Origin of the sequence: Halorubrum depositum, from assembly GCF_007671725.1 — an archaeon.
Taxonomy (GTDB): Archaea; Halobacteriota; Halobacteria; order Halobacteriales; family Haloferacaceae; genus Halorubrum; species Halorubrum depositum.
This window is the reverse complement of record NZ_VCNM01000001.1, coordinates 383,706-437,867: the sequence shown is the minus strand read 5'-3', so window position 1 is coordinate 437,867 and position 54,162 is coordinate 383,706. Positions and strand designations below refer to the sequence as shown.

At 71.0% G+C, this 54,162-nt stretch carries 60 protein-coding genes and 1 tRNA gene (2 of these 61 running past the window's edge); 23 read left to right on the top strand and 38 right to left on the bottom strand.

All coding sequences use genetic code 11. From position 1 onward, the window contains the following. On the bottom strand, positions 1-580 hold the 5' portion of the coding sequence (locus tag FGM06_RS02315; RefSeq protein ID WP_144797159.1) for an ABC transporter ATP-binding protein. 152 nt of this gene lie to the left of the window's left edge; only the first 580 of its 732 coding nucleotides appear in the window; the start codon lies at positions 578-580; its stop codon lies beyond the left edge, outside the window. After that, positions 573-2,012, bottom strand: coding sequence for a hypothetical protein (locus FGM06_RS02310; RefSeq protein ID WP_241662514.1), 1,440 nt, complete (start codon positions 2,010-2,012; stop codon positions 573-575). The genes FGM06_RS02315 and FGM06_RS02310 overlap by 8 nt, the downstream gene beginning before the upstream one ends. A gap of 233 nt (positions 2,013-2,245) precedes the next feature. Between FGM06_RS02310 and psmA the strand changes: the two genes are divergently transcribed. Beyond that, entirely contained in the window at positions 2,246-3,088 is an 843-nt protein-coding gene (gene psmA, locus FGM06_RS02305) for an archaeal proteasome endopeptidase complex subunit alpha (protein WP_144797155.1), read from the top strand. Between the two features lie 54 nt (positions 3,089-3,142). After that, positions 3,143-4,024 (top strand): MOSC domain-containing protein, encoded by an 882-nt coding sequence (locus FGM06_RS02300; protein ID WP_144797153.1) that lies wholly within the window; start codon positions 3,143-3,145, stop codon positions 4,022-4,024. Between the two features lie 88 nt (positions 4,025-4,112). Here the strand turns inward: FGM06_RS02300 and FGM06_RS02295 are convergent, their stop codons facing one another. Both FGM06_RS02295 and FGM06_RS02290 read right to left on the bottom strand, forming a co-directional pair. Next, a complete protein-coding gene (locus FGM06_RS02295) occupies positions 4,113-5,018 on the bottom strand; it encodes a hypothetical protein (protein WP_144797151.1) in 906 nt (301 codons plus the stop codon). A gap of 51 nt (positions 5,019-5,069) precedes the next feature. Next, positions 5,070-5,939: a CheF family chemotaxis protein gene (locus FGM06_RS02290; RefSeq protein ID WP_144797148.1), complete on the bottom strand. Its 870-nt coding sequence runs from the start codon at positions 5,937-5,939 to the stop codon at positions 5,070-5,072. 215 nt (positions 5,940-6,154) lie between these two features. On the opposite strand from FGM06_RS02290, the gene fer reads away from it, so the two are divergent. Then, positions 6,155-6,544, top strand: coding sequence for a ferredoxin Fer (gene fer, locus FGM06_RS02285; RefSeq protein ID WP_004596710.1), 390 nt, complete (start codon positions 6,155-6,157; stop codon positions 6,542-6,544). Positions 6,545-6,673: 129 nt separating this feature from the next. Here fer and FGM06_RS02280 read toward each other — a convergent pair whose 3' ends face one another. Next, entirely contained in the window at positions 6,674-7,324 is a 651-nt protein-coding gene (locus FGM06_RS02280) for an HVO_0476 family zinc finger protein (RefSeq protein WP_144797146.1), read from the bottom strand. A 165-nt stretch (positions 7,325-7,489) separates the two neighbouring features. Here FGM06_RS02280 and prs point away from each other — a divergent pair, with 165 nt between their 5' ends. Then, complete coding sequence (prs, locus tag FGM06_RS02275; RefSeq protein ID WP_144797144.1) at positions 7,490-8,344, top strand: ribose-phosphate diphosphokinase; 855 nt, start codon at positions 7,490-7,492, stop codon at positions 8,342-8,344. A gap of 18 nt (positions 8,345-8,362) precedes the next feature. Here prs and FGM06_RS02270 read toward each other — a convergent pair whose 3' ends face one another. After that, the gene (locus tag FGM06_RS02270; RefSeq protein ID WP_144797142.1) at positions 8,363-8,920 is read right to left on the bottom strand and encodes a sugar O-acetyltransferase; all 558 of its coding nucleotides are present in this window, start codon (positions 8,918-8,920) and stop codon (positions 8,363-8,365) included. A gap of 77 nt (positions 8,921-8,997) precedes the next feature. Beyond that, positions 8,998-9,891 (bottom strand): thiamine-phosphate kinase, encoded by an 894-nt coding sequence (thiL, locus tag FGM06_RS02265; RefSeq protein ID WP_144797140.1) that lies wholly within the window; start codon positions 9,889-9,891, stop codon positions 8,998-9,000. A 278-nt stretch (positions 9,892-10,169) separates the two neighbouring features. On the opposite strand from thiL, the gene FGM06_RS16225 reads away from it, so the two are divergent. Together FGM06_RS16225 and aceA are read left to right on the top strand one after the other, a co-directional pair. Then, complete coding sequence (locus FGM06_RS16225) at positions 10,170-10,451, top strand: hypothetical protein (protein ID WP_144797138.1); 282 nt, start codon at positions 10,170-10,172, stop codon at positions 10,449-10,451. Between the two features lie 109 nt (positions 10,452-10,560). Then, complete coding sequence (aceA, locus tag FGM06_RS02255; protein ID WP_144797136.1) at positions 10,561-11,646, top strand: isocitrate lyase; 1,086 nt, start codon at positions 10,561-10,563, stop codon at positions 11,644-11,646. A gap of 147 nt (positions 11,647-11,793) precedes the next feature. On the opposite strand, the gene FGM06_RS15920 is transcribed toward aceA, so the two are convergent. The 11 genes from FGM06_RS15920 to FGM06_RS02205 form a co-directional block, all read right to left on the bottom strand. After that, positions 11,794-11,958, bottom strand: coding sequence for a DUF7838 family putative zinc beta-ribbon protein (locus FGM06_RS15920; RefSeq protein ID WP_008006832.1), 165 nt, complete (start codon positions 11,956-11,958; stop codon positions 11,794-11,796). A 74-nt stretch (positions 11,959-12,032) separates the two neighbouring features. Continuing rightward, positions 12,033-12,728: a helix-turn-helix domain-containing protein gene (locus FGM06_RS02250; protein WP_144797134.1), complete on the bottom strand. Its 696-nt coding sequence runs from the start codon at positions 12,726-12,728 to the stop codon at positions 12,033-12,035. Between the two features lie 167 nt (positions 12,729-12,895). After that, positions 12,896-14,701, bottom strand: a complete 1,806-nt coding sequence (gene arcS, locus FGM06_RS02245) for an archaeosine synthase subunit alpha (protein WP_144797132.1) — start codon at positions 14,699-14,701, stop codon at positions 12,896-12,898. A gap of 428 nt (positions 14,702-15,129) precedes the next feature. Further along, positions 15,130-16,635, bottom strand: a complete 1,506-nt coding sequence (gene tgtA / locus FGM06_RS02240; protein WP_144797130.1) for a tRNA guanosine(15) transglycosylase TgtA — start codon at positions 16,633-16,635, stop codon at positions 15,130-15,132. 82 nt (positions 16,636-16,717) lie between these two features. Then, positions 16,718-17,494, bottom strand: coding sequence for a Nif3-like dinuclear metal center hexameric protein (locus FGM06_RS02235; RefSeq protein WP_144797127.1), 777 nt, complete (start codon positions 17,492-17,494; stop codon positions 16,718-16,720). 61 nt (positions 17,495-17,555) lie between these two features. Continuing rightward, positions 17,556-18,896, bottom strand: a complete 1,341-nt coding sequence (gene hemA / locus FGM06_RS02230) for a glutamyl-tRNA reductase (protein WP_144797125.1) — start codon at positions 18,894-18,896, stop codon at positions 17,556-17,558. Then, positions 18,893-19,591, bottom strand: coding sequence for a precorrin-2 dehydrogenase/sirohydrochlorin ferrochelatase family protein (locus FGM06_RS02225; protein WP_144797123.1), 699 nt, complete (start codon positions 19,589-19,591; stop codon positions 18,893-18,895). Before FGM06_RS02225 ends, hemA begins: the two co-directional genes overlap by 4 nt. A 31-nt stretch (positions 19,592-19,622) precedes the next feature. Continuing rightward, positions 19,623-20,708: a siroheme decarboxylase subunit beta gene (ahbB, locus tag FGM06_RS02220; RefSeq protein ID WP_144797121.1), complete on the bottom strand. Its 1,086-nt coding sequence runs from the start codon at positions 20,706-20,708 to the stop codon at positions 19,623-19,625. 89 nt (positions 20,709-20,797) lie between these two features. Next, positions 20,798-21,265, bottom strand: a complete 468-nt coding sequence (locus tag FGM06_RS02215; RefSeq protein ID WP_144797119.1) for a DUF7112 family protein — start codon at positions 21,263-21,265, stop codon at positions 20,798-20,800. A gap of 13 nt (positions 21,266-21,278) precedes the next feature. Next, positions 21,279-21,680, bottom strand: coding sequence for a 30S ribosomal protein S6e (locus tag FGM06_RS02210; RefSeq protein WP_144797117.1), 402 nt, complete (start codon positions 21,678-21,680; stop codon positions 21,279-21,281). Positions 21,681-21,784: 104 nt separating this feature from the next. Continuing rightward, positions 21,785-22,540 carry a lipoate--protein ligase family protein gene (locus FGM06_RS02205; protein ID WP_144797115.1) on the bottom strand — a complete coding sequence of 252 codons (756 nt, stop codon included), beginning with the start codon at positions 22,538-22,540 and terminating at the stop codon, positions 21,785-21,787. A gap of 138 nt (positions 22,541-22,678) precedes the next feature. On the opposite strand from FGM06_RS02205, the gene FGM06_RS02200 reads away from it, so the two are divergent. From FGM06_RS02200 to FGM06_RS02190, 3 genes are all read left to right on the top strand, one after another. Further along, a complete protein-coding gene (locus FGM06_RS02200; RefSeq protein WP_144797113.1) occupies positions 22,679-24,358 on the top strand; it encodes a sensor histidine kinase in 1,680 nt (559 codons plus the stop codon). A gap of 81 nt (positions 24,359-24,439) precedes the next feature. Beyond that, positions 24,440-25,327, top strand: a complete 888-nt coding sequence (locus tag FGM06_RS02195) for a hypothetical protein (RefSeq protein WP_144797111.1) — start codon at positions 24,440-24,442, stop codon at positions 25,325-25,327. 257 nt (positions 25,328-25,584) lie between these two features. Further along, positions 25,585-26,046 (top strand): PaaI family thioesterase, encoded by a 462-nt coding sequence (locus FGM06_RS02190; RefSeq protein WP_144797109.1) that lies wholly within the window; start codon positions 25,585-25,587, stop codon positions 26,044-26,046. Here the strand turns inward: FGM06_RS02190 and FGM06_RS02185 are convergent. The 4 genes from FGM06_RS02185 to FGM06_RS02170 all read right to left on the bottom strand — a co-directional run bounded on the left by FGM06_RS02185 (position 26,016) and on the right by FGM06_RS02170 (position 31,580). Beyond that, the gene (locus tag FGM06_RS02185) at positions 26,016-28,013 is read right to left on the bottom strand and encodes a molybdopterin biosynthesis protein (RefSeq protein WP_144797107.1); all 1,998 of its coding nucleotides are present in this window, start codon (positions 28,011-28,013) and stop codon (positions 26,016-26,018) included. The two genes, FGM06_RS02190 and FGM06_RS02185, sit on opposite strands and share 31 nt — an antisense overlap. Then, positions 28,010-29,275 carry a molybdopterin molybdotransferase MoeA gene (locus FGM06_RS02180; RefSeq protein WP_144797105.1) on the bottom strand — a complete coding sequence of 422 codons (1,266 nt, stop codon included), beginning with the start codon at positions 29,273-29,275 and terminating at the stop codon, positions 28,010-28,012. The genes FGM06_RS02185 and FGM06_RS02180 overlap by 4 nt, the downstream gene beginning before the upstream one ends. 106 nt (positions 29,276-29,381) lie before the next feature. Then, positions 29,382-30,248: a CehA/McbA family metallohydrolase gene (locus tag FGM06_RS02175; RefSeq protein WP_144797101.1), complete on the bottom strand. Its 867-nt coding sequence runs from the start codon at positions 30,246-30,248 to the stop codon at positions 29,382-29,384. 387 nt (positions 30,249-30,635) lie between these two features. Continuing rightward, positions 30,636-31,580, bottom strand: a complete 945-nt coding sequence (locus FGM06_RS02170; RefSeq protein WP_144797097.1) for a DUF7139 domain-containing protein — start codon at positions 31,578-31,580, stop codon at positions 30,636-30,638. Between the two features lie 115 nt (positions 31,581-31,695). Between FGM06_RS02170 and FGM06_RS02165 the strand changes: the two genes are divergently transcribed. The 5 genes from FGM06_RS02165 to FGM06_RS02145 are packed head-to-tail and all read left to right on the top strand — an operon-like array spanning position 31,696 to position 34,487. Continuing rightward, entirely contained in the window at positions 31,696-31,875 is a 180-nt protein-coding gene (locus FGM06_RS02165; RefSeq protein ID WP_144797093.1) for a zf-TFIIB domain-containing protein, read from the top strand. 2 nt (positions 31,876-31,877) lie between these two features. Then, the gene (locus FGM06_RS02160) at positions 31,878-32,585 is read left to right on the top strand and encodes a hypothetical protein (RefSeq protein WP_144797090.1); all 708 of its coding nucleotides are present in this window, start codon (positions 31,878-31,880) and stop codon (positions 32,583-32,585) included. Positions 32,586-32,591: 6 nt separating this feature from the next. After that, positions 32,592-32,894: a hypothetical protein gene (locus FGM06_RS02155; RefSeq protein ID WP_144797087.1), complete on the top strand. Its 303-nt coding sequence runs from the start codon at positions 32,592-32,594 to the stop codon at positions 32,892-32,894. Between the two features lie 24 nt (positions 32,895-32,918). Continuing rightward, positions 32,919-33,437, top strand: coding sequence for a nucleoside deaminase (locus tag FGM06_RS02150; RefSeq protein WP_144797085.1), 519 nt, complete (start codon positions 32,919-32,921; stop codon positions 33,435-33,437). Between the two features lie 30 nt (positions 33,438-33,467). After that, on the top strand, positions 33,468-34,487 hold the full coding sequence (locus FGM06_RS02145; protein ID WP_144797082.1) for a carbohydrate kinase family protein: 1,020 nt from the start codon (positions 33,468-33,470) through the stop codon (positions 34,485-34,487). A gap of 18 nt (positions 34,488-34,505) precedes the next feature. Here FGM06_RS02145 and FGM06_RS02140 read toward each other — a convergent pair whose 3' ends face one another. After that, a complete protein-coding gene (locus tag FGM06_RS02140; protein ID WP_144797079.1) occupies positions 34,506-35,333 on the bottom strand; it encodes a BtpA/SgcQ family protein in 828 nt (275 codons plus the stop codon). Between the two features lie 82 nt (positions 35,334-35,415). Between FGM06_RS02140 and FGM06_RS02135 the strand changes: the two genes are divergently transcribed. Continuing rightward, the gene (locus FGM06_RS02135) at positions 35,416-35,865 is read left to right on the top strand and encodes a DUF7124 domain-containing protein (protein WP_144797077.1); all 450 of its coding nucleotides are present in this window, start codon (positions 35,416-35,418) and stop codon (positions 35,863-35,865) included. A 46-nt stretch (positions 35,866-35,911) separates the two neighbouring features. On the opposite strand, the gene FGM06_RS02130 is transcribed toward FGM06_RS02135, so the two are convergent. Beyond that, a complete protein-coding gene (locus tag FGM06_RS02130; protein WP_144797074.1) occupies positions 35,912-38,203 on the bottom strand; it encodes a nitric-oxide reductase large subunit in 2,292 nt (763 codons plus the stop codon). A gap of 158 nt (positions 38,204-38,361) precedes the next feature. On the opposite strand from FGM06_RS02130, the gene FGM06_RS02125 reads away from it, so the two are divergent. After that, positions 38,362-38,814, top strand: coding sequence for a MoaD/ThiS family protein (locus tag FGM06_RS02125; RefSeq protein WP_186310946.1), 453 nt, complete (start codon positions 38,362-38,364; stop codon positions 38,812-38,814). A gap of 143 nt (positions 38,815-38,957) precedes the next feature. On the opposite strand, the gene FGM06_RS02120 is transcribed toward FGM06_RS02125, so the two are convergent. The 5 genes from FGM06_RS02120 to FGM06_RS02100 form a co-directional block, all read right to left on the bottom strand. Next, entirely contained in the window at positions 38,958-39,272 is a 315-nt protein-coding gene (locus FGM06_RS02120; RefSeq protein ID WP_144797067.1) for a HalOD1 output domain-containing protein, read from the bottom strand. A gap of 463 nt (positions 39,273-39,735) precedes the next feature. Further along, positions 39,736-39,820 (bottom strand) — tRNA-Leu (locus FGM06_RS02115). A gap of 83 nt (positions 39,821-39,903) precedes the next feature. Further along, positions 39,904-40,254 (bottom strand): ferredoxin, encoded by a 351-nt coding sequence (locus FGM06_RS02110; RefSeq protein ID WP_144797064.1) that lies wholly within the window; start codon positions 40,252-40,254, stop codon positions 39,904-39,906. A gap of 97 nt (positions 40,255-40,351) precedes the next feature. Then, positions 40,352-40,591 carry a DUF7508 domain-containing protein gene (locus FGM06_RS02105; protein WP_144797061.1) on the bottom strand — a complete coding sequence of 80 codons (240 nt, stop codon included), beginning with the start codon at positions 40,589-40,591 and terminating at the stop codon, positions 40,352-40,354. Continuing rightward, on the bottom strand, positions 40,588-41,046 hold the full coding sequence (locus FGM06_RS02100) for a DUF5796 family protein (protein ID WP_144797058.1): 459 nt from the start codon (positions 41,044-41,046) through the stop codon (positions 40,588-40,590). The genes FGM06_RS02105 and FGM06_RS02100 overlap by 4 nt, the downstream gene beginning before the upstream one ends. A gap of 158 nt (positions 41,047-41,204) precedes the next feature. Here FGM06_RS02100 and FGM06_RS02095 point away from each other — a divergent pair, with 158 nt between their 5' ends. The 5 genes from FGM06_RS02095 (at position 41,205) to FGM06_RS02075 (ending at position 45,040) form a co-directional block, all read left to right on the top strand. Beyond that, a complete protein-coding gene (locus tag FGM06_RS02095; RefSeq protein WP_144797055.1) occupies positions 41,205-42,560 on the top strand; it encodes a hypothetical protein in 1,356 nt (451 codons plus the stop codon). Next, entirely contained in the window at positions 42,560-43,021 is a 462-nt protein-coding gene (locus FGM06_RS02090; protein ID WP_144797052.1) for a hypothetical protein, read from the top strand. Before FGM06_RS02095 ends, FGM06_RS02090 begins: the two co-directional genes overlap by 1 nt. A gap of 53 nt (positions 43,022-43,074) precedes the next feature. Beyond that, the gene (locus FGM06_RS02085; RefSeq protein ID WP_186310945.1) at positions 43,075-43,719 is read left to right on the top strand and encodes a hypothetical protein; all 645 of its coding nucleotides are present in this window, start codon (positions 43,075-43,077) and stop codon (positions 43,717-43,719) included. Between the two features lie 107 nt (positions 43,720-43,826). After that, on the top strand, positions 43,827-44,732 hold the full coding sequence (locus tag FGM06_RS02080; RefSeq protein ID WP_144797046.1) for a shikimate kinase: 906 nt from the start codon (positions 43,827-43,829) through the stop codon (positions 44,730-44,732). A 14-nt stretch (positions 44,733-44,746) separates the two neighbouring features. Next, positions 44,747-45,040 carry a chorismate mutase gene (locus FGM06_RS02075; protein ID WP_008848259.1) on the top strand — a complete coding sequence of 98 codons (294 nt, stop codon included), beginning with the start codon at positions 44,747-44,749 and terminating at the stop codon, positions 45,038-45,040. On the opposite strand, the gene FGM06_RS02070 is transcribed toward FGM06_RS02075, so the two are convergent. From FGM06_RS02070 to FGM06_RS02040, 7 genes are all read right to left on the bottom strand, one after another. Next, positions 45,037-45,390: a type II toxin-antitoxin system PemK/MazF family toxin gene (locus tag FGM06_RS02070; protein WP_144797043.1), complete on the bottom strand. Its 354-nt coding sequence runs from the start codon at positions 45,388-45,390 to the stop codon at positions 45,037-45,039. The genes FGM06_RS02075 and FGM06_RS02070 overlap by 4 nt on opposite strands. 3 nt (positions 45,391-45,393) lie before the next feature. Next, positions 45,394-45,660 carry an AbrB/MazE/SpoVT family DNA-binding domain-containing protein gene (locus FGM06_RS02065; RefSeq protein WP_144797039.1) on the bottom strand — a complete coding sequence of 89 codons (267 nt, stop codon included), beginning with the start codon at positions 45,658-45,660 and terminating at the stop codon, positions 45,394-45,396. A 222-nt stretch (positions 45,661-45,882) separates the two neighbouring features. Beyond that, a complete protein-coding gene (locus FGM06_RS16405; protein WP_144797036.1) occupies positions 45,883-46,572 on the bottom strand; it encodes a plastocyanin/azurin family copper-binding protein in 690 nt (229 codons plus the stop codon). A 164-nt stretch (positions 46,573-46,736) separates the two neighbouring features. Then, positions 46,737-47,330 carry a cupin domain-containing protein gene (locus FGM06_RS02055; RefSeq protein ID WP_206668646.1) on the bottom strand — a complete coding sequence of 198 codons (594 nt, stop codon included), beginning with the start codon at positions 47,328-47,330 and terminating at the stop codon, positions 46,737-46,739. Between the two features lie 177 nt (positions 47,331-47,507). Further along, the gene (locus FGM06_RS02050; protein WP_144797033.1) at positions 47,508-48,503 is read right to left on the bottom strand and encodes a DUF7351 domain-containing protein; all 996 of its coding nucleotides are present in this window, start codon (positions 48,501-48,503) and stop codon (positions 47,508-47,510) included. Between the two features lie 156 nt (positions 48,504-48,659). Next, the gene (locus FGM06_RS02045; protein ID WP_144797030.1) at positions 48,660-48,956 is read right to left on the bottom strand and encodes a DUF3006 domain-containing protein; all 297 of its coding nucleotides are present in this window, start codon (positions 48,954-48,956) and stop codon (positions 48,660-48,662) included. Then, the gene (locus FGM06_RS02040) at positions 48,953-50,425 is read right to left on the bottom strand and encodes a lamin tail domain-containing protein (RefSeq protein ID WP_144797028.1); all 1,473 of its coding nucleotides are present in this window, start codon (positions 50,423-50,425) and stop codon (positions 48,953-48,955) included. The genes FGM06_RS02045 and FGM06_RS02040 overlap by 4 nt, the downstream gene beginning before the upstream one ends. Positions 50,426-50,583: 158 nt before the next feature. Between FGM06_RS02040 and FGM06_RS02035 the strand changes: the two genes are divergently transcribed. Beyond that, complete coding sequence (locus FGM06_RS02035) at positions 50,584-51,531, top strand: acetamidase/formamidase family protein (protein WP_144797025.1); 948 nt, start codon at positions 50,584-50,586, stop codon at positions 51,529-51,531. 4 nt (positions 51,532-51,535) lie between these two features. Here FGM06_RS02035 and FGM06_RS02030 read toward each other — a convergent pair whose 3' ends face one another. Continuing rightward, positions 51,536-53,527, bottom strand: a complete 1,992-nt coding sequence (locus FGM06_RS02030; protein WP_144797022.1) for an ATP-binding protein — start codon at positions 53,525-53,527, stop codon at positions 51,536-51,538. Positions 53,528-53,654: 127 nt separating this feature from the next. On the opposite strand from FGM06_RS02030, the gene FGM06_RS02025 reads away from it, so the two are divergent. After that, positions 53,655-54,005 carry a DUF5518 domain-containing protein gene (locus FGM06_RS02025; protein WP_144798499.1) on the top strand — a complete coding sequence of 117 codons (351 nt, stop codon included), beginning with the start codon at positions 53,655-53,657 and terminating at the stop codon, positions 54,003-54,005. Positions 54,006-54,083: 78 nt separating this feature from the next. Here the strand turns inward: FGM06_RS02025 and FGM06_RS02020 are convergent, their stop codons facing one another. Further along, positions 54,084-54,162: the 3' end of a tryptophan--tRNA ligase gene (locus tag FGM06_RS02020; protein WP_144797019.1), read on the bottom strand. Its footprint extends 1,595 nt past the window's final position; 79 of the gene's 1,674 nt are visible here — the last part of the coding sequence; the start codon falls outside the window, past its right edge; it ends in the stop codon at positions 54,084-54,086.

The following is a 54,162-nucleotide window of genomic DNA, read 5'->3' as shown; positions in this document are numbered from 1 at the left end:
CGGCGACCCCCTCCGCCTTCACGCGCTCGAACTCGGCGAGGATCGACTCGCCGGTCTCCGTGTCGAGGTTCCCGGTCGGCTCGTCGGCGAGGAGCACCGACGGCTCGTTGATCAGCGACCGGGCGATGGCGACCCGCTGTTTCTGCCCGCCGGACAGCTCCGCGGGCTCGTGGTCGAGCCGGTCGCCGAGCCCGAACCGGGAGAGCAGGGCGGCGGCGCGGTCGCTCGCGTCGCCGGGGTCGAAGGCAGTCGGCAGCGCGACGTTCTCGACCGCCGTCAGCGTCGGCAGCAGGTGGAAGTCCTGGAAGACGAAGCCGATCGACTCCTTGCGCGCGGCCGTGCGCTCGGCCACCGAGAGGCTCGTCACGTCCGTCCCGTCGAGGTGCCGCTCGCCCTCGGTGGGGTCGTCGAGCAGGCCGAGCACGTTCAGCAGCGTCGACTTCCCGGAACCGCTCGGGCCGACGACCGCGACGAACTCGCCCGGCTCGACCGCGAAGTCGACGTCGTCGAGCGCGACCACCGGCTCGGCTCCCCCGCCTGGGTAGCGCTTGGTCGCGCCCCGCAGCGCGACGCTATACATCGCGGCGGCGGACGAGGACGCCCGCGACGGCGACCCCGGCGACGCCGACGAGGCCGATCGCCCCGAGCGCCCCGACGGGGCCGATCGCGTCCGCGGGACTGAGCGATCCGACCGATCCCAGTGTCCCGACGGTACCCGACCCGCCGTCGCTCCCGTCCGGGTCGGGGAGCGCCACCGTCTCGGTCTCGACGTACCGCACGCCGCGCTCGGTGTACGCGATCCGGATCGGCACCTCGTCGGCGACCGACGCGTTCGCGGTCGCGCGCAGGTCGAAGGCGACGAAGTCGCCGGCGCCGACCGCGCCGACGAAGTACTCGCGGCCGGCGGGCGTGGGCTCGACGCCCGGCGCCTCCCCGACCGAGACGACGACGCCCTCCAGCTCACCGCCGCCCGCGTTGCCGAGGTTGGCGTCGACGGTGACCGCGCCGTCCCCGGCCGCCTCGACGACCGCGTCGGTGACCGTCGGTGCCCCGTCGTGCGCCGGGTATCGGAGCGTCGACGTCGCGGTCCGCTCCGCGCCGGCGCCCGCCTGCGCGTCGAGTCCCGAACGAAACGCCGCCGTGAACGTCACCGCCGAGCGTCGGTCGAGCGGTCCGAGATCGACGAGGACCTCGCGCTCCTCGCCGGGCGCGATGTCCTCGACGACGTACGGGCCGGCCTCGAACCCCTCGCCGTCGGCGTCATCGGCTCCGCCGTTCGCGTCGCCGCCGCCGTCCGCGTCGCTCCCGTCTGTTCCGTCCCCGCTCCCCTCAGCGCCCGCGACCGGCTCACCGACCGCGGTCAGGCTCACGCGGTCGGCGGTCGTCGTCCCCGTGTTGACCACGGTCACCGCTACGGGGGAATCGGCCGACCGCACGGCCTCTTCGGCGTCTTCTCCCGTATCGAGCCCGCCGCCACCGCCGCCGAAGATCCCCTCGATCCCGCTCACGCCGATGCCGCCGGCGCCCTCGCTCTCGTCGTCGCTCTGCAGGTCCTCCGGGGCGAGCCCGCGGGTCCGGAGGTCGAGCGTCACCTCGGCCGGCTGGACGTCGAGGACCACGTCGCGCGTCACGGTGACCGTTCCGCCCTCGCCCGCCTCCTCGTCGCCGGTCGCCTCCTCCTCGGCGACGACCTCGACCGTGAGCCGTCGCTCGCCGGGCTCGTCGAACCGCGTCCACAGCGTCACGTCGAGGGAGTCGCCGGGCGAGAGCGAGCCGACCGCGGTCGCCTCGTCCAGCGGCTCCGCGTCGTCGCCCGCGCCGGCGACGACCCTGACGCTCCGCACGTCGGCGGCGGCGGGGCTCCCGCCGGAGTTCGAGAGGGTGACGTTCAGGCTCGTGCGCTCGCCGACGACGGGCTCGCTCGTGCTCGGCTCGACCCCGTCGACGGCGATCCGCGCGTCGGGCACCGCCGCGGCCCCGCCGACGGCCGCGAGCAGCGCGAGGAGGGCCATCAGGGCGGCTGTCGTTCGTGTGGGAGTCAATGTCGACCCTGTTAGGGGAGCGATCGGCATATATCCGTCGTAGGCGGGGGTCGGGAGCGGCGACTCGCCGCCCTCGCCGGCCGCGAGCGTGTAAAGGGAGCCGGGTCACGGCCGACACGTACCGGTTACGGACCCTTTTTCAACCGTCCGGCGTAAGGACGGGTAATGAGCCAAAGCGACACCGCGAGAGCGGGTGATCGGCGATGATGGGCGGCAACGACCAGCAGGCGTACGACCGCGGCACGTCGCTGTTCTCGCCCGACGGGCGCATCTACCAGGTCGAGTACGCCCGCGAGGCGGTCTCGCGCGGCGCGCCGAGCGTCGGGATCCGCACCGCGGAGGGCGTCGTGTTCGTCGCGATGTCCCGCGCCTCCTCGACGCTGATGGAGGCGGAGAGCATCGAGAAGCTCCACAAGCTCGACGACCACCTCGGCACCGCGAGCGCGGGCCACGTCGCGGACGCGCGACAGCTGATCGACCTCGCGCGCCGGCAGTCGCAGGGGAACCGCCTGCGCTACGGCGAGCCCGTCGGCGTCGAGACGCTGACGAAGTTCGTCACCGACCACATCCAGGAGAACACCCAGCGCGGCGGCACGCGCCCGTACGGCGCCGCGCTCCTCATCGGCGGCATCGACGACGGCGAGCCGCGCCTGTTCGCCGCCGACCCCTCCGGCACGCCGAACGAGTGGAAGGCGACCGTCATCGGCGGCGGCCGACAGGACATCCAGGGACACCTCGAGGAGGAGTGGAGCGACGACCTCTCGCTGACCGCCGGCGTCGAGCTCGGCCTCGCCGCGCTCGCGGCCCACGAGGACGAGTTCGAGCCCGACGACGTCGCCGTCGCGACGATCACCGAGGCCGACGGCTACCGGACCGTCCCCGCCGACGAGGTCGCCGAGGCGTTCGAGGCGGCCGGGCTCGGTGGCGACGAGGAGGACGACGGGACCGACGCTGACGGCGCGGACGACGGAACCGACGCTGACGGCGCGGACGACGGAACCGACGCTGACGGCGCGGACGACGCCGACGCGAGCGACGAGGAGTAGCGCCGCCGTCGCAATCGGCCGATCGCTTTTCTCTCCCCCCGTCGAACGCGGGGCATGGCACGCATCGCGGAACTCGTCGCCTACCCGCTGAAGTCGAACGACGGCGTCGCCCTCGACCGCGCCGAACTCGGGGCCGCGGGCGCCCTCCGCGGCGACCGCACGTACGCGCTCGTCGAGGCCGGCGTCGACCCCCACGAGGCCTCCGTCGGCGGGAGCGGGGGCTACGTCAACGGGAAGCGCGAGCCCGCGGTCCACGGGCTCCGCGCGAGCTACGAGCTGGCGGGTCCGACCGACGCGACGCCGACCGCGGTGACCCTCTCGCGGCCGGCGCGGCCCGAGACGGGGACCGCCGCGGGCGAGCGGATCTTCGCGCTCCCCGACGACGGCGACGCGCTGGAAGCGTGGGTCGGCGACTACCTCGGCTACGCCGTCGACCTAGTGTGCGAGCCCGACGGCGGACTCCCCGACGACCGGACGGCCCGCGGCCCGACGGTGGTCTCGCGCGCGACCCTCGAGACCGTCGCGGGCTGGTTCGACGCGGTCGCGGACGCGACGGAGATGCGCCGGCGGCTCCGCCCCAGCGTCGTCATCGACGACTGTCCCGCGTTCTGGGAGGACCGGCTGTTCGCCGACCGCGGGGAGGCCGTGCGGTTCGCCGCGGGCGACGCCGAGCTGCTGGGGGTCAACCCCTGCCAGCGTTGCGTCGTCCCGTCCCGGAACCCGGACACGGGCGAGGCGATCGAGGGGTTCCGCGAGCGGTTCGTGCGAAAGCGGCGAGAGACCCTTCCAGACTGGACCGAGAGCGACCGCTTCGACCACGACTTCCGGCTCATGGTGAACACCGTCGTCCCGGAGGAGTGGTGGGGGTCGTCCCTCGCGGTCGGCGACGAGGTGACGATCGCGGGCGTCGAGCCGCTCGACCGAGAGCTGTACTGAGCGGTCGACGGAGAGCCGTGCTGGGCGCTCGGCGCGTCCGAACTGGCGAGCTCAGCTAAAAGGTAACGCGCGGTGCGACCGCCGGCGACTACCGACCGCCGTCGGTCATCGCGACCGGCTCCTCGTCGGCCTCGGTCGCGGCGTCGGCGGTCCCGCTCCCGTCGGCGGTCGGATCCGCGACGCCCGCGGTGTCGGGTGTCGTCTCGCCGACGCCGAAGTGGTTCCAGAGGGTGACGCCGACGACCGCGTACGCGACGAGGTCGTAGTGGACGGCGCCCTCGAACGCCGTGAACGCGGCGAGCGTGCTGTAGCCGAAGAGGGCGACGACGCCCGCCACGAAGACGCTCTCGTTCGTCACCTCCCCCGCGGCCGCCGCGGAGAGCGACCGCTTGATCATCGGGCCGCAGGCGACGAGGAACGCGATCCCCGACAGCGAGCCGAGGTTGACGAAGAAGTGCGTCGCCACGTTCGAGTCGAGGATCGACTGGAGGTACTGCACCGTCACCGGGTCGTAGAACAGCCACTCGACCCGCGTGGGGTAGAGGACGGCGATGTAGGGTGTCGCCACCATCAGCCCGAAGAGGACGGCGACGGCGACGCGCGCGGAGTCGAACTGCGCGGCGCGCCGCACCTCGAACGCCGCGTCGCCCGGTGCGACCACGAGCCCGCAGGCCTCGAGCTCCGCTCTGAGCTCCTCGCGGGAGACGTCGGGGTCGTGGTGGACCCCGACCGTCCCGTTCCGCTTCGTCGCCGAGGCGGCGCTGACGCCGTCGCGGTCGAGGAGAACGGCCTCCAGCAGCCCCTCGCGTCGCTTCGTGTCGATCCCGTCGACCGAGAAGGTGTCGTGGACGTGCGGCTCCGGCACCCGCGCGGTCCGCGGTCCCGCGTCGTCGGGCGGCCCTCCGTTGCGGCGGTCGTCCGCCGGCGCGTCGAGCCCCCGCTCGCGGGCCGCGGCGTCGAGCCGCGTCGAACGCCCGTGGCGGTCGTCTGGCATGTGAACACCCTTCGTCCGCACGAGCTTGAAACTTCCCCCGAGATCGCCCGGTCAGGCGTTGACCGACTCCAGGTACGAGGTGACGATCATCTGCCCCTTGCGCGTGAGCGCCGCGCCCGACTCGCCGTCGACGACGAGTCCCTCCTCGCGGAGCGTGTCGAGGATCATCGACGTCTGCGTGACGTCGCCCGTGACGACGTCGGCGATGTCCGCCTCGCCGCCGGCCGAGTAGATCGACACGAGGATCTCCAGCTGCTCCTCGGTCGGGTCGAACGACTCGAGCTCCTCCATCGCGTCGTCGTACTCCAGCTTGAGGTACCGGCCGAGCACGTTCAGCGTGCGCTCGTTCGGAACGGTCGCGATCGACGTGACCGTCTGGGAGTCGACCACGTGACGGAACACGAGCGCGGGCCGCTGCGTCCCCGCGAGTGTCCGGTCGGTCCGCTCGTAGTCGATCACGGCGGAGAGGTCGACCTCGAACGGATCGGGACAGTCGACGAAGCGGATCGCACCGGACGAGAGCGCGACCGACGCCGCGTGGTCCGAGGCGTCCGTGACGCGCCCGCCCACCTTCGCGGGGTGCCGGACGGTGACCATCACGTCGCGCAACAGGGCCTTGAACAGCAGGCGGGTGAACCGGTCCATGTCCTCCGGCTCGCCCTCGACGAGGACCGTGCGCCGCTCGCTCCCGCGCTCGTACGCGAGGGTGACGCTGTCGCTGAAAAACGACCGGAGGTCGCCGGGGACCGTGCCGACGACCACGTCGAAGACGCCGGCGAGCGGGACGGTCGTCTTCCCGTCGTCCGTCGCGAGCACCAGCCGGCGTCCGCTCAGGAGCACGCGCCCCGTCACCGGTTCGTCGCTCCCGACGTCCGGGGCGTGGACGCGACCGACGAAGTCGGCGACGACGGACTCTCCCATCGGACAGTCGTAGGCGCCGTTCGCTATTTACTGTTACCCACGACGTATCAGTCGTGATAACGAGTTGTCAGGACCCGCGCGCGGCGCGAGCGAAACGTGTTCGGCCGTCGATCGCCTCGCGTTCGGTCCCGATCGGCTTCGATCGGTCGATCGATCGGACGCCGAGACGTGGGGAACAGCAAAGCCTAATGAGGAGGGCGTTAAATCGTCGGGTGATGCCCACAGTAGAATACCTCAACTACGAAGTGCTCGACGACCACGGCTGGTCGATGGACGACGACAACCTGTTCGAGGAGGCCGCCGACGCCGACCTCGACGCCGAGGACTACGGCACCCTCGAAGTGAACCAAGGCGAATACATCCTCGAATCGGCCGAGGCGCAGGGCTACGACTGGCCCTTCTCGTGCCGCGCCGGCGCCTGTGCGAACTGCGCCTCCATCGTGAAGGAGGGCGACATCGAGATGGACATGCAGCAGATCCTCTCCGACGAGGAGGTCGAAGAGAAGAACGTCCGTCTCACCTGCATCGGGAGCCCGGCGACCGACGAGGTCAAGATCGTTTACAACGCGAAACACCTCGACTACCTGCAGAACCGCGTCATCTAACGCCGCACCGACCACGCCGCGGTCGCACTCACAGACGGTGTTCGATGTGGGTCACCCCCATCGGTGCCACCGTTTTTTCGAAGCGCTTCGCCGGAGAGCGGTCGCCCTCTCCGCCCCTCGCGACGCCCCCTACCAGGCCGACCACGCCGTCAGGCTCTCGTCGCGGCCGTACACCCGCTTGCAGTCCTTCGCGTAGGCGAAGTCGCCGTCGTGGTCCAGCTTCTCGTGGCGGTACTCGGGGGCGTCCTCGCGGATCTGGACGCCCTCGACGACGAACTCCTCGTCGCCGAACTCCACCGTCTCGCCGACGGTGAACTCGTAGTCGCCGGGGACGTTCACGCGGATCGAGCGCGTCTCGTCGGCGTTCCCGTCCTTCGGGTGGAGCGTCACCGGGACGGAGACGTTGTCGACCGCGCGGGTCCACAGCGTCTCCACGTCCTCGACGTCGGCCTCCTCGACGCGCTGCTCCGGGCCGACCTCGATCCCGGTCACCCGAACCTGCATCAGCGCGTCGGGGGTGTCGACGACGAACTCCTCGCCGGTCCCGACGTAGGTGTCCGCGGGGACGTCCATCCGGGTGGTGAACGACTCGCCGTCCTGCGAGACGACGATCTTCAGCCCGACGGTCTCCTCCTCCGGGATCTCGGTCTTGTACGTGTGATCGCAGTCGGTGCAGCGGACGGTCGCCTGCCCGCCGGGGCGTAACACTTCGTGGACGGTCTCCTCGCCCGGCGAACACGACGGGCAGGCGAGACCGACTCGGTCTCCTGTTTCGGTCATTACGGCGTCGTATCCGCCGCTCGCGTAAATATCCGCCCCTGTGGCCGCGGTGCGTCACACGCTCGCGTGGGGCTCGCGACGGCGGTTCGGTGACAGCCGCTCTCGGCGGCCGCTCCCCGCCGGAGTAAGGAAACTGGTTTACCGGTGTCCGGGGAACGGACGCCCATGATCGTTCCCGGATCCAGCTCACAGCTGCTCGCGGCCGCGCTCGCCGAGGAGACGGGCCGGCCGCTGGCGACGCCGACGTACGACCGGTTCCCGGACGGGGAGACGCTCGCGGCGGTGCCCGACTTCGACGGCGAGGAGGCGGTCGTCGTCGCGACGACCGACTCCGACCGGGCGTGGGTCGAACTGCTCCAGCTGCAGGACGCCGTCCGCGAGGCCGGCGCCGAGCGCGTGACGACCGTCCTCCCGTACATGGGGTACGCCCGGCAGGACCAGTCGTTCGGCGACGGCGAGCCCGTCTCCGCCCGGGCGATGGCGCGGGCGGTCTCCACCGGGACCGACCGCGTCGTCCTCGTCAACCCTCACGAGTCGGGCGTCGCCGACTTCTACGACGTCGCCGTCGAGACGGTCGACGCGGCGGGCGTCCTCGCCGATCCCCTGCCGACCGGCCTCTCAGAGCCGCTGTTCCTCGCGCCGGACGAGGGCGCGGTCGGCATCGCCGAGACGGTCCGGGACGCGTACGGCGCCGGCGAGACGGACTACTTCGAGAAGCACCGCGACCGTGAGACGGGCGCCGTCGCGGTGTCGCCGTCGGACGCCGCGGTCGGGGGGCGGGACGTGGTCGTCGTCGACGACATCGTCGCCACCGGGTCGACGATGAGCGAGTCGGTGGCCGTGCTGAACGACCGCGGCGCGGCGACGGTGCTCGCGGCCTGCGTCCACCCCATGCTCGCCGCCAACGCCGTGACGAAGCTGCGCGGCGCCGGCGTCGATCGCATCGTCGGCAGCGACACCATCGAGCGCGGCTGCAGCGTCGTCAGCGTCGCCCCCGTCCTCGCCGACGCGCTGGCGTAGGGCTTCCCTCCTCCGCTCTCACTCGATCTCCCGGATCACTCGCGCCGGGTTCCCGCCGACCACGGTCCGCGCCGGGACGTCTTCCGCGACGACCGCGCCCGAGGCGATCACCGCGCCGTCGCCCACGGTCACGCCGGGGTTGAGCACGGCGCGCCCGCCGATCCAGACGTCGTCGCCGACGGTCACCGGCTCCGCGCGCTCGCGGCCGGTCGCGCGCTCCTCGGGGTCGAGCGGGTGCGTCGGGGTGTAGACGTGAACGCCCGGGCCGAGCAGACAGCGGTCACCGAAGGCGATCGGATTCGAGTCGAGGAAGACGCAGCCGTAGTTCGCGAAGAAGTCGTCGCCGACGGCGACGTTGTAGCCGTAGTCGCACCGGAACGGAGGCTGGACGGTCGGGCCCTCTCCGACCGCGTCGAACAGTTCGCGGAGGAGCCGCTCGCGCCGATCCCGCTCGGCCTCGCTCGTCGCGTTGTAGCGGCGGGCGAGGTCGCGGGCGCGCTCGCGGTCGGCGACGAGCGTCGGATCGCTCGAGTCGTAGGCCTCTCCGGACAGCATCCGCTCCGTCTCGGTCGGCATGGTCGGGGCGACGGGGCCGAGCTCATAAGGTCCGGCGGTTCGCGCGCCCGGCCCGTCTCCTCGCCCGTCCGTCCGACCTACCCGTGCGTGTAGCCGCGGTCAGGGAGGGGGTCGCCGTCGGCGGTCACCCCGTCGGCGGCGTCGACGACGGTGCCCACGCGTGTGAGCCCGGACGGGCAGTTCTCGCGGGCCGCGTCGAGGTCGCCTTCGGGCACCGCGCAGACGAGCTCGAAGTCCTCGCCGAAGTGCGCGGCGAGCTCGAACCGGTCGGTCGAGTCCTCCGCCACGTCCTCGACAGCGGGGTGGACGGAGAGACGGTCGCGGTCGAGCGCGAAGCCGACCTCGCTCGCCTCCGCGAGCTGGTGGAGCGACCGGGCGAGGCCGTCCGAGGAGTCCATCATCGCGGTCGCGCGCCCGGCGAGCGCGACCCCGTCGGCGACGCGGGGCGTGAACCGGAAGAGTTCATTGGCGCGTTCGACCGCGGCGTCGTCGCCGCGCTCGAAGAGCCGGAGCGCGGCCGCCGACCGCCCCCACTCGCCGGTGACGCAGAGCGCGTCGCCCGGGGCCGCCCCCGAGCGCGTTACCGGGCCGGCGTCTGAAACGTCGCCGATCGCGGTCGAGGCGGTCGTGAACTCCTCGTGGTCGTCGAGGTCGCCGCCGACGTACTCGGCGCCGACCGCCTCGCAGACGTCGACCGCGCCGGCGACGAACCGGTCCAGTTGGTCGGGGTCGAAGGCGCTGTCGGCGTAGACGGCGACCGCGGCGGTCGCGCTCGCGCCCATCGCCCCCACGTCCGAGAGCGACGCGCCGACCGCGCGCCACCCGGCGGTGTACCGCGTGGTCCCCGGCGGGAAGTCGGTGCGCTCGTGGAGCATGTCGGTCGTGATGACGGTGTCGCCGACGACGGCGGCGTCGTCGCCCGCGTGCGGCAGGTCGGCAGCCAGCCGGCGAAGCGCGTCGCGCTCGTTCACGGGCGAGACAACGCGCCGGACCCGGTTAGTATGGATCGGTCCGGCGCTCGCGATCTGCACGCTCGACGCCCTCGATCCGCGGCCGTGTTCCGTGGTACCACGCATCATTTAAAGGCGTAAAACACATTAACGAATATTATCATTATCGATCATTATGTTTATTACCATCCCTCCGAACGAACCGAGTGCAATGTCAGTACCCGTATCCGGACACGCGGCAGCACGATACGCCGACCGACCGATCATCAGACGACCACCGCAACCACCCACACGATCCGATGACGACACCTGACGACACCACGACGCCCGAGAGGACCCGACCGACAGACCAGCAGACGACCGCTGACGCTTCTCCCCGCCCGATCCCCGGCCGCACGCCGATCACCGAGGAAGCGGGTGCGCCGATCGTCCCCACGATCCGGACGTCGACGACGGGGTCGACCGCGACCGACACCCCGCGTCGCCCGAGCCCGCCGCCGACCGACGGGGAGCGGGACGCGCCGCTAGTCCCCGACCTGCGTCCGACCCGCCGCCCGCGGACCGACGGGGGGTCGCGATGAGCGCCGTCCCGCTGGCGGGGACCGGGCGCGGACCGCGACCGGACCCGACGACGTTCACGCGACGCGCGACCTATCAGTTCACCGACGGCGACACCGCGGAGTGACACCCATGCATCCCAACGAACTCGACGACGACGTCTTCCAGAGAGATATCGACAACCCGGCCGGCCGCCGGCTCCGCGAGCTGTTCGCGGAGCAGGAGTACACGTTCGCGCCCGGGATCTACCACGCGCTCGACGCCCGCCTCGCGGAGATGGCCGGGGTCGACGCCGCCTACATGAGCGGCTACTCGACCGTGCTCGGCCAGTTCGGCTTCCCCGACCTGGAGATGGTCACGATGACCGAGATGGTCGACAACGCCAAGCGGATGGTCGAGGCGACGAACCTCCCGGTCGTCGCCGACTGCGACACCGGCTACGGCGGCGTCCACAACGTCCGCCGGGCGGTCCGCGAGTACGAGAAGGCCGGGGTCGCCGCCGTCCACATCGAGGACCAGACCTCGCCGAAGCGCTGCGGCCACATCGCCGGCAAGCAGATCGCCTCCCGCGAACAGGCGCGGTCGCGCTTCGAGGCGGCCGTCGACGCGAGGCAGAGCGAGGACACGGTGATCATCGCGCGGACCGACGCGTACGGCTCCGCCAACGGCGACTGGGAGGAGCACCTCGAACGCGGCCGGATCTACGCCGACGCCGGCGTCGACCTCGTCTGGCCGGAGATGCCCGACCCGTCCCGCGAGGACGCGATCGAGTACGCCGAGACGATCCACGAGACCCACCCAGACCTCGACCTCGCCTTCAACTACTCCTCGTCGTTCGCGTGGAGCGAGCAGGAGGACCCGCTCACCTTCGAGGAGCTCGGCGACCTCGGCTACCAGTACATCTTCATCACCCTCTACGGGCTCCACTCGGGCGCCCACGCGGTGTACGAGGACATGCAGAACATCGCCGAGAACGACGAGCAAGCGCAGTTCGACCTCGAGGACCGCTACCTCGGCCACGAGACGGAGAGCCACCACGAGCTCTCCTTCGTCCCGCGGTACCAGGACGTCGAGGCGCGCTTCGACCCCGAGGCGTCGGCCCGACAGGAGGAGTCCGCCGGCTTCACCGAGGAGGAGAACGACCCGATCACGGCCGCGGAGGACGGAGAGGCCGAGGGAGAACCGGAGGAGCCGCCCGCCGCCGAAAGCGACGACTGATCGCGGACCCGGTCGCGGACCGTAATCGGTCGCGGAACGAGACCGGAATCGGCCGGTCGTCTCGCTTTTTTTATCGCCGGTGGTCGGTTGCGGTGCGAGAGAACGAGAGGGTGCGTGAGACCGCGGGTCCAGACTCCCGCTCGCGGATCAGGCCGGGAGCGTGTCGATCCCGTTGATCTCGACGTAGCCGTAGCCGCACTCGGGACAGCGCCACTTCGTCTTCTCGCCGAGGTGGAGGGTCATCGCCGCGGTCCGGTAGAACGACTGGGTCTCCCCGCACGAGGGACAGTCTACGTCCTTTTCGAGCGCCATGTGCGCGGATCCGTCCGGCGCGGTTTTGAAGCTACTGATTCGGCGGTCGTCGCCGTCTCGCACGACGCCGCTCGTCAGTTCCGTCTGAGGGACAGCGCGACGAGCTTCTGTTCGGCGGCCCGGAGGTGCTGGTGGAACGTCGCCGGACAGATGTCGAACCGCTCGGCGAGCTCCTCGGCGGTGACCGCTCGCGGCCAGTCGTAGTACCCGGAGTCGTGCGCCGCTTCGAGGACGTCCCGCTGGCGATCGGTCATGTCCGCTTCGAGGGCCGCGCGGAGACACCCCTGTCCGAAGATCGGCGTCCCGTGGGGCTGCGTTCGTTTGACCGTCAGCTCGGCGTCCGGATAGGCGTCGAGGAAGCCGTCGATGACCGTCGTGACGTCCTCGGACGGCGGGACCTCCGCCCCCACGGTCCCGGTCCCGCCTCGGCTCTCGACGGTGCAGGGGAGCGCGCCCGACTCGCCGAGAAAGACCGCGGGACACCCGTCGTCCACGACGAACTCGAACAGCACCTCGTCCTCGAACCGCTCGACGAGACGCGCCTCCACGGACGGATGGTCGTCGGCGTGCGCGAGGACGGTCTCGGGCTCGGCGCCGCCGACCGAGAAGAACTCGGCGTAGCTCCCCGCTCCCCGCGGGATGAACTCCCTCAGCAGCGCCTCTGCGCCGTCAGTCTCTGACACCGCGACGAAGGGGTGGTCGGAGCTCGAAAGGGAGAATTCGACGTACGTCACCCGCTCGTCGGACAGAGGGGAGTTCTGGGACGCCATTACGCGACGGTTCACTCTTGACCGGTTTCAACCCTTTCCCCGCGGGCACTGCGGCGAACTGCGGCGGGAACTCGGAGGCGTGCCTCTGACGGTTACACCACGGGGCCGCGCCACCTTAGTCGCGCACCCTAACCGATTCGGTGTGGGTTCCCGGAACGCCGACGCGTTCACTTCTCGTCGACGTGCCGGACCTCGCTGGCGACGCCGCGCGTCGAGTCGACCATCTCCGGGCCGGACATCTCGGCGCGGCCGACCGCGAACGCCTTCGGCCCCTCGATGACGACCTCGTCGCCGACGCGGATGCCGTCGTCAGCGTCGACGACGCCGGGCGCCAGGACGGAGCCGTGCGGGACGAACGGGTCGATCTCGACGCGCTTGGTGGGGGCGTCGCTCTCGGCCCAGCGGCGCGCACCGGCGAGGGTGAACGAGAGAGTGCCGTACTGGGGAACCATCGTGGCGAGCTGCTCGCCCGGCTCGCCCTCGCGGCCGGCGTCGGGGTCGTCGCCCCACACCTGGAGCTTGGGGTAGCGTCCGGTCGTTCGGATGTCGGCCTCGCCCGGCCCGCCGAACAGGTCGTCGCCGGCGCCGTCGCCGAGCAGGTAGTCGGCGAGCGCCCGAACCGTGTTGTGCTCGCGCTCGCGCTTGCTGTAGGCTGGCTCGCCCTGTAACGCGGCGTTGAGCTCCCCGAGCGACTCGTCGCTCGTCGGGTGGCCGACGCAGGTGTACTCGAAGGGGAGGTCGACCGCGGGGTCGTCCTCGACGCGCTCGCAGATCTCGCGGTAGCCGTCCTCGGGGACGTGCGCGATCACCCGCGAGTAGTCGTTCCGCTTCAGGTACCGCCGCAGCACCTCGGCGACGAATCCGACCTCGTCCTCGCTCCAGTCGCCGGTGACGACCGCGTCGTAGTGCTGCGCCGGGTACGTCGTCTCCAGCTCCTGGGGGACCACGCCGATCGGCGACGTCATCGAGACGGTGTGGCCGCGCCACTGGATCGCGTCGTGGAACTGCCCGTGGCTCTGGGAGTCGCTGTACGGCTTCGTCGCCGAGCAGGGCACCAGCACGAGCGGCTGGTCGGTGAACCGATTTCGGTACCGCCTCGTCACGCGGTCGGCGAACCGCCGGATCTCGACGCGGTCCAGCGTCTCCGCGCTCGCCGCCGTCACTTCGGCGTCGCGCATGAGCGGCGTCCGCTCCTCCAGATACCCCCACTGGTCGTCGAACTCGCGAAACGCGGCCGTGAGCCACTGCTCGTGACGGGCCTGGCCCTCGACGTAGTCCCGGAGGCGACCCGCTCGGATCCGCTCGCGGACCCGTCGGAGCTCGGCGCGGATCGCGTTCACGTTGTGATCGGCGCAGTCGGCGCGGGTGAACTCGTCGCGCGGCGTCGCGCAGGCGGGACAGGCGCACGGCAGCTCGTCGAGGTCCTCGAGGAAGTGCTCGGCGTCGGCGGTGAGATACTTCCCCTGCGTCCCCTTCGTCCGGGCGAGCGTCGCGTCCACGAGGTCGACGCCGGCGTACGCGAGGACGGCGACGTTCAGCGGCGTGGCGACCCCGGAGAGGAACAGCGCGGTGTCGGCCGGTAGCGACTCCTTCGCCGCCAGGATCGCGTCGCGGAACGCCTCGCCGTGGCCGACGAACCCGGACGCGTCCGAGAGCAGGTACGCGTCGGCGCCGACGTCGCGGGCGCCCGCGCTGTCGACGACGGCCGCGGAGGGGTAGTCGACGTCGGGATGGTCGACCGCGAACGACTCGCGGACCTCCGCGCGGGTCCCCGCGGGGAACGAGCGGTGCGGCAGGACCGTGAGCGCGTCGTCGTCGTCGCCGTCGGGGACCTCGCGGTCGCCGGCCCAGAGGCTGCCCGCGTCCTCGAGGAACGGGTCCGCGAGCGCCGGCGTCGTCACCGGCTCGGCGAGCCGCAGCTCCCCGAGTCGGGCGGCGCCGTCGCGCTCGTGGACCTCGAAGTGGTCGGTCATACGTCCCCTCGCGCGGGGACGGTCAATTCTCTTGTGTTCCGCGCCGGGAGCGATCGCCCTGCGAGCCGCCGGTCGAGACGGCGCGATCGGGAGCGGTCCGTCCGGTGTGGCTCTCAGCACCGATACCGACGTGACAAACGTTTTAACCCGGTCGAGCCTCGCCGGAGGCGATGGCAGGACGGTTCGACACGCGCGACGGCGGCGGGGGATGACATGATTGAAATGGCATCTGCCAGCAACTTATAGTAGGTGGGCTATCCGACCAAGAGCGTAGGTGAACTAAGGAACACTCGCTGCTGAGTACATCATCTGTACTGAGCGATCACTCTCTCTCCCGTAGATCGCCCTTGGTTCGTACCACGTACGCGCCCTGTATTCAGCACAGCCACTGAAATTTATCACTGATTGAGGGATCCAACAACCCCTCCTTACCCCGACCGCCCGAGCGTCCGCAGGTCCTCGGTCTCGACGCGGTCGGGAACGGCGGCGAGCGCCGTCTCGGGCCATCCGTCGTGGCCGAGCGTGATCGCGGTCTCCGGGTTCGCCTCCGCGAGCGCGGCGACGCCCTCGGCCGCGGCGACTCGGGCCGCCTCGTCGAGTCGCTCCGGGACCTCCGCGGTGAGCGGGTACGTCTCCGAGAGCGCCCGCGGGAAGGGGCCGAAGGGGGGTTTCACGCGCCACACGGCGTCGTAGTCGTGCGTGGAGGGAGCGTTCGACTCCGTGAGCAGCAGGCGGTCGGGCGCCTCCAGCCGGGCGAGCCGGTCGCGGTGCCGACGGATCTCGGGGCGCCGGGCCGACTCGTGGGAGGTGTAGAAGAACGCGTCCTTCGACACCGGGTCGGTACGCTCCAGCTCGTCGGCGTGGTCCAGCAGCGCCCGGTAGCCGTCGAGCATCGCGGGGTGGCCGCGGGCGCGGCGGTCGACGAGCTCGAGGAGGTTCCCGGACCGGATCGCGGCCTTCACGCGCCGGAGCTCCTCGAAGGTGACGTGGAGGTTGTGCTCGGCCAGAAGTCGCTCGGCGTCGCCGTCTCCCTCCCCGTCGCCTCCCTGCATCCCCCGAAGCTCCGCGGGCGTGTGCTCGGCACAGACCGGACACGAGCAGGGGAAGTACTCCATTTCTTCGAGGTGTTCCGTCCCCGACACCGTCAGGTAGCGCCCGTCGCGCGCCATCAGCGCGTAGGCGGCCGAGTCGAACAGGTCGCAGCCGGCGGCGACCGCCAGCGCGAGCATCATCGGGTGGCCCGCGCCGAACAGGTGGACCGGCGCGTCCGGGTCGAGCCCGCGCTTCGCGGCGCGCACTGCCTCGACGACCTCGGCGTAGCGGTAGGAGTTCAGGAGCGGGACCATCGCACCGACCGGGAACACGTCGAGATCGGTGGTCGTCGCGTGCCGTCCAGCGGCCTCTCGGAGGTCCGGGAATGTCGACCCCTGCACGGGGGCGTTGACGAGCATCTCGCCCGTCTCCGCCGCCTCCGCGTCGGCGAGGGCCTCCTCGGTGGTCGCCAGCTCCCGTTCGGCGCGCTCGCGGTCGACGTCGGGCGGGGTGGGGACGTCGACGGGGGTCGCCACGTCGCTCCCAATCTGCCGCTGGAACTCGATGATCTCCTCGGTGGTGACGTCGATGTCGCCGTACTCGGCGAGCTGGAAGGAGCCGGAGTCGGTCATGATCGCGCCGTCGAAGCCGAGGTAGTCGTGCAGGCCCTCCTCGACGACCCGGTCCCGGATCCGGTCCGTGCTCCGGATGATGTAGGAGTTGGTGATCAGCATCTCGGCGCCGAACTCCTCGCGGAGCCGCGACGGCTCGACGGTGAGCACGTTGGGGTTGACGACCGGCAGCAGCGCCGGCGTCTCGACCGTGACCCCGGCGCGGGGGACCTCCAGCCGGCCGATCCGCCCGGCGGCGTCGTGGTCCCGGACCTCGAAGTGATCGCGCATACCCGGAGTGGGCGGACGCGAGCGGTAAGGGTTGCGTTCGGGGGCGACGGATCGGACACCTCGCGGAGTCCGGCCGTCGTTCTCAGAGCCCGGTCGGGTGGCTCACGTACTCCGTCTCCAGCCCCCACTCCGCCGACAGCGACGCCAGCGAGCGCACCCCGAACGTCTCGGTCGCGTAGTGCCCGGCGAGGAACACCGTGATCCCGGCCTCCCGGGCGTCGTGGTAGACCTGTCCCTTCCCCTCGCCCGTGATCAGCGCGTCGGCGCCCGCGTCGACAGCCTCGTCGAGCCAGTCGACGCCCGATCCGGTGACGACGGCGACGCGCTCGATCACGTCGGGTCCGAACTCCAGCACCCGCGTCGGGCGGTCCTCGCCGTCGGGCTGCCCCTCGAACCCGTCGAGCGTCTCGCGGATCGAAGCCGCGGACCGAGGCGCACCGATCTCGCCGACCGTCCCGATCGTGACCGGCCCGATCTCGCCGAACGGCTCGCGGCCCTCGATCCCGACCACGCCGGCGACGCCGGCCGCGTTGCCGAGGTCTGGATGGCCGTCCAGCGGGAGATGCGAGACGTACAGCGCGAGGTCGTTCTCGACCAGCGCCTCGATCCGGTCGTAGGCCTGCCCGGTGACGCGGTCGATCCCGCCCCACGAGATCCCGTGGTGGACGACGAGGGCGTCGGCGCCCGCCTCGGCGGCAGACTCGATCGTCGCGAGTGCGGCGTCGACCGCGAACGCGACGCGCTCGACCTCGGCGTCGCCCGGTCCCACCTGGAGCCCGTTCGCGCTGGCGTCGACGTCGGCGTACGCCGCCGTGTCGAGCTCATCGTCGAGCCGCTCCGCGTACTCGGAGAGTTTCATGGCGACGGATACGGTCGGAGGAAAATAAAGGACGGCGGACCGGATCGGCGGGGGACGGCGGTCAGTCGTCCAGCTCCTCGGCGACCGACTCCGGCGGGCCGTCGAGCTCGGGCGCGCTTCCCTCGCCCGGCGACTCTCCGCCCGGGACCTCGGGCGGCGCGTCGAACTCGGGGTCGAACAGCCGGAGGGCGGTCCGGATCGTCTCCCAGTCGTCCTCGCCGGCGGCGTCGCGCAGCGAGCTGGTGGGGGCCGCGAGCAGCTGGCCGACGAGGGCGTCCGCCATGTCGCCGACGGTCTCGCGCTGCTCGTCGGTCAGCCCGCCCTGCGACTCCAGCTTCGAGAGCGCGCGGTCGACCTCGCGCGCCTTCACGCGGTCGGCGCCCGCGTACATCGCGGAGATGGCGTCGTCCGCGCGCTTGCGCTTGTACGCCCGCAGGATCCGGTCGAGCTCCTCGTCGATGATCGCCTCGACCTCGCGCGCCTCGGCCTCGCGGCTCTCTCGGGTTCGCCGCGTCACGTCCTCCAACGCGTCGATGTCGTACAGCGTGAGGCCGTCCCGATCGGATACCGACGGGTCGACGTCGCGGGGCTGCGCGATGTCAATGCAGACGAGCCGCCCCGCGTCCGCGACGTGTTCCGGCTCGATCACCGGCTCCGGGCTCCCGGTCGCCGAGATCACGAGGTCGGCGTCGGGGACGACCGCCGGGAGGTCCGCGAGCGACACGGCCTCGGCGGGCGTGTCGACCTCGCCGGCGACGAACTCCGCGTTCGGCACCGTCCGGTTCGCGACGACGATCTCGGAGACGGCCGTGTCGTCGAGCGTCCGGGCCGCGAGCGTCCCCATCTCGCCGGCGCCGACGACGACCGCCGAGCCGTCGGTGAGGTCAATCTCGGTCGCGGCCAGCCTGACCGCGGCCGACCCCAGCGAGACGACGCCCTCGTTGATCGACGTTTCGTTCCGCGCGCGCTCCCCGACGTGGAGCGCCTTCGTCACCGCGTCCTTCAGGACGGGGCCGATGCCGCCCGCGGACTTCGACTCCTCGTACGCCTCCCGCAGCTGGCCGATGATCTGGTCTTCCCCGAGCACGAGCGACTCCAGCCCGGAGGCGACGCGCATCAGGTGTTCCAAGCTCTCCTCGTGGTCGAGTCGGCGGACCGCGCCGCCGCGGACCTCGGGGGCGAACGACGCCAGCGCGTCGGTCCCGTCGACGGTCCGGTCGGTGACGACGAACGCCTCCGAGCGGTTGCACGTCTGGAGGGCGAACGCCTCCTCGACGCCGTCGCGCGCGAGCAGGTCCGAGACGGTCGCGCGGACGCCGTCGCCGCCGGCCGACTCGATCTCGTCGACCGTCGCGCGGGAGTGAGCGACGCTCACGCCGGCGATGGCTCCCGTCTCCTTCATCCCTTGAGTACCTCCTCGATCACGGAGTACGCCTCTTGTCGACCGTTGGATCTCCCCTTTTGTAAACCCTTCCAAACCCCCTCGGATCGCACGACGCGACGGATCGCCTCCCGGCGCGTCTCGGGCGCTATCCCCCGCTCTCTGAGCTCCGCGCGCAGCTCGCCGGAGAGCTCCGCCATCGCGCCCGCGCCGTCGATCTCGGCCTCGACGCGCTCGCGGAGCGCCTTCGCCAACGCCGGGCTCGAACCCCCCGTCGAGAGGGCGACCCGCACCGGGTCGTCCTCGACGGTCGCCGGGACGACGACGCTCCGGGCGTCGCGGTCGCCCGAGCGGTCCGCTGCCGACACGTCCGTCCGGTTGACGAGCAGCCCGGCGTCGAGCGCGGCGGCCTCGGCCGCGGCGTTGACCGCGGCGTCGTCGGTGGCGGCGACCACGAGGGCCGGTTCGAGCCGGTCGATCCACTCTCCGACCGCGTCGGCGTCCGGGGCGGCCCGGACAAGTTCGACGCTCCGATCGCCCGTTCCGTCGCCGTCCGTCCCCGTCTCCGCGAGGTCGACGAGCCGCTCGTCGAACGCCGGGCTCACGACGACGACGCGGGCCTCGCCGGCGAACCGCGCCGCCTTCCGCGCGCCGACGCTCCCCCCGCCGAACACGAGCACCGACTCCCCGGCGAAGTCGTGATACAGCGGGATCACGATCGCCGCCTCCGGACCGCGATTCGGCGGATCACGCCGTGTTGCTGTCGGCGCGGTCGGCGATCCGGATCCCCGTCTTCTTTAAGATCCGCGTCGAGAACAGCGTGTCCCAGTCGGCGGCGCCGACCTCCCAGTGCTCGTCCATCAGCTCTTTCACCTCCGCGATGCGGCGCTCGCTCTCCGCCTCTGTCCGTCCGTGCGTCATCGCGAAGAAGTTGTACTCCCAGACGCCCGCGTGCCGGGGGCGCTGGTAGCAGTGCGTGACGAAGTCGAGCGAGGCGACGGCCGGCCCGACCTCGTCGAGGGCGTCCTCCGGCACGTCCCAGACCGTCATCCCGTTCTCCGTGTAGCCGAGCGCGTAGTGGTTCGGGATGACGCCGACGCGGCGCACCTTCCCCTCCGCCTCGAACCGCTTCACCGTCTCGATCACCCAGTCGACGTCCGCGTCGATCGCGGCCGCCACGTCGGCGTACGGCGTCTCCGTGATCGGGAGCCCGCCCTGGATCTCGACGACGAGGTCGCGCTCGTCGGGCGTGAGCGTCCCCCTGTCGCTCGGCGCGACCGCGGGACCGAGTTCGGACAGGTCGACGTCGCCGTCGGAGACCGGGCCGTCGACGAGGAACTTCGCGCCGACGTGGAACTCCCGGAGCTTCGGCAGGTTGTACGTCTCTTGGCCCGTCGCCGCCTCTATCTCCGCGAGCACCTCCTCGACCCGGTCGTTCCCGTCCTTGTCCGGGTCCGGATGGTCGGCGACGCTCACGACGAACCACATGTTGAGGTGCGGGTGCTCGCGCTCGTAGTTGTGCGCCACCGCGGTGAACTCGTTGACGGTCTCCGCGATCTCGTCGTAGCGGTCCTCGGGCGCGTGCATGGCGACGAGCGACGCCGCCCCGCCGATCTCCTCGGCGTTGACGAGCGCGCCGAACCGCGAGAGGATACCCTCCGCGTCGAGCTCGCGCACGCGCTCGCACAGCTCGGTCCCGGTCACGTCGACGCCGTGCTCCCGCAGCGCCGCCGCGGCCGGCTCGAAGGGCCGCTCCGTCACCGGGAACCCGCCCTGGAAGGCGTTGATGATCCCGCGGTCGAGCGCCGTCAGATCCGCGTCGACCTCTCTCATGCCTCCGGATCGGGTCCGAGCGAGAATAAGCGATCCGACCCGCGGGCGGGGTCTCGAAGCGCCCTCGATCCCACGCCCCCGGCACCGACTCAACCGTCGAGGTCGCGCGCGATGTCCGAGAGCGACGACGGCGGGCCGCGCGTCGCTTCGTACACGACGCGATCGCCGGGGATCCGGAGCCCGTACAGCTCCCCCGGCACGACGACGTCGAGGACGACGCTGTCGCCCGGCTCCCGGTCGTTCGCGTCGAGCCACGCCACCAGTCGGTTCTCCCCCTCGCCGACCTCGCGCGCGAGCCGCCGGTTGTCGAACGCGCCGCGGATCAGCCGTCCGGCGCTGTCGGCGGTCACCGGTGCGTGGTACTCCTCGCGGTCGACCGCGACTCGGATCACGTCGCCGGCGGCCATCTCCAGTGATTCGCAGGTCCCGGACTCGACGCGGCCACCGAGCTCGTCGTCGTCGGGGATCCGCACGCAAGGGCGGCGAGTGCCGCCGCTCCGGGAGAGCGAGACGCGAATCGAAGCGACGCCCTCGTCGTCGGAGGGAACGCGGGGCATCGAAAGCGGGCGCTTACTCCTCGTCGGCGTCTTCGTCGTCGTCCTCGCCGAGCGCGGCGGCGACGTCGTCGCCCTCGATCACCGAGACGTTGATCTGCGCGACGTCGTCGTCGATCTCGCGGCCGCGGACGGTGATCCGCTTGCGCTCGCCCTCGCGGGACGGCTTGAAGCCCACGCCGCCCTCTAAGAGGAGCTCCTTCAGGCGGGTGCCCGAGACGTCCTCGCGCATCGGTCGGCCGGTCTCGTCGGAGCCGCCGGTGATCTCGATCTCGTGCTCGGAGAGGCCGACGGCGTCGCCGCCGATCTCGTCGCCGATCTCGCGACCGAGGAACCGGTTGGCGTCCTGTCCGTCGACCTCTCGCTGGAACGTCTCGCCGCTCTCGGGGTCGGCGATGACGACTTTGAATTCGGCCATGGGCGAACCGAGACCCCCGCGAATAAAAAGCACGTCGAAACCGCGATCCGGACCGATCGGCCTTCGAACCCGGTTCGTCGGGTGGATTCGACTCGGGAACGGACTCACCGCTCGGCGCCGATCCGCTCGACCCGCCGCGACCCGTCGCCCCACGGGCCGTCGACGAACGCGTCCTCCAGCGCCCGAGCGACGCGTTCCGGGTCGTCGGGACCGCCGGCCGCCGCGACGCTCCCGACCGTCTCGGGATCGAACGGCACGCCGAGGGCGTCGTACACCGCGTCGCTGACGGCGGCGATCTCGCTCGCGTCCGACGGCGCGACGACGACGCACCCGGCGACCAGCGCCGCGTCCGCGCGGACGCGCTGGGCGATCCCCGACACCTTCCCGCCGCCGGCGACGCGCACGGAGTGGTCGCCCGGGCAGAACGACGCCGGCGGCTCGCCGGCGACGACGTCGGCGCCGAGTCCGCGGAGCGCCCCGATCACCGTCTCGACGGCGCAGTCGTACCGCTCCGTTATCGATCCCCGCGACCTCCTCGTCGCGTCCCCTCCGTCCAGCGACTCCCCTGTTTCGCCTCCACCGTCCAGCGGGACCGCGTGCGCGAACGCGAGCGTGTCACCGGCGTACGCGACGGCCCGGCCGCCCACGTCGCGCTCGACCGTGTGGAATCCGCGGTTCGCGGCGATCCGCTCGGCCCGATCGAACCCCTCCGCGCGGACGTCTCGGCGACCGAAGGCGAGCTGCCGCGCCGGGGTCCACACGCGGAGTCCGGGTTCCCCTGCACCCGCTTCCGAGAGCAGCGACGCCGTCAGCTCCCGATCCGTGTCCGGGTCGCCGGCGGTCCCCCTGAGCACGCGCATACCGGTCCGCAGGTCGGCCGCGGACAAGGCGGTTTCGCCCGGGAGACGGCTTCTGTCCGCAGCCATAGCCCGCCGAGGGCGGCCGCCCGGGCGTATGACACAAACGTTTTGCCGGCGCTCGGACTGGGTCACGTATCGATGAGCGATCTCGGCGCGCTGCCGGTGCGAGCGTACCTCGCAGCCTGTCTCCTCGCCGGGATCATCGGACTGTGGCTCGGTCGAGTCGCGTGGCGGGACCGCGACCAGCCGGGCGGGACCGAGGTCGCCCTCTACCTGCTCTGCGGCGGCGGAATCTCGCTGCTGTACGCGGTCAGGGTCGCCAGCGCGAGCGAGCTGGTCATGGTCGTCACGCTCAACCTCGCGACGCCGCTCGTCGCCGCGGTCCCCGGCATCTGGACGGCGTTCACGCTCGCGTTCGCCGGCCACGACCGGTGGCGGACGGAACACCGGATCGTCGCGCTGGCGACGCCCCCGTTCCTCTGGGTGCTGCTCGCGTGGTCGAGCGCCACGCACGGGCTCTCCCGGCGCTCGCTCGCCGCGGTCGTCGAGGGACCGTTCTCCCTGCTCTCCTTCGGGCTGGGCCTCGCCGACATCGGGTTCGTCCTCTACGCGTACGGGCTCTGCGTCGTCGGCGTCCTCGTCGTCGCGGACCTCTACCAGCGGACCGGGAACCGGTACCGGCTCCAGACGTTCGTGATCCTCCTCGGAACGCTGTTCCCGTTCCTCGCCGGGATCGCCACCGTGGTCGATTTGGGGAGCTACGCGAACCTCGCGTGGTTCCCGTCGGCGCTCGTCGTTCACGGGGTCTTCCTGTACGGAACGGTGTTCTGGCTCGGGACGCTCGACGCCGCGGTCGTGGCCCGCGACACCGCCGTCGAGGTGATGCAGGACCCGGTGATCGTGGCCGGCTCCGACGGTCGGATCCGCGACCTCAACCCGGCCGCCGAGGAGCTGCTCCCGCCGGACGCGGTCGGCTCGTCGCTCTCGGCGGTGTTCCCGCGGCTGGAGGTCGGCGTCGAACACCCGATCGCCATCGGCGGGCGGCAGTTCGACATCCAGGAGGACCCGATAACGGACCCCCGCGGGACGGACCGCGGTCACGTGTTCCTGCTCCGCGACGTGACCGAGCGAGAGCGCCGACAGACGGAGCTGGAGCGCCGCGAGGCGGAGCTGGAGCGGCAGAACGAACGCCTGGAGGACTTCGCCGGCGTCGTCTCCCACGACCTCCGGAACCCGCTCGCCGCGGCGACCGCGGCGGTCGAGCTCGCCCGCCACGACGACGGGGAGAACGACGACGCGCTCGACCGGGCGGCGAACGCCCACGAGCGCATGGACGACCTGATCGAGGGGCTGCTCTCGCTTGCGACCGCGGGGCGCTCGGTCGACTCCGTGGACCGGGTGTCCCTCGACGCGACCGTCCGCCGGGTCTGGTCGCGGCTCGAGACCGCGGACGCGACGCTCTCCGTCGAGGGGCCAGACGCGACGGTGTTCGCCGACGGCGACCGCCTCGAACAGCTGCTCTCGAACCTGTTCCGCAACGCGACTGAACACGCCGGCGACGACGTCGCGGTGCGGGTCGAGATCGAGCGGCGACCCGACGGCGTCGCGCTCGCCGTCGCCGACGACGGTCCCGGCGTCCCGACCGAGCAGCGCTCGGAGGTGACCGAGCGCGGCGTCTCGCTGGAGGGCGGGACGGGGCTCGGGCTCGCGATCGTCGTCGACATCGCGGAGGCGCACGGCTGGGAGCTCTCCGTCGAGGAGTCCGAGTCGGGCGGCGCCCGCTTCGTGGTCGTCGGCATCGAGCCCGCGGACGGGTGAGGCCAATCGTCGACTGACCCTCGGTCCGGACTACCGGCGTCGACGACCACTTGTCGGTCGAGCCCCGCCCTGCGAACGACGATGCCAGTCACGCTGCCGCCGGACTCGCTCGACGGCTACCGGCGGTTCTCGCGGTTCAACTCGCCGTACCCCGCGCACGACGACGGCAGCGCCGTCGACCTGTATCCCGAGGCCGACCGAGGGATCTCCCCCGTCTCCGGCGTCGTTCGCGAGACGCGGACCGTCGGCTGTCCGGACCGGTCGTACGCCGCGAGCGAGGACCACCTGATAGTCGTCGACCTCGACGACGAGTGGTGCCGGCGGGCCGGCGCCGATCCGGGAACCACCGCTCGAATGCTTCACGTGATCCCGGAGGTGTCCCCCGGCGACCGCGTCGCCGTCGGCGACGACCTCGGGCCGACGACGCGCTCCGGGTTCTTCGGGCGGTGGGTCGACGACCACGTCCACCTCGGGTTCCGGCCGCCGGGCGCGAGCGCGCTCAGGGCGAGCGGGTCGCTCCCGGTCGATGTCGCCGTCGCTGTCGACCCGATCCCGTGGGACGGGGAGGGCGTCGTGGTCGAACGCGGGCCGACGCACGCCCTCCTTGACGCGCCCGCTCACCCCGACCCGGGCGAGTCGTTCGCGGCCCTCGCGAGCGACGAGGGGATTCCGCTGGACGGCGGTCTGACCCACTACGCCGGCGGCGGCGCGTTCGGTCGCCTCGGCGAGAGCGCAGAGGCGACGCTGTGGGGCACCCGCGTCGGCGTCGCGGCGGGCCGCGGGCTCGCGTGGGACCCGGTCGACGTGCTCGCGAACGGCGAGCGGGTCGTGGGGCTGTCGCTGTTCGCGGCGCGGGACGCGGGGTACGGCGCGAAGGTCGTCTGCCCGGACGGGGAGTTCGCGGTCGGCGAGGCAGTGTCGCTCGACGTGGTCCCGAGCGACGACCCGATCCGGCTCGGGGTCGGGTGAGGCGTCCGTCTTCGGGACCGGGTAGGGGCGTAGCGAACAGCCGGCACGTTCGGCGGTTCCCGCGGCGGTGCGCCGGACTCCCGTCTCGGCCGCCGCGGGCGAGGCGTCAGGTCACGGGGCGGCTGGTTCGGTATCGGTGATAAGCGGTCGGGTCGGTCTCGAAGCGGCGGGAACCTGCCCGCTGTCGTCGCCGCCAACCTCGGACCAGTTGTTTCCCGTTTCGGGGGCTACAAACGGACGCCCCGTGAGGTGCGGGTATGAATCGGACAGACGTCGCGGAGCTGGACCCCTTGCCGGCGGAGGCCGTCGCGCTCGTCGAGCGGCGGATCGAGGAGGAGCACGGCTACCTCTCGTGGCTGAACACGTCGGTCGACGTCGTCGAGCGCGGGCGCGTCGTGCTCTCGATCCCGTTCGACGACAAGCTGACGAACAGCGACGGCGACACCATCCACGGCGGCGTGGCGGCGACGCTGGTCGACACCGCCGGCGGGATCGTCCAGCGCACCGCCTTCGAGGACCCGCTCTCCGGGGGAGTGGCGACGGTGAACCTCAACGCGAACTACCTCCGGCCGGCGACCGGGGACCTCCGCGCCGAGGCGACGGTCGTCAGGTCGGGCGGCTCGATCGGCGTCAGCGACATGCGCGTCACCAGCGCCACCAACGGCGAGGCCGCCGAGGTCGTCGTCGGTCAGGGCTCGTTCCGGCTGTTCCGCGAGTAACCCGCGAGACCGTCGAGGAGGTCGGCGGGACCGTCGAGCGCGGCCGCGAGCTCCGCCACCGCGTCGCGGTCGGTCCGGTCGGGCGCCGCGCGGACGACGACCGACTGCTCGCCGAGCGACACGAAGCCGCAGTCGAGCCGCTTCGCCGTCTCGCGCAGCCCGACCCCGACGTCGGCGTCGCCGGCGATCACCTTCCGCGCCGGGCTCTCGAACGCGCGCACGGTGAGCTCGTAGCCCGCGACGGACTCGGTCAACGCGCTCCGCGAGGTCTCCCGCTCGTCGGCGAGCGCGTCGAGCGCGTCGTCGAGGCTCCGCCGGAGCCCCGAATCTGTCGGTCGGTTGACGAACCTCAGGTCGCGGTCGACGACCGAGCCGAGCCCCGTCACGTCGGCCGGGTTGCCGGCGGGGACGACGAGCCCCCACTCCCGGGTCCAGCCGCCGAGGTCGACCGTCTCGACCTCGCGGTCGGTCGGGCCGGCGACGACCGCGACGTCCGGGACGCCGTCGCGCAGTCGCCGGAGCCCCTCCCGAGAGCCGACCGGGAGGTACCGCGGGTTCTCCAGTCGGTCGAGCAGGCGGTTGAGCGCCGGGTCGTCCTCGCCGACGCCGAGCAGGCTCGGAGGGCGCACGTCCGGCGAGAACAGCTGCACCGAGACGGTCTCGCCCCGGTCGAGGTACTCCGTGTCCGGGTCGACGGCGACGACGCCGTCGGCCTCGACGAGGCTCGTCGTCGCCCCTGAGCCCTTGTCGACCGGGTAGACGAGCGGGAGGTCGTCGTCGGTCAGGTCGAGCAGTCCGACGGGCATCAGCCGCATGCGCCCCTCGCCGTAGCGCTCGCCGACGGCCATCCGCCCCTCGACGGTCGCCGTCGCGGGCTCGGGCTGGCCGGCCGCCTCGCGGATCGCGGGCGCGACGAACGTCCGGAAGATCGTGAGCGCGGAGACGGGGTAGCCCGGGAGACCGATGTACGCCGACTCGTCGGTTCGGGGGGCGGCGCCGTCGCCGTCGCCCTCCGCCGCCGCCTCGCTCCCGCCGCGGTCGAGCCGGCCGACGAGCATCGGCTTGCCGGGCTTGACCGCGACGCCGTGGAGCAGCAGTTCGCCGCGCTCCTCGATCACACGGTAGATGACGTCGACGGCGCTCGCCGACGTCGATCCCGACGAGAGCACGAGGTCGCACTCGTCGGCGGCGCGCCGGAGCAGCCGCTCCATCTCGTCGTAGTCGTCGCCGGCGTGCGGGTAGAGGACCGGCTCGCCGCCGGCCTCCTCGACGCCCGCGGCGATCGTCGTCGAGTTCACGTCGTAGATCTCCCCGCGCGAGGGGTCGAGGTCCTCGCCCGGGCGCACCAGCTCGTCACCGGTCGAGACGATCCCGACGCGCGGCTTTCCCTCGACCGGGACCTCGTCGACGCCGAGCGCGGAGAGCAGCCCGATCTCGCGCGGCGTGAGCCGCGTTCCGGGGCCGAGCGCTCGGGCGCCCGCGGCGATGTCCGCGCCGGCGCTCATCACGTGGTCGCCGGGTGCGACGGCGGTCCGGACCGCGATGCGGTCGGACCCCTCTTCCGCGTTCCCTTCCCCCGTCGCGCTCAGCTCGTCCGTGCGCTCGACCATCACCACCGCGTCGGCGCCCTCGGGCATCACGGCGCCCGTGGATATCTCCGCGCAGCTGCCGGGCGCGACGGTCACCTCGGGCGCGGCGCCGGCGTGGACCGCCCCGACGAGGTCCAGCTCGGCGGGATCGACCTCGTCGGCGCCGAAGGTGTCCTCGGCGCGGACCGCGTACCCGTCCATCGACGCCCGGTCGAAGCCGGGCACGTCGATCGCGGCGTCGATCCGCTCCGCGAGGACGCGCCCGCGGGCTTCCCCCAGCGGGACCGTCTCCGGCTCCGGCGCGAGGTCGAGCGAGGCGATAGCCTCGCGGGCCGCCTCGGGCGTCGCGAGGTCGCGGAACTCCTTGCGGTCGCTCACGGCGTCACCTCCCAGATCTCGACGTCGACGACCTCGCCCGCGTCGAACCCCTCCCGCGGCTCCGGCACCGCGACCCAGCCGTCCGCGAGCGCGACGCTCGACAGGATGCCGGAGCCGCTCGCGCGGGTCGGCGTGGCGACGGGGAGACCGGCGTCGTCGGCGTCCGCCGCGTCCCCCTCCTCGTCGCCCTCGCTCTCGTCGAGCGCCACTCGCGCGAACGTCCGCGTCCCGGGCTCGCTCGGCACCTTCCGGTCGAGGACCGCGCGCCGCGTCGGGAAGGGGTCGGCGGTCGTCCCCCCGACGCGCTTCTGGAGCGGCCGGAGGAACTGCGCGGCGTTGACGATGCAGGCGACCGGGTAACCGGGTAAGGAGACGACCGGCGTGCCGTCGGCGACGCCGAGACAGACCGGATGGCCCGGCTTCAGGGCGACACCGTGGACGAGCACCTCGCCGAGCCCGTCGACGACCTCGGGGATCAGGTCGCGCTCGCCGACCGACGACCCGCCGGTGGTGACGACCACGTCTGCGTCGAGGTCGGCCTCCACTGCGGCCGCGAGCGCGTCCTCGTCGTCGGTGACGACGTCGCGGTAGCGCGCCTCGCCGCCCCACCGCTCGACCAGCCGCGAGACGGTCAGCCCGTTCGTCTCGATCACCTCGCCGGGGTCCGGATCGGACTGGACCAGCTCCTCGCCGGTCGGGATCACGGCGACGGTCGGCGGCTCGTACACCGGGACCGCGTCGAGCCCGACCGACTTCAGGAGCCCGAGATCGGAGGGGCGGAGCGTGTGCCCCGCGTCGAAGAGCCGTTGCCCGTCCGCGACGTCCTCGCCGGCCTCGCCGACGTTCTCGCCGGTCGCGACCGCGTCGAACGCCTCGACCTCGTCGCCGACTTCCTCGACCTGTTCGATCATCACGACCGCGTCCGCGCCCTCCGGGACCGCGCTCCCCGTGTGGACCCGCGCGGCCTCGCCGGGCGCGATCGACTCGGCCTCGGTCTCCGCCGCGCGCAACACCGCGGGCGAGCGGTCGGAGGCGCCGAAGGTGTCCTCGGCGCGGACCGCGAACCCGTCCATCGCCGCCCGGTCGTAGCTCGGGACCGGCGCCGGCGCGTCGATCGGCTCGGCGACGACCCGGCCGTCGGCGTCGGCGACCGGCACCGACTCGGTCCGGCCGTGGGGCTCGGCGGCGTCGAGCAGCGTCGCCAGCGCGTCCGCGACGCGGGTCCGCCGCTTGAAGCCGGCCTCGCGTCTGTCGTGGCTCATGGGCGTTCGTTTCGGGCCCGCGTGCAAAAACCCCGCTCTCCGGGCGGTCGCGGCGACGCGGGGCAGACCGCGAGTACGTCGTCACCGCGACGCGGTCGCGTGCGCCTCAGGTGATCCACGAGAGGACTCGCGCCGCGCGGTGAGTCCCCTGAATCGCCGCGACGCGGGCGGTCGAGAGCGTCTCCGCGACCCCTCGCCGCGCCGCGGTCGCGCTTCGGACCGCACCGGTCCGGGCGTAGTAGCCGGACTTGCGCCCCGCGGCGCCGACGTAGTGCTTCGCGGCCATCCGGATCGGGGCCCGGCGGCCGTCGACCGTGGTCGTCCCGTCCCGGATCGCGTCGAGGACGTCGGTCGCGGTGACGTCGGCGGCCGACTCGCGGCCCTCGATCCGCACCTCGGTGAAGGCGCGCCCGACGTACTCCAGGTGGTGCGCGTCGCTGGCGGCCACGCCGGGATAGTCGTACGTCGCCGCGAAGCGCCGCGCGCGCCGGTTCCGGTAGCCGGTGAACAGCCACGCGTTGAACACCTCGACGGCGTCGACCTCGTCGACAGGGTCGCCGTCGGCGACGAGGGCCCCCTCGTCGTCCGTCTCGGGAACCGGGATGTTCCGCTGACGGACGCCGTGGCGCGAGCGCTGGAACGGGTGCGGGACGATCGCGACCCCGCCGCGCTCGTGGATCCACGCGATCGTCTCGTCGTAGGGGCGTCGACGCGGCGGCATCCGCTCGACGCCGACCGCCAGAAGGTGGCCGTGCGCGGTCGACACCTCGACGCCGGGGATCCCGATCAGCCCGTACTCCGGGGCCAGTTCGGCCGCCCGCTTCGACTCCCCGATCACGTCGTGGTCGGTGATCACGACCGCGTCGAGTCCGATCTCCGCGGCGTGTTCGAGGATGAGCTCGATCGGCTCGTGGCCGTCGTAGCTCTCGTCCGAGTGGACGTGGGGATCGATGCTGACCGTGACGCTGGACACACCCGAAGTAGGCGACGGGAGATACTTAAATGCGCGAGAGGCGTCTGACGCTTATTTATAAAATGGATGTGCGGTGGCGCGTGCCGACGAGCGCCCACCGGGCGCGAGTCGCACGCGCGAGGGACGCGGCGACCGAAGGGAGCCGCGAGGCTGGGGAGGCGTGAGGCTGCGGTTGCTGTGCGGGGTGGAACTCAAAGGGGCAGTCGCCGGCGGCGGTGCCGCCGGCTGCCAGAGGCGCGAAGCGTCTTTCGAACGACAACGAGCCGCGCGAGTCCTCGAGGCTGGGGCTTTGGAGGTGTTCGTTGCAGAATTATCGATCGCGTACAGGCGAGCGGCTGGGACCGGAGGTGTTCGCGGTGTCGCCGACGGCAACGATAGACGACGCGTTCAGCCGAACAGCCCCTTGATCCGCTCGACGACCGACCCCTCGTCGTCCGCCTCGGCCTCCTGCCGCTGTCGCTCCCGGAGCTCGCGGAGCTTCGCGGCCTGGTCGTCGGTCCCCGAGCCGCTCGCGGTCTTCTTCTCGCCGCCCTGGAGCCCCTTCAGCTCCGAGACCGCGTCGTTGACCGTCCCGGAGGTCGTCCGGGTCTCCGTGGCCGAGCCGGCGAGCTTCTCGCGGTCGACGTCGACGTCGTCGACCGCGCTCGTGTCCAGCTCCAGCCGGCGCGTCTCGCTCCGCTCGACGCCACCCCACGTCAGCTCCGCGTCCTCCAGTTCGCGCTCGATGTCGGCCCGGACCTCGGCGTCCGTGACCGCCTCGCCGTCGCCGCCCGCACCGGCGGCCCCCTCGGCTCTCGAACCGCCCGCGGCGCCCGCCGCCGCGCCGCCCCCGGCCGCGCCGCCCGCGGCGACGCCCGTCGCGCGCTCGACGCGGTGGGCGACCAGGGCGCCGCCGGTCGCGGCGATGACGGCGACGAGCCCGAGGGTGTACACCGCGACCACCTGCGCGCTGTAGTCGGCCGAGTCTGGCACGTTCCAGTTGTACGGGTACGCCCACGCGAACAGCCCGATCGCGACGAGCGTGATCGCGGTGCCGACGCCGGCGAGGTACAGCATGCGCCGGTCGACCGGCAGGAGGACGACGACGCCGAGCAGGAGGGCCGGCAGCCCGACCGCGGCGGCGACGGCGGCGACCTCCTTCACCCCGTACGTCGACAGCGCCTCGGGCGGGAGCGTCGCGCTGTAGAGGAAGATCGCGACGCCGACCAGCCCGAGTCCGATCCCGGCGAAGAAGAGTCCGAACCCCGCGTACACGTCGATCGTTCGGTCGGGGTCGCCGACGTAGCGCCGGTAGTACTCCAGCAGGCGGTTCTCCGCGTTCGACTCGCTCATACGGGAGCGTCGCCGCCGACTCTAATGATTGTTGCCCCGCGGCGTCGGCGGTCGCCGCGACCGCGTTACCCCGTGCGCTTTTGAGGGCACGGGTCCACCCTTCAGGCGATAGCCCGTGCCACTCGACTGCCCCCGCTGCGGAACGACGCTGTCCACGTTCGCGCTCGGCGGGGCGACGGCGATCGCCTGCGACGACTGCGGCTACGCCGGCGTCGAGGCCGACCACTCGGGCGAGCCGCGGCTCGTCGAGAGCTGGGAGGACGCGTTCGCTCGCTTCCAGGAGGACCACGACTGACAATGCCGACCATCGAGATAACCGACGACCACCGCGACCGCATCGAGTCGCTCCGCGAGGAACTGACGGCGACCCACGCCGGCCCGTACGCCTCCGTCGACGCGGAGGACACGCTCGCGTACCTCCTCGATCTGGCCGACGCCGTCGACGACCCCCAGCGCGAGGCCGACCCGGCCGCGCTCGGAGGGGACGCGCCCGGCGACGCGGCGGACACGACCTCAAACGGCGACCGTCCGTTCGACCGCGACCGCGCCCGCGAGCGGCTCGAATCGCGCCCGCGCCGGCGCGGCGACCCGGACGCCGCCGAGGAGATGGACCTGTACGAGGTCGCGGCCGCGTTCGACGTGGCCGGCCGCAGCGACATGACGAAGGCCGAGCTGGTCGACGCGGTCCTCGACGCGGCCGAGTCGCTGTCGGCGGACCCGTTCTCGTGGGTCGACGTCGACCTCGGCGGCGACGGGGGCGAACCGTCCCCCGCCGACGAGAGCGAGGCGCCGGAGTCGGCGGACGACGGGGCGGCGGTCGAGGACGCGGGCGACGACGCCGGCGCCAGCCAGCTCGACGCGATGATGAGCCTCCTCGACACCCACGACGACAAGTGGCGCGAGGCGGACGGCGACGCGCGGTACGAGGTCGAACTGCCCGACGGCGACGTCGAGACGGCGCGCACCAAAGACGACGTGCGCGCGCTGCTGTTCCGGAACTACTGACGACCGATGGGGCTCCTGTCGCGACTGCGCGCGTGGATCGCCGGGGATCTCGGCGGCGACGAGGCCGGTGAACCGCCGGCCGAGGACGCCTCCGACGACGAGAGCGACGCTGACGGGGAGCCCGCGGGCCTCGACCCGGACGCCGCGAACGAGACCCGGACCGCGGCGACCGACGACGCCGTCGACGCGCTCCGCGACGTGCGGCGGTCGCGGGATGCGGACGGGCCGACCGAAGACGGCGATTCGACCGACGAAAGCGCCCCGACCGACGAGAGCGGGGACGACCCACCGGATCGCAGGAAGGATTAGGTGCCCGCGGTCGAACACGCCCGTATGACGGAGCCGACTGAGAGAGGCGAGAGCGGGGACGGCCGCGTCGAGGCGAGCGACCGCGCGTTCGTCGGCCGCGCGATCGAGCTCGCCGAGGAGGCGGTGGAGCGCGGGAACACCCCGTTCGGGGCGCTCCTCGTCGTCGACGGCGAGGTCGTCGCCGAGGCACGCAACGAGATCCGGAGCGGGGACGACATCGCGGCCCACCCGGAGCTGGCGCTCGCGCGGCGGGCCGGCCGCGAGCTCGACGCCGACGAGCGGGCGCGCTGTACCATGTACGCCAGCACGGAGCCCTGTCCGATGTGCGCGACCGGGATCCACTACGCCGGACTCGGCCGGGTCGTCTTCGGCGTCTCGGGCGCGACGCTCGACGAGCTCGCCGGCGACGTCGTCGCGATCCCCTGCGAGGAAGTTATCCGCCGGGCAGACGGGGAGACGACGGTCGAGGGGCCGGTCGCGACCGAGGCCGCGATGGCGCTCCACGAGTCGTTCTACGGGGGCGACGGGACGGGGGAGCCGTAGCGTGCCGGCCGGCCGAACTCCGCCGTCCCGATGAGCGAGACCCCCTCGATCGTCGCGGTCGGCGCCGCGGCGATAGACGAGTGGTACGCCGTCAGCAACCTCCCCGAGCCGGACGGCGGCGCGTACGCGAGCGAGGTGACGTCCGCGTTCGGCGGCGTCGGCGCGAACGTCGCCGTCGCGCTCGACCGCCTCGGCCGCGACGTCGGCCTCGTCAGCCGCGTCGGCGACGACGAGTACGGCCGCCGCGCCCGCGAGTACCTCGCCGAGACCGGCGTGGACGCCTCGCGCGTGGCGGTCGGCGACGACCCGTCGACCCGCTCCCTCGTCCTCAGCGCGCCCGACGGTGAGCGCGCGATCGTCACGACGGGCGAGAGCTTCCGCGAACTCCGCCTCGCGGCCGCCGACCGCGAGGCGATCGCCGCCGCCGACGTCGCCTTCCTCACCGGCTACACGCCCGACGCGGTCTCGCGGGGCGTTCTCGAACTCGTCGAGGCGACCCCCGACCCGCCCGCGCTCGTCTTCGACCTCTCTGGTCCGGTCGAGGAGCTCGTCGGCCGCGGCACCGAACCGGAGACCGTTCACCGACTCCTGTACGCCGCCGACCTGTTCGTCGCCGGCGACGTCGCAGCCGCGGCCTACTTCGGGGGCGAGGCAGCCGCAGTCGAGCGGATCGCGGCCGCGCAGCGGGCGCGGACCGGGCCGGTCGACGATTCCCGCGATGACACCGCCGAGGCGGCCTGGCCCCGCGCCGTCCTCACGCACGGCGGCGACGGGATGACGGTGATCGCCGACGGCGGCGTTCGCCGGTTCGACGCCTTCGACGTCGACGTCGTGGACGCGACGGGCGCCGGCGACGCGTTCGTCGCCGGGCTGATCGATCGGTGGGTCGCGGGAGACGGCGGCGGTGCCGCGGCCGCGGGGTCCGTCGCGCTCGCTGACGGCGTCCGCTTCGCGGCCGCGGTCGCCGCGATCAACTGCACCGAGCGGTTCGCACAGGGCGGGCTTCCGACCCGCGAGGCGGTCGAGCGGTTCCTCGCGGCGCGGGCGTGACCCGAGTCCGGTTCGAACTCACCGCGCCTCGTCCGCCCGCGAGACGAGTTCGGCGACCCGCTCCGAGTCGACCGGAGCGGTCGTCTCGCCGCCCTCCTTGAGCGCCGTGCCGACGATGACGCCGTCGGCGACCGAGAGGGCGTCGGCGACCGTCTCGGCGGTGGCTCCGCTCCCGACGAGGACCGGCGTGTCGAGCCCGTGCGCGTCGCGCTCGGCGACGACCGCCGCCAGCGCCTCCGGGTCGGTCTCCTCGCCGGTCCCCCGTCCGGAGGCGACGACGGCGTCGGCGAGGCCGCGCTCGGCGGTGTCGGCGAACGACTCCGCGGTGTGTCCCTCCGCCGACAGCGGCGCGGAATGCTTCACGTCGGTGTCGGCGAATATCCCGACGTCGACGCCGAGCGCCTCCCGGAGCCGGAGCGTCTCGTGGGCCTTCCCCTGCACGATCCCCTGGTCCGTGACGCGGGCGCCGGTGTGGACGTTCACCCGGACGTAGTCGGCGCCGACCGCGGCCGCGACGGAGAGCGCGGCCTCGGCGTCGTTCCGCAGGACGTTGACCCCGATCGGGAGGTCGGTCTCGGCGGCGACCGCGGTCGCGGCGCGCGTGACCGCCGCGACGACGTGTTTCGGCGCGTCGTCGGGGTAGAAGGGGGCGTCGCCGAAGTTCTCGATCATGACCCCGTCGACGCCGCCGCGGTCGAGGGCGCGGGCGTCGGCCGCGGCGCGGTCGAGCGCGTCCCGCATCGCGCGGGCGCCGTCCGCCGGCGCCTTCGGCGCGCCCGGGAGGGGCGGGAGGTGTACCATGCCGATCACCGGCGCGTCCGTGCCGAAGGTGGCCTCGAACTCCATGTCACCGCCAGCGACGCCCGCGCCCCTCATAAGCCTCCCCACACGGTTTAGTCGGTCGCGGTCGAACCGCAAACGAGCGTCCATGAGCCTCGACGTCGACGACGACCCCGCGACCCGGAGCGGCGAGCTGACGCTCGTCCTCTCGCTCGGCGCGGCGCGGCGGCTCGCCGACCCCGCGGCGGCGTTCGCGGAGGCCCGCCGGTGGAGCCGGTACGTCGGGATCGTCGCCAACGACGCCGACGCAGTCGAGCGGTTCGTCCGCGAACACGGCGTCGAGAACGACTACGCGCTCCGCAACTGGGACAAGTGGGGGACGCTCGGCGACGTCTACGACGAGGCCGACACGCCCCGACACGTCTTCGTGGGGACCTCCCCGTCCGACCGCCGCGTCGCGACGCACGTCGGCTTCGAGTACCGCCCGATCCGCGAGGCGGCCGAGCGGGCCGACTGGGAGCTCATCGAGCCCCGGTCCGTCGATGACTCCGGCTTCATTGACCGCATCCGGCGCGCGGTGAACGACCGGCTTCGGTGAGCGACCGACTGCGGTGAGCGACCGACTGCGGTGAGCGGTCGCCCGCTCAGTCGTCGTCGCCGCCGACGATCCCCTCCGCGACGGCCATGTCGTCGACGGTCGGGTCGTCCTCGGAGCGCCGGAGCACGAAGCGCTTCCGAACCACGTCGGCGGCGTAGACGACGGTGCCGAGGATGAGCAGCGTGTCGCCCGGGAGCCGCGCCCAGAACAGCGCCTGGACGAGCGGTCGCTCGTAGAACGCGAGGCTGCGAGCCGCGGCGTAGCTCTCCGTGAACGCGACGTCGAGCTGGAGGAATCCGACCGGGAGCACTGAGACGAACACCATCAGCGCGAGCCCGACGTTCCAGAGCCAGAACGAGGCGCGGAGCCACGAGCCGTCCCAGCGGTCGGGGTCGATCGACAGCTGGAGCATGTACGCGACCATCCCGAGCGCGAGGAACCCGAAGGCGCCGAACATCGCCGCGTGGGCGTGACCGACGGTGAGGTAGGTGCCGTGCTCGTAGTAGTTGACGAGCGGGAGGTTGATGAAGAAGCCGAGCACCCCGGCGCCGACGAAGTTCCACACCCCGCTGGCGACGATGAACATGAACGGGAGCGTGTAGGGGAACCCGCCGGAGCCCGTCATCGCCCGGTACTGACCGATGGCCTCGTAGAGGATGAAGATCAGCGGGAGCAGCTCCAGCGTCGAGAAGACGCTCCCGATCGGCACCCAGTAGTCGGGCATCCCGACCCACCAGTAGTGGTGGGAGACGCCGATGACGCCGGTCCCCATCACCAGCAGCGCCTGCAGCATCACCGCCTTCTCGGCGCTGCGACGGGTGAGGAGGTTCATCGACACCAAGGTGAGCCCGATGATCGCGACGATGAAGAACTCGAAGGCGCCCTCGACCCACATGTGGACGACCCACCACCGCCAGAACTCCGTGACGGCGATGTTCGTCGACGGCGTGAACAGGAAGCCGGCGACGAACAGCAGGGTGATCGAGCCGCCCGCGTAGAGGATCATGTGCGCGAGCCCGTATATCGGCTCGCGGTCGAGCAGGGGTTTGAGTCCCCGGACCGCGAGCACGGCCCAGAGGACGAACCCCACGAGCAGGCCGCCCTGCCACACCTTTCCGACCTCGAGGTACTCCAACCCCTCGTTGCCGAGGAGCCACCAGAGCTCGCCGGGGAGGTAGCCGTTGGCGCCGAGCCAGATGCCGGCCATCCCGCCGCCGACCACGACCACGAGCGCGCCCAGCAGGACGTTGACGTACCGGGCCTGATTCCGCGGCTCGTGGCCGGTCAGGAGCGGCGGGAGGAACAGCCCGGCGCCGAGCCACGTCGACGCGATCCAGAGGATGCCGAGGTCGATGTGCCACGTCTTCGCGATGGCGAAGGGGAGCAGCTGGAGGATGTGGACGCCGAACAGCTCCTCGATCCCGAAGAAGCCCGCGCGTTCGATGTAGAAATGCGCCAGCAACCCGCCCAGCAACACCTGCGCGAGGAACAATCCGGCGGCGACGGGGACGAACCTGAGCGCCGCGCGCTGGCTCGGGAAGACGCTCACGTCGCCCGGCTCCGGCACCGAGATGCCCTCGGCCGACGGCTCCGGGAGCTTCACCGACTTGTACAGCAGGATGGCGGCGCCGGCCGCGCCGACGAGCAGCACCATCGCGATCACGCTCCACACCATCGCGGCGCCGGTGGCGTCGTTGCCGGCGGGCGGCGAGTATGGCCACTCGTTCGTGTAGGAGTTGTCGGATCCGGGCCGGTCGGTGTGGGAGAACCACGCCGTCCACAGCGCGAAGTCGGCGAACTCCTCGGCCCCCTCGCGAGACTCGATCATCCCGACGGGGACGCCCCGGTCGTGGTCGCCCTCGTGGTACCGCTCGACGTACGTCTCGCGCACCCGCTCGTGGGCGTACACCTCCGCGGCGGAGTACTCGATCGCCCCGCCGTCGTGCGCGCTGTCGAGGTCGTCGCGGACCGTCTGGTCGATCCCCGCCCGCTCAGAGGCGTCGAGCGAGTCGTAGCCGGTCCCGTACTCCTCCCGCGCGTAGTACTCGCGCATGTGCGCGGCCTTCAGGTCGAGCGTGTCGGCGGTGTAGTCCTCGCCGTAGTACGCGCCGTTGCCGAGGATCGACCCGTGGTTCATCAGTCCGTACTGCTGGAACGCCGCCTTCCCGTCCCGGATCGACTCGCCGGTCGCGACCGCGTCGCCGTCGGGGCCGACCACCTCCTCGGGAATGGGCGGCGCCTCCTGATACGCGAACCACGCCCCGGCGCCCATCACGACCAGGTTGGGCAGGAACGCCGCGACGATGACCTTCGCGATAGTCTTCCGTGTGAGCTCCATCGGCGGGGGATTGCCCCCGCTCGCCCTATCAGTTTAGCGGCAACATGTTCGGCCGCCGTTCCCGCGAGCCGGGACGCCCGCCGAGGTCGCCGAGCCGAAACCGGTACGCGAACATGTTCGTGGCGGCGCTTACGCCCGGGAACGCCCTACGGAGGGGTATGTCATCGAGTCAGCAGGCGGCGGAGGCCGCCGGCGAGGAGGCGACGGACGACGCGGGCGACGCCGCGGCGGAGCCCGAGACCGAGGCGGAGACGACCGTCACCGTCCGCTGTACCGGCCACGTCCGCACGGAGCTGGGCGAGTACGAGTTCGAGTACACGTTCGCTGGCGACACGCTCCGCGAGTTCCTCGACGAGCTGTTCGCGGAGTACCCGGAGCTGCAGGACATGCTCATCGCCGAGACCGAGGCGGACGCGACCCACAGCGGGTGGGCGCCGACGCCCGAGGAGCTCCCCGGCACGTGGACGAAGAACCCGCTCGGCGAGCAGACCATCGCGTACGCCCGGATCCTCGTGAACGGCCACTTCAACGAGAACGAGAACGGCTTCGACACGAAGCTGGAGGAGGGCGACCGCGTCGCCTTGGTGTACCCGTTCATGTTCTGCTGTTAGGTCGGTCCTCCCACGCGGCTCCGTCGTACGCATCTTCCTCCGACGCGGTTCCGGCCGCGAACCCGCCGCGACGAGCGCGGAGAGACCGGTCTACGGAGAGTCGCTCTCGGTCGAGAAATCCGGACGAGCCGTACCGTCGGGAGCTAATCGCTCGCGGACGAAGTCGCTTCTTCGGTTGGGGTGATCCGAAGCCATCGGTTCTCGACGATGTCGACCGTGTGCTCCTGGTACTGGAAAGAGAGCTGATACGGAGTCGAGTATTCGCTCGCGTGGTCCACGAACGAGTCCAACGCTTCCGGATCCACGCTGTCCCACAACGGATCGAGGTCGTTCGGGTCTCGGCCAGTCAAGTCTGCGATACTGCTGACCACTACATTGCTCGTCGATCGGTCGGTGGCCTCGTCCAGATCGACTTTGTATACGGGGACGTCTCCGTCCCTACTCGTTTTGATATTCATAACGGTTGTGTGACAAGATGCGTGTTATACTCTCGACAACTTGGATCGACCGTGAGGTAACAAAGTCTTTGCACCGAATATATTTGGACGAGTGTCTGACATATTTTGTCAGGGACGTCGTCGCCCAGCTATGACCGCCGACGGATCGGCGTAGATCGCCCGTTGGAGTTTCGACGGGGCACGGTCCGCGGGCGTCCGCTCTCCGCGAGTCGCCCCGCGTGCTCGCCGCAGGAGTGCGGGGGAAGAGATTCGAACCACAGTCGGACGTGCTCGCTTCGCTGCGCGCGACCTCCCTGATTCGAATCCCTTCTCGGCCCAGTGCCGTCGCTCGCGGGGTGCTCCCGACGGCATGCGGGGGAAGGGATTCGAACCACGGTCACTCCGCTCGCTGCGCTCGCTTCGTTCCCCGCTTCGAATCCCTTCTCGGCCCAGTGCTGTCGCTCGCGGGATGCTCGCGACAGCATGCGGGGGAAGGGATTCGAACCCTCGAACCTCTACAGGAGCGGATCTTAAGTCCGCCGCTTTTGGCCAGGCTCAGCCACCCCCGCCCGGATTCCGGTTCCGGCGGCGGGGTGAAACGCCTTTCGGATGGGCGGCGTCGCCGGGAGGACGGTCGGCCGACGTCGACCCGCTACCAGTCGACGGAGAGCGTGCCGTCGCCGTGCGGGTCGGGCGCGATCTCCTCGTCCGTGCGTCGGTCGACGACGTGGATTACGCCCCGTTCCTTCTTAGCGGGACACACCTCTGCCGCCCGCACGTTCTCCTCCAGTTCGTCCTCGCCGATGTAGTACGACCGCGGCTTCGCCATCCCGCTCTGGACGTCCATCACCCAGTTGTCGGCGACCTCGGCGCACTTCCCCGCCCCGAAGCACTTGTTGGCCTCGAAGACGATCTTGTACGGCTTCTCCTCGATCGGCGGTCCCTCCCCGCCGATGTCGCTGGCGCGCAACACCTCGTCGCCCTCGTCCGCCTCGTCGCTCATGGCTACTCGTCGGCGGCCGCGGGACTTTCGTCTGTCGGTCGTTCCCGCTCGCTCGGGACGCCCGAGTCCGGAGGTCGCCCCCGCGACGGGCGGGCCGTCAGTCCTCGACGTGCTCGGCGAGCAGGCGCTCCGCGTGCTCGGCCGAGTCGGCGAGTTCCCACCGCACCCGCTCCGCGTCCCCGTACGCGAGCGCCTCCTTCAGCTCGTCGCGGAGCACGCCCGCGCCGAACCCGACCGTGTCGCCGTCGGCGTCGCCGAGCTCGTACAGCGCGTAGCGGCTCGGCGCGCTCCCGACGGTCGAGCGGTCGAGGTCGCGCCAGGGCTTCGCGAGGCTCACCGGTGCGCGTCGAGCCCGTCCTCGGGGCCCTCGACGATCTCGAAGCTCCCCTCGGTCCAGCCGTCCTCGACGAAGACGAACACGCGGCCGCCGGCGATCTCGGGGTCCGCGATCACCTCGTTGCGCTGGTTCGTGCGGGCGACGATCACGCCGGGGAACACCTCGTCGCGCTCGCCCTCCTCGACGAGGACGCGGCCGACGCCGGACTCCTCCAGAATTTCGTCGTCGGTGTTGTAGTCGTTGACGTACGTCATCACGCCCTCGGTCTCCGTCGGGTCGGTGACGAGGACGTGCGTCTCCTTGCCGGGGCCGGCGGTCACCGATCCCTCGACCGCGTCCGGGGCGCCGCGGTAGAGCGTCGTCCGGCCGTCGAGGTACTCGACGACGACCCCCTCCTCGCGGAGGTCGATCCCGATCGACGTCGGCGGGACGTCGCTGCGTGAAGGCGCTGACATACGCGACGCTCGGGTCGCCCGCCTCAAAAGGGGCGCGCTCGGCGGCGGCGCTCGCGTCGACCGACCGATCGACTGTCGCGGGGCGATCGACTACGGGCGCCCTCAGTCCCGAGAATCGGCGTCCCACATTTAAGTCCCCGCCGCCGGGAAGGTATTCCATGCAACGGACGCGACGGGGGCTGCTGGGCGCCGGAACCGGGCTCGCCGCCGGGATAGCGGGGTGCCTCGGCGTGCGGGGCGTCGAGTACCCCGACGCGGCCCCGGACGAGAGCCCTCCGGACGCGGGCGACGGCGGCGACGGGGAGACGGACGGCGGCGACGGAGAGCAGGTCGAGGACCCCGCTCCCGTCGAGAACGAGGCGCTCGCTGTCGCGACCCGGAACGTCGTCGACGACGCGGTCTGGTTCGCGACCGAGTACCCCGACGCGGTCGCGACCTACCGCGACGCGATCGCCAACGTCGTCGACGCGGTGGACTCCGTCCGTGCGGAGGCCGACGCGAACGACGCGGTGACCCTCGCGATGGCCGACCGCTTGGACGCGGCCGCGCGCGCCGCCGCCGAGCGCGCCGCCGAGGCCCTGGAGCCGCACTTCCGCCCGGAGGCCCGGATCCGCGGGCGGGCGCGGCGCCACGTCGAGGAGCTCCGGACGATCGCTCCTCGGAACGACGTGGACCGCTTTCTGGAGGAACTCGACCGCATGCGCCGGGGGTTCGCGAGCATCGGCACCGCGACCTACGTCGCGGAGGCGTTCTCCCGCGACCCGATCCACAACCGCCTGCTCGACCGGCTGCTGTATCCGCTCCCCGAGAGCGACGAGCGACGGCGGGAGATCCGGGGAACCGCGTTCGTCGAGCTCGCGCTAGCGAGCCGCGGATTCGCGGCGTTCGCCCACGAGCCGTACGACGACGACCGGTACGACCGATCGCGGATACCGCGGATATACGGCGGCGCCTACGGGTCGGACCGCCGCGAGGAGCTCCGCGCCCGACTGGGACCGGTCCCCCGTCCCGAAGACCGGACCGAGGAGCTGTTCGTCGCGTTCGCCACCCGCCCGCCGGCCGGAAACCGGCCGAGCGAGACGTTCGAGGGGTGGGCCTACGAGCTCGACGGGACGCCCCTGTACGTCCAGCGCTACCCGGACACGGAGACCGCGAGCGAACGGCTCGAAGCGGTCCTCGACGACGCGTCGACGGAGGGGCGGGCACCGATCGACCCCGAGTCGACCGTCGCCGGTTCGGATTTCTCCGGGAACCGATCCGCCGACGGCGACGGAGGAGACTCGTCCGCCGGCGACGGTGGAGATTCGGTAGACGACGACCCCGCCCGCTGGCATCGGCTCTATCACGACGAGGCGAAGGGGGAGCGCTACGGCTTCGACGAGCACGCCGGCGTCCAGTACGGCTACGTCGCGCGGGCCGGCGAGTTCCTCCTCGCCGTCGGGTTCTCCGGCGACGCGTGGGAGGAGCGCGCCGGATGGCAGGGCAGACTGGCCGACGGGTGGGTGGTAGTCTGATGAACGCGAACGGAGTCGGCCTCACGGCCGCGGTGTTCGCGGTGGTCGGCGTCGGCGTCGGCCTCGTCGCCGCGGTCGGGACGGGCTGGGCCGAGACCGCGCTCGCGACCGCCGCGACCGGCGAGACCGCGCGATTCGGCCCGGTGTTCGTCGCGCAGTCGTACCTCGCAGTCACCGCCGCGGCGCTGGTCGCCGCGCCGCTCCTCGCGGGCGTCCTCGGCGTGCTGTTCGGGTCCCGCGCGTACGACGTCCAAGAGGCGGCCGCGACCTCGGGGGTCGGCGGCGGGGCCGGCGCGCTGATATACGGGCTCGTCGTCGTCGTCCTCGTCGTCGCCTCGCAGGGCGAGGCCGCGACGCAGGCGCACGGGATCGCGGACGCGCTCGGACCGACGCTCACGACCGCGGTCGTCTCGGCCGTCGTCGGCGCCGCGGCCGGCGCGCTCGGGTCGGTGACGGGGTGACCGATGCGGGATCGATGTCCACATTTAAACGGGACGGCGGAGAGGGGGAGCCCGTGAGGCGCCCGCTCTCCCGGCGGCGGCTGCTCGCCGCCGGCGTCCCCGGCCTGCTCGCCGGCTGTCTCGTGGAGTCGGACGGGAGCGCCGACGGGGATGCGGGAACGGGCGCGGAAGACGACGGCTCGACGCCCGAAGACGACGGCCAGTCCGACGACGACGGCTCGGCGACAAACGACGGTGACGGCTCGACCGCCGCCCAGACCGACGGCGGTCAGTCCGACACCGAGCAGTCCGAAGCCGACCGGGACAGTACCGATCAGACCGCCGACGAGCCCGTTCCCGACGAGGTCGGGCCGGACGGCTCCGGCCTCGTCGTCACGAGCGCCGAGGTGCTCGACGTGACCGACGAGGGGTACGAGACGACGGTCGACGCCCGGCTCACCGTCGAGAACAGGGGGCGGTTCACCTACGGGACGGTCGAGTTCCGCGCCGACGCGTACGCGACGCGCCCGAACTCGCCCGATCGCGACTCGGTCGGCCGCGCCTACGTCACCCGACGCTTCACGTCAGAGGACCGGTTCGACGACGGCACCCGGCGGTTCGACGTCTCGATCTCGTTCCGGAGCCGGGAGACGAACGTCCCGGCCGACGTGGACTGGTACGCGGTCGACGCCGCGGTTCGGACCGCCGATCCGGTCTGAGCCGGCCGTCCTCGGTCTCGCGAGCGCTCGGGAGGCCCCGCGGTCGCGGCGCCGAGAGTCTCGCCGTGATCGCTACCTCTTTGTCCGCGCTCGCGAGCCGTGAGTGCATGGAGGGACGGGCCGCGGCGCTCGGCGCCGGCACCGTGTTGAACGCGCTCGCGACGGGGACCGGCGCGGCCTTCGGCCTCGACGTCGAGACCCGGGCCAGCGTCGCGCTCGACCCGGACGCCGAGGGCGTCGACGGGACCATCGCCGAGGACCCCGACGCGGACACCGCCCTGATCGAGCGCTGCGTCGCGCTCGCGACCGACCGGTGGGGCGACGGCGAGGGCGGCACCGTCCGGACCGACAGCGACGTCCCCCTCGCGGCCGGGCTCAAGAGCTCCAGCGCGGCCGCGAACGCGACCGTGCTCGCGACCTGCGACGCGCTCGGGCTGACGGTGGGGGACGGAGGCGATGGCGGTGGGGACGACGCGACCCCGGACGTGACCCGGCTGGAGGCCTGCCGGCTCGGCGTGCGCGCGGCCCGCGAGGCGGGCGTGACGGTCACCGGCGCGTTCGACGACGCGACCGCCTCGATGCTCGGCGGCGTGACCGTCACCGACAACGACGCCGACGAGCTCCGGTCGCGCGAGGCCGTCGACTGGGACGTCCTCGTGTGGACCCCGCCGGAGCGCGCCTACAGCGCGGACGCGGACGTGGCCCGCTGCGAGGCGGTCGCGCCGATGGCGGACCTCGTGGCCGACCTCGCGCTGGACGGCCGGTACGCCGAGGCGATGACCGTCAACGGGCTCGCGTTCTCGGCCGCGCTCGGGTTCGACGCCGACCCCGCGGTCGAGGCCATGCCCCACGCGACCGGGGTGTCGCTGTCGGGCACCGGACCGAGCGTCGTCGCCGTCGCGGACCCGGCCGACCCCGAGACCGGCCTCGACGCGGTCGCCGACGCGTGGGGCGAGCGCCCCGGAGCGCTGCGACGAACGACAACCAGAAACGACGGCGCGGCCGTCGAGTGACCACACGATTTACAATGAGTGACACACCGAACGCGGAGGACCGAAGCCTCGACGAACTGCGACACGAGATCGAGGACATCGACCGAGAGATCGTCGAACTGATCGCCCGCCGGACGTACGTCGCGGACACCGTGGCGGCCGTGAAGGAGGAGCGCGACCTCCCGACGACGGACGAGGGGCAGGAGGAACGGGTGATGGAGCGCGCCGGAGCGAACGCCGAGCGCTTCGACGTCGACGCCAACCTCGTGAAGGCGATCTTCCGGCTGCTGATCGAACTGAACAAAGTGGAACAGCGGGAGAGCCGTTAGAGTTCTCTCAGACCGAGGCTGTATTCGAGTGCCTCGTCCACTTCCTCCATACGGGACGCCGGCACGGAGCCGAGACTGGTATTAATACGATGCTCGATGGACACCGTGCGAATCTGACTACAGAGAGCGACCGAGTCCTCTCGGAGCGGAGACTCGGCAGCCGAGACGAGTACCTCGAACGGGTACAGTTCGTCTCCTCGCGAGGTCGTGAACGGGACGACGATTGTCGTCGGCGCGTTCTCGTTCCCAACGTCGTTTTGCACGACTAGACACGGTCGTGTTCCCCGTTGCTCTGACCCCTCTGTCGGGTCAAGCTCGACGATGACGATGTCTCCGCGGCGAACGTCCATCGATTACCACTCGGGAACATCACCGAGGTACTCGTCGGCCTCGCGAGACACACCGTCCATCTCCTCCGCGAGATCTTCGGATTCTGCTGCGCGTCGTCGGTACCCCTCAGCGAGTTCCTCACGAGACAGCGGTTTTTCGATGGTGATCTTCCCGTCCTCTTCGTGAACCAGTACCTCGTCCCCGCCGTGGATACCCAGTTTCTCTCTCAGTTCTTTCGGGAGGGTGACTTGCCCCCGTTCACCGACCTTACGTTCCTCGCTCTGGCTCATGCGTATTCATATCATATTCATATATATATTCTTTTCGCTCGGAGAAGAGCCGACGCACATCGGAGCCCTCTGTCTCGACGAGTTGTGCGGGTTTCACGTCCCGCTCTGGGAGGACGATATCCTCGATCTGGAGTCAATCATCGGCGGTCGGTCCGAGTGGGACCGCCCCTCTCACTCGGTTCCACTCGTTCACAGAAAACGGGAGCCAAAACGGACTGGATATCAGGGTGAACTCGGGGCCGTTATCGTTACCTCGAGACCGATATCCAGGTCGTGACCGGAGATTGGCCCGTTGTCGACGATGTTCTGCGGTTCCATCTCCGGATGACCGATATCTCCGTCTAGTCCCGTCCCGAGGAGCGCGGCGGTCATCGGAAGCGGTGGACGGCCGGGACCCCGCACGACATCTCCGGGATCGTCCCCGACGACGATTCGCATGCCCATCCCGCCCCATTCGTGCGGGGCACAGAACAGGTCGTATACGCCTTCTTCCTCGAAGCGATACAACCAGAACCCGTGGTGCTCGTTGACAGTCGATGAGAACGCCGGAACGCCGTCGGGGACGCGTCGCTGGCGCTCTTGACCCGGGTGGTACGCCGTCGCCGTGTGCTCCGGCGTGTGGAAATCGAATTCGACGATCGACCCGGGTTCCACGTGGAGCCCCGCGGGAGCGAAGTGGAACGCGCCGAACTCGACCGTCAGGGCCGGAAGCTTCGAATCGTCGATCTTGTCCTCGTCGACGTGGAGTTCGACGGTCTCGTCCGGTTCCAACCGGTTCGGAATCTCGTCGTCACTCGTCCCCGAATAGCCGAAGTGGGAGTGGATAGTCGGCGGGCTGGGATCTCCGGTCTCACCTCGGTCGCCCCGCGGTTCAGAGGGACTCCCTCGCGCCACGACGGTCCCTCCGAACATCGGGAGTGTCGCGCCGAGTCCGGTCGCTCTGAGGACGGTTCTGCGTCGGCATATCCGTCGACCGTCCGACGCGTCTGGCCTCTCCGTTCGATGGTCTGATGATCGTGTCATTGCGTGTCTCGAATCGCACTGCTGGATGTCACCGGTGGCATCTGCGGTTTCGGTTAGTCAGGTAGGCGGTACCCCAACGCACGTCCGAGGACGGTCAGGACCTTGAACACCCAATGCGGTGGGCTCACCGCGTAGATGTCCTCCTCGTGTTCCGTCGTCAGCATCGCCAACAGCAGGACGTCGCTGAATCCCTCCGGCGGTAACGACACTCCCCGCTCCGTGACGAGCCGATGGAACCGCCGGAAGAACGCCTCGTGCCGTAGCGCGGGCTCGTGGACGTTTATGATCTCGACGGGAGTTGCGTTCCTGAACGTATGGGCCGTGCCCGGAGGGACGGTGTGTTCCTCACCGGCCGTTACCTCCGTCCATTCGCCGTCTACGTACACCTCCAGCACACCTGAAAGCACTTCGTAGCGCTCCTCGGCGTGTGGATGCGTGTGGACGAACGGGCCCTCCTCGGGGACGGTTTCGATCTCGAATCGCATTTCCAACAGTTCGCCGTCCGTGTCCGCCGTCGAACGCGTGATCTCCCAGCGGCCTGGGAAACCCCCCCAATCGAGGATGCGATCCTGTCTGCCGCGCTCTGCCGTCTTAATCGAGTCCTCTCCGCCAACACCCTCACTGGTCGACGTCGATTTCCTTGTCATGGTCGGTCGTCACCTCCGGTAGCGTCCGTTTCGCCGCTCGATATCGCCCCGGGAACCCCGCGTGACGGACGCCGGTCGCTGGATTCCGACCCGAGACGAGCGACTAATGCGATCGTCGGGGTCGGGCTTATTTGTTAGGAGAATAATATTTCTCCGAGAGGACGAGACGTATCTGGATCACGAAACGACGCTGTCAGTCCGCGGTTCTCGGCCGAACTCGACGATATTCATCTCGTCGTCCAACGTGAGAGTGAACGCCGTCGTCTCGACCTCAATACGAAGTGATACGCGGAGAGGCTCCGTTGAAACGTCGGTCTCAACGCTGTGCTGAAGCAGTTGAATGGCCTCTCGGACCGTCGGTGAGTCGATGTCCAGCTCGGGATTGCCGGTCAGTTCGGTCGCCAAGACGAGACCGGTCGCGAACATCTCGACCGGTAACCGCTTGGCGAACCCACAGGTACCACACTGCATGTCCGCCCAAACCGGGAACGGTGTTCCACAAGTGGGGCAGGACTGACCATCCTTCATTTCGTGCACGTCACAGACCGTCATCGACGAGGAGATCTGCCCTGCACACTCACGGCAGATGCCGTACATCAAATAGGTTATGTCCAGAGCACACCGATAGAGTCCGGTTGCGAGTGCTTGCTCAGAGTCACGGGTCGTCAGACCTGCCGCTGGATAGCTCGTGAGGAAAAGCGTCCCAGCCGGTGCCTGATCGCCGAACAGTCCGTAACACTCAGTACACCTGACTCGGAGCCATTGATCCTCGTAGGTGATCGCAACGGCTGCCCCGCATAACGGGCAACTTTCATCGAGTTCCTCGGAGAACTCGAGGGACTCCGACCCGGAAACGGCGATCACCGTTCTGGCGATCTGCTTACCCGCACTGCTCAACCGGTATCCGTCGTCGGTCCATCGGACGAAATGGGGAGAGAGTTTCGCGAGGTGGTAGTTGAACTTCCCGTTATCGTCGATATCGATCTCGGTTTGCAACTCAGAGTACGGCACCGTCTCGACGGCGTCAGAGCCGTCGTCGTATTCGTAGGTGGCACCTGCCCGCCAGAGCACCCGGATGATATCTAGCCGTATTTCGTTCCCCAAAGTGGCGAAGGCTTCGTCCGGGGAAAGCCGGTCAAGTTCGAGATCGGGAGTGAATCTATTCCGATCCATGTTAGCAATACACATTTACACTCATTAAGTGTACTTCCAGACCGTCAGCGGGCGGCTGAGAAAGCTGGAGCGACACCCGACAGCGTCTCTGCAACTGCGGCGCGGTCGCGGAACATCGCGTCCCGGCCGGCGGCGGCGACTCGCGCGAACAACCTCCTACTCCCGATCGTCGCTCGGCGGTCGGTTCGATAACCGGTCGAACCGGTCTTGCGCGGCTTCGGAACGGGTCTCGGTGCGTTCGGGATCGTACGTGGCGGTCGCGATCGATCCGTCCTCGATCTCGACGTCCAAGATCGCGTCCGCGTGTCGCCCGGCCTCGGGGAGTCGGTCGGCGTCGACGACGGCGTTTCCGACCTCGTCGTCGTCGCGCTCGAAGAAGACCGTCGCGAGCCCGTCTTCGATCGAGTCGACGACCGCCGTGTACGCGCCGTCGGAGAGGTCCAGTGGGGTCATTCGTACGACTCCGCAAGGACGCGGTCCCCCGTAGCGTTTTCGACGGTCACGGTGTCGCCGCCGTTGTTCCAGACCGGCGAGCCGGCGCCCCAGTAGAGGTCGTCGTCGGTGTCGGTCCCACTTCCCGTCCTGAGCGTCAGCGTCTCGCCCGGGGCGAGCGTCACGCCGTCCGGCACCGCGTAGCGTTTCCCGGCCTCGTCCTCGACGGTCCACCCCGACAGGTCGAGCGTCTCCGCCCCCGCGTTCTCGAAGACGACGTACTCGTCGTTGAGGTTCTCTCGGTCGTCGCCCGCGGCGTCCGCGTTGATCGCCGCGACCGCGAGCGTGCCGTTCGAATCGGAGCCGGTCTCGTCGTCGCTCCCGCCCGAGCCGTCTGTGCCGTCCGTACCGTCGCCGTCTGAACCGTCGCCCCCGTCGGTGACGGCGACGGCTCCGTCACCGGTTATCTGAGCCCGTTCCACCGCGTCGCCGCCCGCTCCGGGCTCGACCGGGTCGCCGTCGCGGAGCGACAGCGGGTCCGTCGGCGCGTCGCGCTGCGTCCGCACCGAGACGTTCGCGCCGTCGCTGACGAAGACGACGTCGCCGTGCGTCGCCGTCCAGTAGGTCGGGATCGAACGGTCGGCGAAGCGTTCGAGCACCTCCTCGTGCGGGTGGCCGTACTGCGAGCCGTAGGCGCTCGAGACGACCGCGACTCTCGGGTCGACCGCGTCGACGAACGCCCCGCTCGAGGAGCTGCTCGACCCGTGGTGGCCGGCTTTCAGCACGGTCGCCCGGAGCTCCTCGCCGTACGCGTCGACGAGGTACGCCTCCTGGTCGTCCTCGGCGTCGCCGGACAGCACGAAGCTCGTCTCACCGTGGGTGAGCTTGAGCACGACGCTGTTCTCGTTGCGGGCCTCGTTCTCGAGGTACGGCTCCGGGGGACCGAGCACGTCGACCGTGACCTCGCCGAAGGGGATCGCGTCGCCCTCGCGGGTCTCGTACAGCGTCACGTCGTGCTCCTCGACCGCGTCGAGGTACTCTCCGTACGTCCGCGTGCTCGCCGCGATCCCCGGGTCGTAGACGGCGCCGATCCCGTCGGCCTCCGTCTCGTAGTAGTCGATGATCGCGGCGTTCCCGCCGATGTGGTCCGCGTCGTTGTGCGAGGTCACGAGGCGGTCGATCCGCTCGACGTCGTGTCGTCGGAGGTAGTCGAGCACGTGCTCGCCGTCGTCGTTGTAGTGGCCCGTGTCGACGAGCATCGTCTCGCCGTCCGGTCCGACGACGAGCGTGCTCACTGACTGGCCGACGTTGATGTAGTGGACTTCGAGCGAGCCGTTGGCCGTCGGGACGTCCGACCCGTTATCGGAAGACTGGTCAGTGGGCGTCGCGTCGGTGGTCGTCGGGTCACCGAGGGACGCGCCCGCGCAACCCGCGAGAGCGACGAGACACACGACGAGAAGCACACGGGACAGCTCCCGAGAAGATGTCATTACTTCTCGTGGGGGATGTTGACTTGTAAAGTTGATCGAACGCGAAACGAATCTTCCGTTTACATATGCGAGAGTGACGAGTGGACCGCGTCCGCCGCGTCGCCCGGAGAGCGTCCGCGCCGGGATTTTTGTCCGCTCGTCCCCGAGTCGAGGCCGACATGTCACGCGAAGTGATCTCCCACCGCGACAGCCACGTTTACGAGTTCGCTCCGGAGATGGACCCCGTCTACGAGGCGGCCGACGGCGAGTCGCTCACGATCGAGACGATCGACAGCCTGAACGGCGCGATCCGGACCGACGACGACCTGCTGGACGCGATCCCGGAGGAGGTGAACGCCGCGACCGGCCCGATCGCCGTCGAGGGAGCGAGCCCCGGCGACGTGCTCACGGTCGAGATCGAGGACGTGCGCGTCGCCGAGGACCGCGGGCGAGTCCTCACGGCGCCCGGGTTCGGGCTCCTGCAAGACGATCCCGACATCGAACACCCGGCGACGCGGATCACCGAGGTCGACGCCGCGGGCGACGTGGACGCCGCGGGCAACGACGGCACGGGCGGCGGCCGGATCGAGTTCGAGGGGGTCGACGTCTCGATCGATCCCGTGATCGGGACGATCGGGGTCGCCACCGCAGAGGAGCCGGTGTCGACGCTGACGCCGGACGACCACGGCGGCAACCTCGACACGACCGACATGACGACGGGGACGACCGCGTACTTCCCCGTCTTCCAGGAGGGCGCGATGCTCGCGATGGGCGACTCGAAGGCCGCGATGGCCGACGGCGAGATGTGCGGGACCGGCGCGGAGATCGCCACCGAGATCGACGTGACGCTCTCCGTGATCGAATCTCCCGAGGTCCCGCTCGACCGGCCCCTCGTCGACACCGGCGACGCGGTCAAGGCGATCGCGAGCGCCGAGACGATGGAGGCGGCGGTCGAACTCGCGAACCGCGACGTCGTGCGGCTGCTGGCGAACGAGCACGGCTTCTCCCGGACGGAGGCGTACCTGTTCTCCAGTCTCGTCGGCGGCCTGGAGGTCAGTCAGGTGGTCGACCCGCAGGTGACTGCGCGGAACGCGGTGCCGAGCGAGCACCTCTCCGTCCCGTTCTGACCGGTCACTCGTCGGCGGTGCGACCGCGCTCCGCGAGGCGGCGTGCGGCGTCGCTCAGGGCGCTCGTCCGTCGGTCCGTGCTCCCCGTGGCGTCTCGATCGTCGCCGTCGGAGTCGACGGCACCACCGTCGTCGTCGGCGACGTCGCCGCCGGCGTCGAGCCCCTCGCGGGCCGATACGCCCTCGTCGTCGGAAGCGGTCTCCGCCGGGTCGTCGCCGACGCCGACGTCGACCTCGGTCGGGTCCGCGTCCGGGGGGTAGCTCCGCTCGGCCGGCGGGACGAAGGCGGTCTCAACGGCGCGGACGATCTCGCGGACGCTCTCCTCGTCGAGCCGGTCGGCGTACGCCTCGCGGATCAGGTCGGGGACGGCGTAGGCGTAGTGGCCGCGGCCGGCGTGGCGGATCAGCCCCGCCCGCCGGACCGGACGATGGCGGCTGTAGGCGTGCCCGGAGTCGCCGTCGCCGCCGGCGTCGATGTGGGCGGCGACGGGGTCGCTGACGCCCTCGCGGCGGTAGTGGCGGAGCATCCCGCGCGACAGCTCCGGGAGCGCCTCGATCCGGCCGCGGAGCTCCTCGATGACGGCCTCTCGGGTGCCGAGCTCGACGGCGTCGTCGAAGCGGAGCGCGCTCTCGGCGACGTCCGCGCGCGTCACGGGCTCGACGTCGTCGGGCGGCGCGTCGTCGGCCTCGGGGTCGCCGGCGGCGGCCGTGTCAGCGTCGTCGGCGTCGCCGGCGTCCGCCGCGGTCTCGTCCGTGTCGGTGTCGGCGTCCGCCGCCTCGTCGCCGTCCACGGTCGCCGCGACCGCCTCGTCGTACGACTTGAGGACGGACTGGTCGTCGTCGCCGTCGCTCTCGCCGGCACCGCCCCCGGTGCCACCGCTCCCGCCGTCGGGCGCGGATCGCCCGTTCCCGGCCACGGACGCCCCGCCTTCGCGGTAGGGCGCCTCAGCCTTCCCGAGGAGCGCCTGGGCGAACTGGTCGGCCATGCTGCTCAGGTCGCGCGCCTCCCCCAGCTCGCGTTCGAGCTCGGCGATCCGCTGGTCCCGCTTGTCGAGCTCCTGGCGGAGGTCGGCGATCTCGGACTCTCGTCGCTCCTCCTCGTCGGAGATCGACTGGAGCTCGCCGACGAGGTCGCTGGAGACCGACTTGAGCTCCGGGCGCTCGAAGTCGTCGAGCCCGGGGGTCGCGCCCGCGTCGAACGTCTCCTTGCGGTGAAACTGGATCCGGCGGATCGACTCGTCCCAGTCGGTCATCAGGAACGCCTCGCCGTCGCCGAGGTCCTCGACCGCGCTGGCGTACTTGGAGCCGAGGATGCGCCCGACGACCTTCGTGTCGTTGTCCCAGGTGAGCCGGTGCCAGCAGAGCCAGTCGCACTGCGTGATGAAATCCTTCTTGACGTCGGCCGGGCGCTGGCTGATCCCGACGATGCCGAGCCCGTGTTTCCGGCCGCGCTTGCCGACCTTGATCAGCATCTTGCCCGTCTCGTCCATCCCGCCGCCCTCGGGGATGTACTCGTGGCACTCCTCGACGACGAGCAGGAAGGGCTTCTTCATGCGCTTCTCCTTCGCAAACAGCTGCTTGACGACCTCCAGGAGGAGCTCGTTCGCGGTCTCCTCCTCTAAGTAGCCGGAGACGTCGAGGATGATCGGGACGTTCTGCTCCAAGGCCAGATTGGCGAGCTTCTCGGCGTGTTCGGGGGAGACGACGATGTCGCACTCGTCGTCGGCGCCGGCGTGGAGGATCTCGTACTCCTCTTTGAGGCCGTAGTACTCCCCGTCGGTGTCGACGATCATCACCGGGAACCCGTTGTCGAGGAGGTTCTCGATGACGACGGAGGCCGTGTTACTCTTGCCGGACCCGCTCTTTCCCGTGATAAACGAGCGGCCGGTGAGCACGTCGACCACCGGGAGCTCGACCGGGGTGCCCGGATCCGCCGTCGCGTCGCCGCCGATCCCCTCGCTGACGTCCGCGACGTGGATCGTCTCCTGCTCGGCCATACACGTGACAGGCACCGCCCGCCTCATAAACTATCGGCTCCAGTAATCAGCTCACGGAAGCGGCCGGGAACGGTCGACCCCCGCCCCGTCCTCCGCGTTTATGATGCTGCCCGACGACAGGTCGGGCATGGACACCGACAACACCTATCTCAACGCGCTCATCGGCGCGGTCGCGACGATCCTGCTCTCGTTCACAGGTATCTCGCCCATACTCGGCGGCGCGCTCGCGGGGTACCTCGAGGGCGGCGAGTCGATCGACGGCCTCCGGGTCGGTGCGATCTCCGGGGCGATAGCGTCGCTCCCCGTTTTCGGGGTCCTGTTCCTGGTCCTGTTGGTGATACCGGTCGCCCCGGAACCCGGCGTCGTGATCGGTAGCGGCGTGCTGGTACTCGTGGTCATCGCGCTCGTGTTCGCCTACACGATGGCCCTCAGCGCCGTTGGCGGGCTTATCGGGGCGTACGTAAAGCGAGAGCTGTAGAGGGCGCGACCGGCGGACGAGGTCCTCTCGCTTCGCGGAGGACGAGCGGACGACTCACTCCGGGGCGACTAACGCTCGTCAGTGCTCGCCGCCGGTCCCGCGCCGGTCCGAATCCAGGTCGATGTCGAGGTCGTCGAGCAGCTCCTCGGCCTCCTCG

Bases quoted from the DNA above. Each gene is read 5' to 3' on its own strand.
- FGM06_RS02030 (WP_144797022.1), bottom strand. From the start codon at position 53,527: ATGGCCGAGCAGGAGACGATCCACGTCGCGGACGTCAGCGAGGGGATC.
- FGM06_RS02130 (WP_144797074.1), bottom strand. From the start codon at position 38,203: ATGGAGCTCACACGGAAGACTATCGCGAAGGTCATCGTCGCGGCGTTC.
- FGM06_RS02065 (WP_144797039.1), bottom strand. From the start codon at position 45,660: ATGAGCCAGAGCGAGGAACGTAAGGTCGGTGAACGGGGGCAAGTCACC.
- FGM06_RS02180 (WP_144797105.1), bottom strand. From the start codon at position 29,275: ATGAGCCACGACAGACGCGAGGCCGGCTTCAAGCGGCGGACCCGCGTC.
- FGM06_RS02125 (WP_186310946.1), top strand. From the start codon at position 38,362: ATGTCATCGAGTCAGCAGGCGGCGGAGGCCGCCGGCGAGGAGGCGACG.
- FGM06_RS02075 (WP_008848259.1), top strand. From the start codon at position 44,747: ATGAGTGACACACCGAACGCGGAGGACCGAAGCCTCGACGAACTGCGA.
- tgtA (WP_144797130.1), bottom strand. From the start codon at position 16,635: ATGCGCGATCACTTCGAGGTCCGGGACCACGACGCCGCCGGGCGGATC.
- prs (WP_144797144.1), top strand. From the start codon at position 7,490: ATGATCGTTCCCGGATCCAGCTCACAGCTGCTCGCGGCCGCGCTCGCC.
- FGM06_RS02290 (WP_144797148.1), bottom strand. From the start codon at position 5,939: ATGGGAGAGTCCGTCGTCGCCGACTTCGTCGGTCGCGTCCACGCCCCG.
- FGM06_RS02050 (WP_144797033.1), bottom strand. From the start codon at position 48,503: ATGGATCGGAATAGATTCACTCCCGATCTCGAACTTGACCGGCTTTCC.
- FGM06_RS02035 (WP_144797025.1), top strand. From the start codon at position 50,584: ATGTCACGCGAAGTGATCTCCCACCGCGACAGCCACGTTTACGAGTTC.
- FGM06_RS02095 (WP_144797055.1), top strand. From the start codon at position 41,205: ATGCAACGGACGCGACGGGGGCTGCTGGGCGCCGGAACCGGGCTCGCC.
- FGM06_RS16225 (WP_144797138.1), top strand. From the start codon at position 10,170: ATGACGACACCTGACGACACCACGACGCCCGAGAGGACCCGACCGACA.
- hemA (WP_144797125.1), bottom strand. From the start codon at position 18,896: ATGAAGGAGACGGGAGCCATCGCCGGCGTGAGCGTCGCTCACTCCCGC.
- FGM06_RS02025 (WP_144798499.1), top strand. From the start codon at position 53,655: ATGGACACCGACAACACCTATCTCAACGCGCTCATCGGCGCGGTCGCG.
- FGM06_RS02120 (WP_144797067.1), bottom strand. From the start codon at position 39,272: ATGAATATCAAAACGAGTAGGGACGGAGACGTCCCCGTATACAAAGTC.
- FGM06_RS02100 (WP_144797058.1), bottom strand. From the start codon at position 41,046: ATGTCAGCGCCTTCACGCAGCGACGTCCCGCCGACGTCGATCGGGATC.
- arcS (WP_144797132.1), bottom strand. From the start codon at position 14,701: ATGACCGACCACTTCGAGGTCCACGAGCGCGACGGCGCCGCCCGACTC.
- FGM06_RS02170 (WP_144797097.1), bottom strand. From the start codon at position 31,580: ATGAGCGAGTCGAACGCGGAGAACCGCCTGCTGGAGTACTACCGGCGC.
- FGM06_RS02205 (WP_144797115.1), bottom strand. From the start codon at position 22,540: ATGCGCGTGCTCAGGGGGACCGCCGGCGACCCGGACACGGATCGGGAG.
- FGM06_RS02155 (WP_144797087.1), top strand. From the start codon at position 32,592: ATGGGGCTCCTGTCGCGACTGCGCGCGTGGATCGCCGGGGATCTCGGC.
- FGM06_RS02310 (WP_241662514.1), bottom strand. From the start codon at position 2,012: ATGGCCCTCCTCGCGCTGCTCGCGGCCGTCGGCGGGGCCGCGGCGGTG.
- FGM06_RS16405 (WP_144797036.1), bottom strand. From the start codon at position 46,572: ATGTTCGGAGGGACCGTCGTGGCGCGAGGGAGTCCCTCTGAACCGCGG.
- aceA (WP_144797136.1), top strand. From the start codon at position 10,561: ATGCATCCCAACGAACTCGACGACGACGTCTTCCAGAGAGATATCGAC.
- ahbB (WP_144797121.1), bottom strand. From the start codon at position 20,708: ATGAGAGAGGTCGACGCGGATCTGACGGCGCTCGACCGCGGGATCATC.
- FGM06_RS02080 (WP_144797046.1), top strand. From the start codon at position 43,827: ATGGAGGGACGGGCCGCGGCGCTCGGCGCCGGCACCGTGTTGAACGCG.
- FGM06_RS02195 (WP_144797111.1), top strand. From the start codon at position 24,440: ATGCCAGTCACGCTGCCGCCGGACTCGCTCGACGGCTACCGGCGGTTC.
- FGM06_RS02270 (WP_144797142.1), bottom strand. From the start codon at position 8,920: ATGCCGACCGAGACGGAGCGGATGCTGTCCGGAGAGGCCTACGACTCG.
- FGM06_RS15920 (WP_008006832.1), bottom strand. From the start codon at position 11,958: ATGGCGCTCGAAAAGGACGTAGACTGTCCCTCGTGCGGGGAGACCCAG.
- FGM06_RS02190 (WP_144797109.1), top strand. From the start codon at position 25,585: ATGAATCGGACAGACGTCGCGGAGCTGGACCCCTTGCCGGCGGAGGCC.
- FGM06_RS02040 (WP_144797028.1), bottom strand. From the start codon at position 50,425: ATGACATCTTCTCGGGAGCTGTCCCGTGTGCTTCTCGTCGTGTGTCTC.
- FGM06_RS02110 (WP_144797064.1), bottom strand. From the start codon at position 40,254: ATGAGCGACGAGGCGGACGAGGGCGACGAGGTGTTGCGCGCCAGCGAC.
- FGM06_RS02215 (WP_144797119.1), bottom strand. From the start codon at position 21,265: ATGCCCCGCGTTCCCTCCGACGACGAGGGCGTCGCTTCGATTCGCGTC.
- FGM06_RS02235 (WP_144797127.1), bottom strand. From the start codon at position 17,494: ATGAAACTCTCCGAGTACGCGGAGCGGCTCGACGATGAGCTCGACACG.
- FGM06_RS02210 (WP_144797117.1), bottom strand. From the start codon at position 21,680: ATGGCCGAATTCAAAGTCGTCATCGCCGACCCCGAGAGCGGCGAGACG.
- FGM06_RS02300 (WP_144797153.1), top strand. From the start codon at position 3,143: ATGGCACGCATCGCGGAACTCGTCGCCTACCCGCTGAAGTCGAACGAC.
- psmA (WP_144797155.1), top strand. From the start codon at position 2,246: ATGATGGGCGGCAACGACCAGCAGGCGTACGACCGCGGCACGTCGCTG.
- FGM06_RS02145 (WP_144797082.1), top strand. From the start codon at position 33,468: ATGAGCGAGACCCCCTCGATCGTCGCGGTCGGCGCCGCGGCGATAGAC.
- FGM06_RS02140 (WP_144797079.1), bottom strand. From the start codon at position 35,333: ATGGAGTTCGAGGCCACCTTCGGCACGGACGCGCCGGTGATCGGCATG.
- FGM06_RS02090 (WP_144797052.1), top strand. From the start codon at position 42,560: ATGAACGCGAACGGAGTCGGCCTCACGGCCGCGGTGTTCGCGGTGGTC.
- FGM06_RS02070 (WP_144797043.1), bottom strand. From the start codon at position 45,390: ATGGACGTTCGCCGCGGAGACATCGTCATCGTCGAGCTTGACCCGACA.
- FGM06_RS02250 (WP_144797134.1), bottom strand. From the start codon at position 12,728: ATGGCGTCCCAGAACTCCCCTCTGTCCGACGAGCGGGTGACGTACGTC.
- fer (WP_004596710.1), top strand. From the start codon at position 6,155: ATGCCCACAGTAGAATACCTCAACTACGAAGTGCTCGACGACCACGGC.
- FGM06_RS02135 (WP_144797077.1), top strand. From the start codon at position 35,416: ATGAGCCTCGACGTCGACGACGACCCCGCGACCCGGAGCGGCGAGCTG.
- FGM06_RS02160 (WP_144797090.1), top strand. From the start codon at position 31,878: ATGCCGACCATCGAGATAACCGACGACCACCGCGACCGCATCGAGTCG.
- FGM06_RS02045 (WP_144797030.1), bottom strand. From the start codon at position 48,956: ATGACCCCACTGGACCTCTCCGACGGCGCGTACACGGCGGTCGTCGAC.
- FGM06_RS02280 (WP_144797146.1), bottom strand. From the start codon at position 7,324: ATGACCGAAACAGGAGACCGAGTCGGTCTCGCCTGCCCGTCGTGTTCG.
- FGM06_RS02055 (WP_206668646.1), bottom strand. From the start codon at position 47,330: ATGACAAGGAAATCGACGTCGACCAGTGAGGGTGTTGGCGGAGAGGAC.
- FGM06_RS02295 (WP_144797151.1), bottom strand. From the start codon at position 5,018: ATGCCAGACGACCGCCACGGGCGTTCGACGCGGCTCGACGCCGCGGCC.
- FGM06_RS02200 (WP_144797113.1), top strand. From the start codon at position 22,679: ATGAGCGATCTCGGCGCGCTGCCGGTGCGAGCGTACCTCGCAGCCTGT.
- FGM06_RS02150 (WP_144797085.1), top strand. From the start codon at position 32,919: ATGACGGAGCCGACTGAGAGAGGCGAGAGCGGGGACGGCCGCGTCGAG.